This window comes from Rhodococcus sp. IEGM 27 (assembly GCF_033142305.1).
Lineage (GTDB): Bacteria > Actinomycetota > Actinomycetes > Mycobacteriales > Mycobacteriaceae > Rhodococcus_F > Rhodococcus_F oxybenzonivorans.
On the sequence record NZ_JAWLSG010000001.1, the window covers coordinates 173,015 to 230,685 of the forward strand.

Genomic DNA, 57,671 nt, shown 5'->3' on the forward strand with positions numbered 1-57,671 from the left:
TGAGCGCGGAAACACTTTGGCCCGCGAGACACCTGCCATGTCGACGATCGACCCGACGACGCGGTCCGAGAGTGCGGTATTCCCGCCTCCGGTGCCCATCAGGCACTCATCGTGGCGGCCGTGCGGGACAGGAAACCGAGGACGCACTGTATCGCTTCGCGTTGGGCCCGCGCCTGCCCGATGCCGCCCCCTCCGAGGGCGATACCACCGGTCCACTGCGCACCCGACGGAAACATCCCCCACCGCACCAGATGGCCGGCGCCGGGAAAGCACCGGTGCTCGTCGTGTCGTTCCGCGCGCCGCGCCAGAAGGGCAGTGGCCATGTCGGCCGACGGCCAGAGCTCGTCGTCCTCACCGGTCAGGCACAGGAGCGGCGCTGCGACACGCTCGGAGTGCAGTGTCGAATTCGCCGGTGCGGCGGCGAGACCGGCACGGTAGGCCGTCCCGAGCCGAAGCAGGCTGGGCCGCCGCGCGGCGATGTCGCGGTGGGCGTGCCACGCGTTCCGGATGAGCTGCGGCATCAGGGTCCCGCCCGGGAGCGGCGCCCACGGGACTGCCCGTCCGCGACGCGTCCACGACGGCGTTTCGGGAATTTCTCCTTCGGGTCCGATGGCTTGCCACGACACCGAACTCGGGCTCGTCAGTACGAGACCATTCACGTCGATCAATCCGTCGCAGGCGGCGGCGAGCAGTCCTTCCGCACCGCGGGACGTACCGACGGCGGTTACGCGATCGCCGTCCACCTGTGCGAGTGTCCGCAGGAACGTGACCGCAGTCGCGAACCGTTCGAGCGGGATGTCGACCAGGGTCGGCTCCGTGCCCGACTCGTCGACCCACGAATACGCCAGCGCGGCCCAGCCGTGTGAAGCGAGCATATTCAAGTTGGAGCGCTGCGAGTCGACGCCACCCTCGGAGCCGCCGAAACACACGACGCCCGGCCACCCCGCGGCGGGCGCGTCGCCGGCGGGTAAGGCGAGGAGCGCGGGGCGGCCGTCGACCTCCCGTTCGGTGACCGTGACGCCCGGGGCGGCAGCGCGGCGAATCACGGTCCGCCGCACCCTTCCCTGCGCAGACGTGACGTCGACCGTGACGTTCCATGGACCGGCCGGGGGCACGAACAGGTCGGGTACGCGATCGTCCGACACGAACCGCATCGCCCACAGCGGGGCGTCGCTGTCTGCCACATCCCAGTCGCCGCGCACCGGTGCCCGCGAGGCGACGTCGACGGTTCCGTCGGCAGGGACAACGAACATTGCCTCCGAACGCCACTGCGAGCCGAAGAGATCCGTTCCTGTGGTCCGGACAGTGAGCGCGGCACCCGGCTCCGCTCCGTGCACGACGACCGCGAAGGGTTGATCGTGACGGGAATCCTCGACGACATCGAGGACCAGGCTCCCCTCCGCCAGGTCCTCGGGCGGCGACGGTTGCGCTACCACCGTCGGCTCCATCGAGGACTGCTCCGCGAGAAACTGCGACGTCTTGTCGAACCACCCGGGAAATATCGCTGACAGCAACCCGGCCACACCCATCAGCGTGTAGGGCAGAACCCAGTAGCAGACGATTGACAGGGTGTCCCCGTCATCGCGCATGGTTGCGTCACCATCGACGATCGGCGGTATCAGCGACACCAGCGTCATTGCACCGAATGCGGCCACCCACACCCAGGTCATCGCCGTGGTGACGTACCGGAAGCCGCCGCCGGCAGCTGTCGCTGCGTCGACGCTTCCTACCGCATATTCGCGGACGAACGGCCGGCCCACCAGTACGCCGACCGCGGCGATCGCGAAGAGTCCGCAGTTGCTCAGCGGCTGCAACCATCGCGCCAGAACGGCGTCGTCGACTAGGAGGGCGGCAATCAGCAGCAGCGCGAAAACGGCAACGGTGCCCACTTCGAGAGTGCGCCACAGTTGACGGCGCGCCCGTTGCATCACCTGCCCGGCCAGTGCGATACCGAACGCGACGGCGACTGCAGTAACGAACCCCGTGTTGCCCACGAGAATCCAGTAGACGATCCACGGCGCAAATCCGATGACGAATCCCAATGCACTGCCCCACTGCCCGGCATTCCCGGAGCTACGACGGCCGACTGGCACTTATTGTCGGGCCTGCGACGTGTTCGGGGACTCGATTTCAGGAAGCGAGCAGTTGATGCGCCCGCAGGCCGACATAAAGTTCGGCGGCGTCGATGGGATCCGAGAAGTTCCGCCCAGTGAGGCTGTGGATCCTGCGCAACCGGTACAGGACGGTGTTGCGGTGGTAGTGCAGCTGCGCGGCGGCCGCAGTGGTGGAGCCGTGGCAGGAAAACCACACGTCGAGTGTGGAGAGCAGACTGTCCTGCTCCTCCGGCGGCAGTGCCAGCACCGGTCCGAGAATCTGGCCCGCCGCGAGCTTGCTCGCTTCCGGCGCACTGACCAGCAGCAGCGAGACGGGCACGGACTCGTATCGCGTGACCGTGCAACCACCAAGTCCTGCGCACCGGCGGGCGACACGTGCCTGCTCGACGGCGGCGCTCGTCCCGGCCGGCCGGGTGAATGTGGAGCTGACCCCGACCCGGGCGTCGGCGCGGCCGAGAAATGCCAGCGCTGCCTCGACGAAGTCGGCGGTGGACGCCCACAGCAACCCGATTCGGCCGTCGACCTCCGTGTCCCACACGGACTCGACTCCCACGCCGCGCAGTTCGGCCTCCAGCAGATCCGCCGAAGACGGTGACGCCGCCGATTCGACCGACACGACCACGAAGGTGCTGTGCTCGGGAATGCGAAACGTGCGCAGCGCATCGGCAGCTCCCGCCGGGTTCACCGAGTGCTCCCCGAAGAGTGTTCTCACGAGTCGGCCGCGCGACTCGGCGTCCTCCCGGGCACGGAGATCAGCGGTCTCGCGGTAGGACTCCGCGGCACTGTCGGAGTACACATCCACCAGCGCCCACACCTGCGCCGCCATCTCGAGCAGCGCGTTGGTGGCCCGGCCCTCCGAGCGGTCCATCAGCTCATCCCAGATCAGTCGCCCACCGAGGCGGAATGCGTGGAGCAGGGCGGCGAGCGGCACACCCTGTTCGGCCTTCAGCTGGCCGGCTGCCCGCGCCGCCTCCAGACGGATCGGCGCGATGCCGGCGAGATTGCCGAGCATCGCCGTCAGGTTGTCGAGGCAGGCCCCGTACAACTGCTCGGGGGTGAGCAGAGTCGCCTCGATGTAGCCGTGCTCGGCAGACAGGATTCTCTCGGTGAGGGTCTGGGACAGCTCGTTCACCGATTCGAGCATGTCACCTAGTAGATCGGTGGGCGACGGCGCGATGTCCGGACTGGCAACCATTCGGCAAGACTATCGACCGGCCGTCCGTACCGCCACACCCTTGTTGTGCGACGGCATAGGGACAAAGTGGACATTTGACAGCCGCCGCCTATGGCGCTGCAGCCGGGGATGCGACGAGAATCACAAATCTACGCCCACAGCCGTTCAGCGTCTGTGGCGATGTTCTCCATGTAGTCGACCCGAGCGGAGATGTCCACAGTGAGCACTTCAAACCCCGAGGCCACTCCCCCACCCTCCGGCGCGGCCGAGCACGCGGCCGTCGACGCAGCCCTCGCCGACCTCGCCGAAGGCGAGAAGAACTGGGCTGACCTGTCCCTGTCCGAACGCCGGAAGCTTCTCGACAAAGTCCACGACCTCACCGTGCAGCACGCCGCGGACTGGGTGGACGCTGCTGTCGGGATCAAGGGCCTCGACCCGAAGTCGCCGCTGGTCGGTGAGGAATGGATGTCCGGCCCGTATTCCGTTGCGACCGCCACGGCCGCACTCTCCGCAAGCCTCGCAAAACTCGAGGCGGGCGGCAGCCCCCTCGACGGCGCCACCTTCGGCACGGCGCCCGGCAACCGCACCACCGTCAAGGTTCTTCCTCTCAACATTTTCGACAAGCTGCTCCTCAGCGGATTCAGCGCCGAGGTGTGGCTGCAGCCGGGGATCGATCGTGCAACGGCACAGCGGGACGCCGGGTTGGCTCAGCGAGACCCCTCCCACACCCGGGGCATCGGTGTGGTGCTCGGCGCCGGCAACATCACCTCGATCGCCCCGCTGGACACGCTCTACGAATTGATCGCCCACAACCGCGTCGTCGCGCTCAAGCTCAACCCAATCACCGACCCGTTGCTGCCGGTCCTCACACGGGTGCTCGAGCCACTCATCTCCGTGGGCGCCGTCCGTCTCCTCACCGGTGGCGCCGACGTCGGGACCTATCTGGTGCACCATCAGCAGGTCGATCACGTCCACATGACGGGTAGCGCGCTCACCCACGATGCGATCGTCTTCGGCGCAGGCGAAGAAGGCGCGAGGCGTAAGGCCGCGAACGAGCCGATCCTCGGAAAAGAGATCTCGAGCGAACTCGGTGGCGTGTCCCCCACCATCGTGCTGCCCGGTGAATGGAGCCACGCGGACATCAAGTTCCAGGCCGAGCACATCGCCACCCAGCGGCTACACAACGGTGGCTACAACTGTGTCGCGGCACAAGCGGTCGTGGTGTCCTCGGAGTGGAAGCAGCGTAACGAGTTCCTCGCCGCTCTGCGCGACGCCCTCGATCGAGCACCGGACCGCTCCGCCTACTACCCGGGCAGCGACAACCGTGTGGCCGGAGCGGTTGCGTCGTTCCCCAAGGCCGAGCGTCTGGGCAAGAACGGTAGGCGCGTGCTGGTGACGAACCTCGATCCCGGCGAATACGAGCCACTGCTGCAGACGGAGTACTTCGCTCCGGTCCTCGGCGTGATCGACCTTCCGTACCAGGGAAACGAGTTCGCGAGGCGGGCGGCACAATTCGTGAACGACGACTTCGTCGGCACGCTCGGGGTGAACATCGTCGCGACACCGCAGACCATTCGCTCGATGGGTTCGGCGTTCGACTCCTTCGTGGAAAGCCTGCGGTACGGGACCATCGCCATCAACGCCTGGACCGGGGTGGGATACCTCACCGCTACCGCAACCTGGGGCGCCTTCCCCGGCACACGGTGAACGACGTCCAGAGCGGAATCGGTGTGGTCCACAACGCGCTGTTGATCGACCGCCCCGAACGCACCGTGGTGCGAGGACCGTTCCGCCCGTCACCGCGATCGGTGATGAAGCGGGAGCTGTCCATTTCACCCAAACCGCCGTGGTTCGTGAACAATCGCACCGCCGCCACCACGGGGCGCCTGCTGACCGCCTTCGCCGGAGCACCGTCATGGAAGCGGCTCCCGGCCATCTTCGCGTCCGCACTGCGTGGCTGACGCACCGCTGTCTCGACTGGAGAGGAACGAATGAAACAGACACCGTCGGTGGCGGACTACGTCGTGGTGGGGTCGGGTTCGGCGGGTGCCGCACTGGCCGAACGCCTCAGCGCCGACTCCCGGAACGCAGTGGTGGTTCTCGAGGCCGGCCCCGAGGACAAGAACAAATTCGCGCACATCCCCGCCGCCTTCTCGAAATTGTTCCGCAGCGAGGTGGACTGGGATTACCTCACCGAGCCGCAAGACACTCTCGGTGGCCGCGAAATTTATTGGCCGCGAGGAAAGATGCTCGGCGGATCCTCGTCGATGAACGCGATGATGTGGGTGCGTGGGTTCGCCGCCGACTACGACGAATGGGCGGAACTCGCCGACGAGTCATGGTCGTTCCGGGAGGTGCTCAAATATTTTCGGCGCATCGAGAAAGTGGAAGGCGCCACCGAGGCCGACTGCGGCATCGAAGGTCCGATCAACGTGTGCCATCAGCGGAGCCCACGCGCACTGACAGGAGCGTTCCTCGACGCGGTTCGGGAAACCGGATATCCCGTGGAGCGTGCGAATACCGCACAGCCCGAGGGTTTCTCCCAGACGATGGTCACCCAGAAGCGTGGTGCGCGGTGGAGCACCGCCGACGCCTACCTCCGGCCCGCGATGAAACGCAAGAATCTCACCGTGGTGACCGAGGCACTGGCCACCCGCGTGATGTTCGACGGAACCGCCGCGGTCGGGGTCGAATACGAGAAGGGCGGTGCACGCCACACCGTCCGGGCGGCGAAAGAGGTAATACTCGCCGGTGGGGCGATCAACACGCCGCAGCTGCTGATGCTGTCCGGTGTCGGTGACGAGCAGCAGCTGCGCGAGCACGGCATCCCCGTGCAGCACCACCTTCCCGAGGTCGGGAAGAACCTGGCGGATCACCTCGTCTCGTTCCTCGGTTACAGCGTGGACTCCGACTCGTTGTACGCGGCGGAGAAGATCCCCGAGCTGATCAACTACCTCACGCGCCGACGCGGCATGCTCACCTCCAATGTCGCGGAGGCATACGGGTTCGTGCGGAGCCGGGACGACTTGCCACTACCCGACCTCGAGATGATCTACGGCCCCGCACCGTTCTTCGACGAGGGGCTGATCCCCGCCACCGGCCACGCCGCCGTCATCGGCACCATTCTGGTGAAACCGGAGAGTCGCGGCACCATCACCCTGCGGTCTGCGGATCCTGCGGCAAAACCGATCATCGATCCCCGCTACCTCAGCGACCCCGAGGGCGCGGACCGGCGAGCCATGCTCGAAGGACTTCGCCTGTGCGATGCCCTCGCCTCGGCCCCGACGCTGAAGTCGAAGCTCGGCACACTGATTCGGCCCTCGGTCGAGCCGGATACTCCGCTCGAGGAAATACTGGAACGCGCCCTCGCCGAGAATGCGCACACGCTGTACCACCCGGTGGGTACCTGCCGGATGGGCAAGGACCCCGCCAGCGTCGTCACCCCGGACCTACGTGCGGGGAGTCGAACGCCTGCGCATCGCCGATGCGTCGATCATGCCCACGATCATCCGGGGCCACACACACGCACCCGCCGTGCTCATCGGGGAACGTGCCGCCGACCTCATAGGGCGCTAGCGCCCTGTGAGTGGTTAGCGAGTGCAGAGACTCGCTAACCACTCACGGGCGGCGGAGCCGCCTAGTACCGGCGGGCCGAGTGGAACGGCATCGAATCGAGCGGTGCCTGCTTCACCGGCTGGCCGGCGCTGGGGGCGTGGACCACCATGCCGTTTCCGGCGAACATCCCGACATGCGACGCCCCGTAGAACAGGACCAGATCGCCGGGCTGAAGATTTCCCTTGGCGACAGGTGCCCCGCCGTTCACCTGGTCGTAGGTGGTACGCGGGATCGAGACACCCGCCTGCTTGTATGCCCACTGCATCAATCCGGAGCAATCGAAAGCATTCGGTCCGGTGGCGCCCCACACATACGGTGAGCCGATCTTCGACTGGGCGGCTGCCAGCGCCTGCGCACCGCGGGTGGAGGGCAGGGCCGGAGCCGGCGGCAAGGCTGGTAGCAGGTTCGATGGTGGAGCGGGGTTCGGTGCCGGCGCCTGCGGCGCGGGCGGCAGCGGCGGTACACCTGGTATGTCGAACGTCCCAATACCTGGGATGGTGATCGGCTCCGCTGCAGCTGGGGCAGCAGGGAGCACGAATGCTCCCAGCCCCACCGCGGTGGCTACCAGAACGCCACCGGTCGAAATCTGCAGACGATTGCCCCGACGCAATCTATGCTTGGCCATTGAGCTGAATCCTTCATTTTTTCGATGTCCGGCGACTTTCGTGCCGATCGGACGAGACGTTTTATAACATCGCGGTCACGGACTCAGCGGACAACGGCCGAATGGCCCATACACATACCTGTTTTCGGAAAACCGCGTAGATCACAGGGCTATAACGAACAGACCGGTCGTGACGAAAGCGCAAAACAGGTATGTCCGCGGGTAATTCGGCCGTTACTGCCGGAACACCTGTCGGACACGCTGTGGAGCGTGTTACTGACCCAGAATTCAGAACCCGAGATCCTCGAGCCGCTCGCAGGTCCGAAGGCCCCGACCCTCACCGTGGTGGCGCAGGGTCCGCCCATCGTCTTCCTCCACGGCTGGGGCCTGACCCCGCGGGTGTATGGCCGCAGCCTCTCGACTCTCGTCCGACAGGGACATCGCGTCGTTACACCGACACTTCCCGGTTTCGGAGGGACTCCTGACCATCCGCCGCACGCGCGTAGCTTCGCGGGCTACGCCGCCTGGCTCGGACGGTTTCTCGACTCGGCGGGAATCGACGAGCCGGTGACCTTGGTCGGCCACTCCTTCGGCGGTGGCGTCGCGATTCAGACCGCCCACGACCTTCCCGAGCGGGTAGCACGAGTCGTTCTCGTCAACTCCGTCGGCGGCGGGGCATGGTCTGCCGGCGGTCAGGCAATTCGGCACATCGGTGAAAGACCATTGTGGGATTGGGGTGCATCGGCGCTGGGCGAGGCCCTGTCGATCCGGTCGATCGCCCACACGGCAGCATCGCTCGTCAACGGTTTCATCCCCAACACCGTGCGCGATCCAGGTGCGGTGTGGCGGACGGCACATCTGGCCCGGCGTGCGGACTTGCGGACCGAACTCAGAACCCTTGCGAACCGAGGACTGCCGGTGACGCTGTTGTGGGGCCTCGGTGACCGTACGATCCCGGTGGCCAGCTTGGAGTCGTTGAGGACCGCGCTCCGCAATCCACCGGTTCTCACGGTGGCGGGCGGTCACGGTTGGCTGATCCACGATCCCACCGCGTTCGCCGACGCGATAGGCCGGGCGCTCGACGCCATGTGAGTGGTCATCGCGCCCGCAACCGCGGTTGTCACACCCCAGTGCGGCCCCCACCGGTCATCGATGGGGGCCGCACTCGGCAGTGAATACTCAGGTCACCGTCACGACGGCGACGGCGCGGGAGTCGGGGGCTTAGGCGTCGGGAAATTCCCAGGGCCGGGACTGGGAGGTGGGCACAACTGGCAACCTCCGTCGAGATCCTTGGGAGGCGGCGTGGGATTGGTGCCGTGACAGCTGACTCCCTTGCACGGGACAGCGGACGCCACGGCCACAGGGGCGACGGCCGAGATACCCTCACGGTTCGGGTTTGAGGGAGCAGTTCGAGGTCGCCCGACGTCGGCCCATGATGGCTCCGCGCATGCAGGCGGCACGCTGGTCAGAGCCCGCATGATTGTTGCGTGGGACCATGGATTGGGTAGCGTTCGGTATCGACCCGCGACCGCGTGTCATTCGATCGGCTCTGCACATTTTGAACTGTGGGAGGTTCCCGTGGCTGGTGGTCTCGTCGCCCTGTTGGACGACGTCGCGGCACTCGCGAAAGTGGCTGCGGCATCCGTCGACGACATCGGAGCCGCGGCAGGCAAGGCCAGCATCAAGGCAGCGGGTGTGGTCGTCGACGACACTGCTGTCACCCCCCGCTACGTCCATGGGTTCTCCCCTAATCGCGAATTGCCGATAATCCGCAAGATCGCGATCGGGTCGATCCGCAACAAACTTCTGATCATCCTGCCGGTGGCGATGATCTTGAGTCAGTTCCTGCCGCAGGCACTGCCCTATCTGCTGATCGCCGGTGGTCTGTTCCTGTGCTTCGAGGGAGCTGAGAAGGTCTACGAAGCAGTCACCGGCGGGCACCACGGCGACGACGATGCGCCGGTTGTGCTGCAGGGTCCCGAACTCGAAAAGAGCATGGTCAGCGGCGCGATCCGCACCGACCTGATCCTGTCCGCCGAGATCATGGTGATCTCCCTGTCCTCCGTCGAGAGCGAACCGTTCGTCACTCGGCTGCTGGTGCTCATCGTCGTGGCGTTCCTCATCACCATCCTGGTCTATGGTGTGGTCGCCCTGATCGTGAAGATGGACGACGTGGGCTTGGCGCTCGCCCGACGCGAGTCGACGTTCAGTCAGCGGATCGGCCGAGGCCTCGTCGCCGCGATGCCGAAGGTGATGGCGGTGCTCACCGTGGTCGGGATCGCCGCGATGCTGTGGGTCGGCGGCCACATCCTGCTCGTCAACGTCGGCGAGGCAGGATTCCACTGGCCGGCCGATCGCCTCCACGATCTCGAACACTGGTTCAGCGACCTCGCGCACGGCGGTTTCGGTGGGGTTCTGTCCTGGACTTCCGGGACCGTGGTGTCTGCCCTCGTCGGGCTCGTTGTCGGCGCGATCGTCGTCCTGATCGTGCACCTGATTCCGAAGCGGAAGAAGAGCGTCTCGGCGCACTGACGCGTCCGGGCGATGGGATCAGGACTGTATGCCGCGTCCGATCCCCATCTTCTGATCCGGCCCGGGAGCGGAATGACCGCCTGTTGAGCGGCACGCGATAGAGACCGCGATTCTTGCCGATGCGGCAAGAACCTTCGCCAGAATGGTCGCAGCTATTGCACTGTGTCGGTATGGAAGATTCCGGCGAGGTCATCGAGGTCGAGGCAGTATCGAGCGAGGCAGCCGAATGGGATGCGCGCTACAACGAGCGAGCTCAAGTGTGGAGCGGCGAACCCAACGGCGCACTTGTCGACGAGATGACCGGCGCACCGCCCGGGCGCGCCCTCGACGTCGGCTGCGGTGAAGGCGCTGATGCCCTCTGGCTCGCCCGCCAAGGATGGGCAGTGACCGCGCTGGACGTTTCGCGAGTTGCGCTCGATCGGGCGGCGGCACATGCCGCCGACCAGAACACGGACATCACCTGGGTGTGCAGCGGCCTACTGGATGCCGATCTGCCCGCAGATGGTTTCGACCTGGTCTCAGCTCAGTACCCCGCCTTACGCAGCACAGCCGACCATTCCGCTGAACGAGCGTTGGTCTCCGCCGTCGCACCCGGCGGCATCTTGCTGGTTGTTCATCACGACATGCGCGACGGGGATGCGGCGCGCGAGCACGGCTTCGATCCCGACGATTGGGTCGCACCCGGTGATGTGGCGGCGCTGCTGGATACCAGCTGGCACATCGATGTGAACGAGGTGCGGGAGCGTTCGATCAGCGGCGGCGCGGGAGCGCACCACCCTCACGACGTGGTCCTGCGCGCGCACAGACTGCCCCAACGCGGACCTTCCGTCGGACGCGGGCAAGCCAGCGGTTCGCTCGGCGCTTACCCGGAACCACAGATGGGGACCGCGACGGCCACAGCTGCGCCCGCTTCACCGCTCGCTATGCGCGCACAACTCCACAATGGGAGCTGCTACTGGGATCATCGAGAGGCGCGGTGGGTCAACTCTCGCGGCGGCATGGGCACGAGCCCTACTTCGGGCCCTGCCGGATAGCTATCGTTCAAACGCGAACCGTGCCTGCTGCGTCAGCTCGCGTGCGCGTGCGGATGTGAGGGGAGTTGGGCGAGCAGCTGCTCCCACTCGTCGAACCGGACGGCGTCAGCTGTGCGGCGATGAGGCGCGGATCCGGCGGCGAGGTCGACCAAGCTTCGGGCGGCACCGAGAACGGTCAGGTGATGGCGGCGGGAAACGTCGAGGAGTTCATCGAATGCCTGGGCATCGCTGCAGCGGCGCGCTGCGATCAGGATGCCCTTCGCGGTGGCGAGAAGCTCGCGACCGTCGGGACGCCGTCGGGGAATCAGGCGAGTGGGGCCGGCAACAGGAGTGAGGGAGAAGTCCGCGGTGTCCTCGATCATGTGACGTTGTCCTTTGCTCTCGTGCACCGGCCGGGATGCGCCGGTGTGCCGGCAACCAATCCCAAGCGGTCATAAAATGTGAGTCATGTCACTACCGATGCCCGAATAGTTCTAGCACACGTCACGGCGGCTGCCACCTAGACAATTGTCCAATACCCTGCTCTGCGTCGGGCCGGGCACCCTCGACGTCGAGTCGGTCGGCCCTCTTCCACCGCCCTCCCGGTTCGACCAACATGCAAAAATAGATGTGGCGTGGATCACATTGCTGCAGGACGACCAGCTGCTGGATCTACCATTTACTCGCACGAAACGCACTGGATGCGCGGTCCCGACGCAGGCGGTACCGAAATTTTCTGATGCGATTGCGCACTTGCCATGCCGTCAACGCCCGAGGAGACATCGGCGAGGCCGACCGCCACGCGAGTTCGCGCGGCGGTATCCCACGGCACGTTCCGGCGAGGCCCGGCCGGAGCGGAATACACTCCGACCGGGCCGACCCGGCTCAGGCACCGTCCTCAACCTCCCGAATTCGCATCGGACGCTCACAATTCCCCGAGGCGGCGGCCCTTCGCATCCGCCCCGGACACCACACGGAACGAGACAGGGATCCATGGCTGCAACGTCTGCGACGGTGCGGGTTGCCCGGCCGGCCCTGCCCTCAGATCCGCGGTCGCCGATCGCACTCTTCGTTCTCGTGGCCGCACGGTGGAGAAAATCTCAGGCCTGCAGCCATCGGAAGGTACTGCGGTGGAACACGATCGGCTCCACGTCCGATTGCACCCGCACCTCGTTAATTTTCAACAGCACGACCGCATGATCGCCGGCGGGCACCTGCTCCGACACTGTCGTGTCGAGCCACACGGAGGCACCACCGACGAATACCGCCCCGCCGTCGCTGGTTTCCGTGGTGAGTCCTTCGAACCGGTCGCCGGTCTTCGCGGCCAGTACGCGCGCCGCGGTGTCGTGCACCTCCCCCAGCACGCTGATTCCAATGCGCGCCAATCCCGCCAGCTTGGGCCACGTCGAAGAGGTGTTCTGCACGCAGAACGCAACGAGAGGTGGATCCAACGACACCGGCACGAAGGTGCTGGCCGCCATCCCGACCCGCTCACCGTCGACCTCTGCGCACACCGCCACCACACCACTGGGCACGTGCGAGAACGCCTCCCGCAACGAACCTGGGTCCAGCGTTACCGTCCCGCTCATCACAACTCCGTCCGTGCCGTTGCCGCCGCGGTGAGCACCGGACCCCAGCGCTCGGCGTACTCGGCGATTCGCGAATCGGTGGTGTAGGTGGTGTCGGCGAGGTACAGCCCCGGCGCCGGCGTTGTTGCGCCGAGCTCCACCAATACCGGCTTCAACAGCAGCTCGGGTGCGAGCGAGTGCGCCGGGCCCGCGCCGAGCATCACCGGGACCGCGACCACGCCCCGCAGTCCTTCGGCTGTCGCGAACTGGTCGAGGAAGAGCTTGAGCACTCCCGTATAGGTGGCCTTGAAGGTCGGACTTGCGACCACCACCAGGTCCGACTCTGCCACCGTCTCGACCGCTTGCGCGACCTTGTCGTCACCCCAGCCGAGCAGCCCGGGACCCAACTCGATGACGTCGACGACCGAGTCCACGGGGGAACCCGTCACCGCCGTCGCCACCAACGTCGCCGCGTCCAGTGTGCGCGAACCCGCCTTCGGATTGCCCGCGACTACCGTTACCTTCATCGTTCCCTCGCCTCTCATGTGCTGTCGGTGCCACGATAGAACAGCCAAGTGTTCATAGTCGAATATGATTGACTGCCAGCCTTTTTCGATCGCAGTTAATTCGGATCACGTCGAATCGAACGCTTCCGTTCACTGATGGTCGGGCTTACACTGCCGACCCGTGAGTACTTATCAACAACGGGTAGTTAAGAAGTACTCACAGGAGGCGGAGCCTCAGTTCGCGGCGCCGTACCCGGGTCACCGCGCCGCCGCTCAACGTGGGAGCCGATCCGACGAGAAGCGCCGTGTACGGGTGCTGGGGGTCGGAGATCACCTGATGGGTGGGACCGTCCTCGACGATGTTGCCGCGGTATAGCACGACGATCCGGTCGACCAGCGCCGCGACCGCCCCCAGATCGTGCGAGATGAACAGCTGAGCGAGCTGCCGCGAGTGCCCGAGTTCGGTGAGCAGTTTCAGGATCTGAATACGGTTGACCGAGTCGAGGGCGCTGACCGGTTCGTCGAGCAGCAGCAGCGCCGGATCGAGGACGAGGGCCCTCGCGATCGCGATCCGCTGGCGCTGCCCACCCGACAGGTCTGCGGGAATACGCGCCGCGATGTCGGCGTCGAGTCCGACACTGCCCAGTACCGCTGCCACTCGCGACCGCACCACGCTGCGGTCGAGTCCGCCGCGCACGAGCAGTCCCTCGGCGATCGACTCGCCCACCGGAATGTCCGGATCGAGGCTCAGCAGCGGATCCTGGAACACGTACTGCACGGTCCCCGTGCGGCGGTGCGCCCTGCGGTGCGCGGCGGACAGGTCGTCGACGCGCTGCCCGCGAATCTCGACCGATCCGGACTTCGGGGTGATCAGACCGAGAATCGTGCGTGCCAGTGTCGTGTTCCCAGAACCGCTTTCACCGATGAGTCCCACCTTCTCGCCGGCATCGATGGTCAGGTCGACGCCGTGCAGGATCTGCTTGCGGGCCGCGCGGGGTCCGAGCTCCACCCGGACGCCGGTCATGCGCAGCAACGACTCAGACACGAGCCGCCTCCTTTCCGATGACCGACTCGAGTCCGTACTCCTTATGGTTCTCGACGAGTTGCCGGGTGTACTGGTGACACTCCTGCTCATCCAGTGCTCCCCCGCGCACGAGGAGCTAGAGCGCATCGCCGAGCAGGTGTTTCCGCTGGTCCCCACCCGTGAGTACTTGTTAACAACGGGCGGTTAATAAGTACTCACGGGGGGACGCCCTTGACCGCACTACTCGCCGCGAGTAAGGATGAAAATGTTCTGTGCGCGGCGATTTCATTCCCGGAGAGAGGAATTCACACCCCCAGGACCAATGGCGGCGCACCCGTTACATACGGCCGCACGAGGGCCGCGCGCGCAGCGCGAGGGGATGTGTCATGGCAGACATCGAGGTCGACTATTGCGTCGTAGGCGCCGGATTCGCCGGACTGACGGCGGCACTGCGTTTGAAACAGGCCGGACAATCGGTCGCGCTCGTGGAGGCGCGTGACCGGATCGGCGGCCGGACGTTCACCGAGGTCCGCGAGGACGGTTCGTGGATCGATCGGGGCGGTGCGTGGATCGGGCCGGGACAGGACCGGATCTACGCCCTGATGGACGAATTCGGCGTCAAGAGTTACAAGCAGTACACCGACGGCGAGGCGATGATGGTCGTCGACGGCAAGCAGTACCGGTACAAGGGCACGATTCCCCTGACGATGAGTCCCTGGGCGGCCGCGAATCTCGGGGCCGTGTTCGTCGAACTCGGCGAGATGTGCAAGACGATCCCGCTCGACGCGCCGTGGGAGGCGAAGAAGGCAGCGAAGTGGGACTCGATCAGCCTCGCCAAATGGCTCGGCGACAACACGCTGTCCACACCCGCCCACGACCTTCTCGAGACCGCCATCGCCGGCTGCTACACGTCCGCGGCGTCCGAGGTGTCGATGCTGTTCGTCCTGTACCAGATGGCATCCGGCGGCGGTCCGAGTTTCGTCCTCGGTGTGAAGGACGCCGCCGAGGACGCGCGGCCGGTCGGCGGAATGGGTGCCGTCTATCGTCCGATGGCAACCGAGATCGGCAACGCGCTCCACCTGTCACAACCCGTCCGGGACATCGCGCAGGACCGCGACGGCGTGACCGTCCGCTCCGCGGATCTGGCTGTGCGGGCCCGGAGGGCGATCGTCGCGGTACCCCTGGCGATCGCGAGCCAGATCGTCTACGAACCGCTGCTGCCGATGGATCGGTCCTTCCTGCACCAGCGAATGCCGAGCGGTGCGGTCATGAAGATCGCCGTCCTCTACGACGAACCCTTCTGGCGCGCCGCCGGACTGTCGGGGCAGTCGGCGGCACCCGACTCCCCCGCGACGATCACCATCGACGCCAGTACCGACACGGGACGTCCCGGTGTTCTGTGCGTCATCGTCGAGGGACCGATCGCCCGCAAGTTGGGGACGCTGCCGGAAGCCGAACGGAGGAAGGCGGTGCTCGCGGAGTTGACCGCAAGGTTCGGAAATAAGGCAGCCTCCCCCGTCGACTACATCGAGCAGAACTGGAGCGTCGAGCGCTACTCCGGCGGCGGCATGCTCAGTCATGCGCCGACGGGAGTGCTCACCCAGTTCGGCCGCGCCCTCCGCAAGCCCTGCGGTCGCATTCACTGGGCAGGCACGGAGAGTTCGTCCGTGATGTGCGGCTGGGTCGACGGGGCCATCCGGTCCGGGGAGCGCGCCGCCCGCGAAGTCACCGAACACGACGGCGTGCTGTCACCCGCCCGCGCTCAGTAGTAGACGGCGCCCGGAGCACCCCGCCGACGGCCACCGCGTCGCCGGTGATCCCGACACTGCGCGGTGACGCCAGGAACGTGACGACGTCCGCGACCTCGCTCGCGTCGATCAGCCGGTGGATCGAGTTGGTGGCCAGCCGCGACTCCAACTCGGCGACCGGAACACCTTCGTCCTCGGACTGCTTGGCCAACCGGTCGACGAGTCGCTCCGTCCGCGTCAGTCCCGGATGCACCACCGTCACGTTGATTCCGTGCGGCCCGAGTTCGTCGGCGAGGTTCTTCGTCAGCGCCGACACACCGACGTTCCGCACGGTCTGCGCGATGGAATTGGCCTGGCGTGCACCGAGCCCGCTGATATTGATGATCCGTCCCCACCCCTGCTCCACGAGGTGCGGTGCCACCGCGCGGGCGGTCCGCAGATAGCCGAGCACCTTGATCTCGAGTTCAGCGCGCACCACGTCGTCGGTGGTGGACGCGAAGTCGCTCGGCTTGCCCGCGCTCCACGGTGTGGCCGCGGCGTTCACGAGAATGTCGACGCCGCCGAGTTCGTCCACCGTCCGCTGCACGAGGGCGCGCACCGAACCGTCGTCGCCGGTGTCGGTGGGGACGCCGATCACCCGGCGCCCGGTCTCCTGCGACAGCGTCTTCGCCGCCAGTTCCAGCGCCTCGACACTCCTGGCCGCGAGCACCACGTCGACCCCCTCCGACGCAAAGCTGCGCGCGATCGCGAGACCGATTCCGCGGCTGCCGCCAATTGCGCTTCGCCGCCCGTGAGTGGTTGACGAGTCCAGAGACTCGTTAACCACTCACGGGCGGCGAAGCCGCCTACCGCTGGATCGACTTGACCTCGAGGAACTCTTCGAAGCCGAGTACACCGGCTTCACGCCCGATACCCGACTGCTTGTACCCACCGAACGGGGCGTTGGTGTTGAAGGTGCCGCCGTTCACCTCGACCTGGCCGGCCCGTAGCCGCCGGGCGACGCGATCGGCACGGTCCTTGTCGCCGGACCAGACGCCAGCGGCGAGCCCGTACTCGGTGGCGTTGGCGATCCGGACCGCGTCCTCCTCGTCCTGGTACCCGATGATGGAGAGCACAGGTCCGAAGATCTCTTCGCGGGCGATCGTCATGTCTTCGGTGACCCCGGAGAAGATGGTGGGGCCGACGAAATAGCCCTTCTCCTGACCGGTTTCGCGTCCGTCGAGGACAGGCTCGGCACCCTCGGCGATTCCCTGCTCGATGTAGCTTCGGACGCGTTTGAGCTGATTCGAATTGACCAGCGGCCCGAGGACCGACGTGGCCGCGGTCGGGTCGCCGACGGCATAGTTCTGGGCGACCTGCGCAGCGATCGCGGCCGCCTCGTCCACCTTGTCGGCCGGGACGAGCATGCGGGTGAGGGCCGAACACGTCTGACCCGAGTTCAAATAGCACTTGCCCACCCCGTCGGTGACGGCCTTGGTGAGGTCCGCGTCGTCGAGGATGACGTTGGCCGACTTGCCGCCCAGCTCGAGCGCCACCTTCTTCACCGTCTCGGCTGCGACGACGGCGACGCGCTTACCGGCGCGGGTGGAGCCGGTGAAGGAGACCATGTCTACCTCGGGGTGTCCGGCGATTGCCTCCCCGACCACGGGACCGTACCCGCTGACGAGGTTGAACACGCCAGCCGGCAGACCGACCTCGTGGAAGATGTCAGTGAGGGCGTAGGTGATGAGGGGCGCCACCTCGGTCGGCTTGAGCACCACGGTGCAACCCGCGGCGAGGGCGCCACCGACCTTCAGGACCACCTGATGGAGGGGGAAGTTCCACGGGGTGATGGCACCGACCACGCCGATCGGCTCCCGCACGATCAGCGAATTCCCGACCTCCTGGGCGTCGAAGTTGTAGTTGGCGGCCAGTTCGGCGAAGGCCGAGAGGTTCGCCAATGGCATCCCGATCTGCACGGGCTTCGCTAACCGCACAGGCATCCCCATGTCGCTCGACACCAGGGCGGCGAGTTCATCGACTCGCTCCTTCACGAGACCGGCCGCTTTGCGCAGGTACTGGCCGCGCTCTTCGCCGCTGAGCGCCGACCACGCGGGAAACGCGGCGCGGGCGGCCTCGGCGGCGCGGTCGACGTCCTCTGCGGTGCCGTCCGCGACCACAGCGATGACCTCTTCGGTGGCGGGGTTGACGACGTCGATACGCCCCGTCCCCTGCGAATCGACCCACGCTCCGTCGATGTAAATCTTGCTGCGGTCCAGAACTTCGGTCATCGGTCAGCCTCCATCGATATCGGGTTGTGCCACTGCCTCGACCCTACGGCGGCCCCGCCGAACGACGCCGGAAAAGGTATGCCCGAAACCCGTCTGAAAGCCCACCGATGGGGTAAAACGGAATCAGACGCCCCGGTGCGTCCTGCTCCGGGGCAGGATGCAGAGAATGGAGGGCGGAGGGATGTTCGAAATCATTCGCGAAGTCCATTCCGAGGTGCAGCACCAGCGGGGACCGCGCCATCACCATCACCACCTGAGTCGGGCCGAGCTCACGGCAAAGGTCCTTCGGCATTGGTGCCGCTGACACCCGCGACCCGGATGAGCACGCCCCCGGCGTGGAGGTTCCGCTGCGCCGGGTGACGCCAACTTCTCGTGTCAGCCACTGTTCGATCATGGGATCGACGTCGCAGTCGGTGGCGCGCCACCTCTTAGGGGCGCGCCACCTCTTAGGGGCGCGCCACCGTTTACGTCACAGTTCGAATTCCGCCGCAGCAATCCCGACGGCGAAACAGGCGTCGCGCACCACATTTCGCTCGTGCTGGTCGAAGTTGCCGTCCGCGCCGCCGATGACGATGCCGATCTGAATCACGGCCCGCGCCTGATCCTGCTTGGACTTCAACTTCGCGATGGTGGCGGTGGCTTCGATTTTGCCGAACTCGAAGTCCGACTGCAGCTTGCCGCAGTACCACTCGAACTTCTGACGCAGCTCATCCGAGGGAAAGACACTGAGCGCTTCGTTGCTGGTGATCAGCGTCGCAGTCTTCTGTCGTTCCGACGGGTCAATCGTGCCGTCAGCCGCGGCGATGAGCGCGCACATAGCCATGCTGGCGTTGGCGAACTCCTTGTTCTGGAACTGTGCCGTTTTCGTCTTGAGCTGGCCGTTCATTTCGAACGCCTTTGCCTTCAGCTGATCCCAGAAAGCCATGGGTCTCCTTTGTCCTCGCCACGCACTGTGCGTGTGCTGTCCACTTTGCCTGGTTTCGGTTCACAGCGTCGGCCGCAGCGACTGCAGGCTGCCCACGGGCACGTGGATCCAGCCCTCGCGGCGGGCGATCCTGCGGTCCGCGTCGTCAGGCATCTCCGTGCGTCCCACGGCCGCCGCGCGCGCGATCACAGCGGACAGGACGGCGTCGAGGGCGTCGTCCGAGGTGCGGCAGAGTGGTTCGTGCGCCCCGAGGTCCATCCACGGCGCCGAGGTGAGAAGCGTGTCGACCAACTCTCCCAGGGTCACCCGATTCGCAGACCGCTTGTAGCCGCGCGAGAGCAGTCCCCACCGCCGCAGGGCAGCGGCGGGATACACCTCCACTGCCCGGCCTTCGACGCGGTCGACGTCGGCGCCGAGGTCGCCGAGTTCGGCGAGAATTCCGGCGCAGCGCAGTGCCACGTGCGCGATGAGGTCAGCGGAGACACTGAGCGGTGCGATGCCGGTGGCAGCCTGGACGACGAGGTCGGTCCGACGTTTCGTCAGGGGTCGCCGGCCGGCGCGGTGTGACAGTTCTTCGGTGGCCGCCATCCTGCCGGCATGATGTGCGGACACCATCTGCACGAAGGCGTCGGGCCAGCCGAAAGGTGCATCGATTCCCGCCCGGTCGCTGTCGAGGATTGCGGCGGTGATGGCGTCGTTGCGTACGCCCAGGATCACCGATTCGACGCGGGCCCCGCATTCCGACCACTCGACGGCGGCCATGGCCGTCCTGTTCGGTTCGGCGGCGAGATCGACGCCCACGGTGCGCATCGCCCCAGGCTAGCCGTCCCAGCCGAGTGGGCTCGAGTGGTTTCTGGGTGTGCCGGGTGCCGGAAGTCGATACTGTCGTATGGATCCGCGCACGAACTTCGCCGGAGAAGGGATGCCACACATGTCCAGTTTCCCGGGCTTGGCCCACATCGCGATCACGGTCTCCGACCTGCCGACCAGCACCGCTTGGTACAGCGCGTTGTTCGATTCGGCACCCGTCCTCGACGAGGACGAGGAGTCGGGCACCTTCCATCACACCGTGTTCGCTCTGGACGGTGGGATGCTGTTCGGCTTACACGCGCACACCGGCGGCAGTTCCGGAAGCACATTCGACGAACGGCAGGTGGGGCTCGACCACGTGGCGTTCCAGTGTTCCGATCTGGTGGTGTGGCGGGATCGCCTGGACGCCCTCGGCATCGAGCACGGAGGCATCAAGACCGCCCACTACGGATCCGGTATCTCGTTCCGCGATCCCGACAACATCGCGCTGGAGTTCTTCGCACCGGCGTAGGTCTGGTCGCGTCGCTGACGCGCGATAGTGCTCTGCAACGGCCGTTCGGACGGGGACGATCATGACGCCACTGCAACGCTATATTGCCGAGGAGATCGCGGTCGACCATGCCGACGGCCTCCTCACCCGACGGGAAGCCCTGCGAAGACTGGGCCTGATAGGCCTCGGTGTCGCTGCCGCCACCTCACTCCTCGCCGCCTGCACCAACGACCCAGGCACGACCGCGGCGAGCACCGCGTCCAGTGAGGCATCCCCACCACCCGGTGCGGCAGGCGCCGTCGCCACAGAATCGGTGACGCTACCCGGACCCGACGGACGAACCCTCCAAGGAGCCTGGGCGCCGGCGGACTCGCCCCGCGGAGCAGTGCTCGTCATCCATGAGAACAAGGGGCTCACCGACCATATTCGTTCGGTCGCAGGTCGATTCGCAGGAGCAGGGTACTCCGCTCTCGCCGTCGACTTGTTGTCGGAAGAGGGCGGCACCGCGTCCTTCACGGATCCCGCTCAGGCCACGGCGACACTGGCGAAGGTGCCGCCCGAACGCTTCGTGGCCGACATGAAGGCCGGCGTCGACGAACTCGAACGACGGGTGCCGAACAAAAAAACGGCCACGGTCGGGTTCTGCTTCGGCGGTGGCATGGTGTGGCTACTTCTGGCCTCCGGTGAACCTCGACTGGCCGCCTCCGTCCCGTTCTACGGACCCCTGCCGGAGAACGCGAATTTTTCTGGTTCCCGTGCCGCGGTGCTGGCCATCTATGCGGAGCACGATGCCCGGGTGAACGCGAGCCGGGACGCCGCAGCCGCCGCATTGGCTCGTGCCGCACTGCCACACGAGATCGTCACGATTCCGGGTGCCGACCACGCCTTCTTCAACGACACCGGGCAGCGCTACAACCCCGCGGCAGCGAGCGATGCCTACGACCGGGTACTCGACTGGTTCGACGAATACGTGCGGTGAGGTGGGCGCATCAACAGCGCGGCCACCAAGAAGCAGAGCGCGCCCACGAACGTTCCGAGATCTGCAGCCACCGGATCGGCCGGCATGTCCGTTCCCGGCAGTATGAAGGAGGCGACGGCCGACACGCCGAACGCCACCGACCCGATCATGTTCAGCCAGGTGCTCCGCCAGTTGCGAGCATGGGGATCCCACAATTTGTCGGTTTCGGTCGTGGCCACTACCGCCAGGCCACTGGCAACGAGGAAGGCGGTAGACCCGAACAGGTCCGGCCGCCACTGCCACGCTTCGTCCTGTTCGACCGTCAGGCCGTGGACGAGTGCCACCCCCGTGCTGAGGTTGAACAGAAGAGTGCCGGCGAACTGAATCAGCGCCGCCCACCAGTCGTAGCGCTCGGCGCGTAAGGATTCGGCACCGGGCACCGGTCGTCCACTGAGTCGGAGCTGGATGTACGCGGCGGCCGTGAAGAACAGCGATCCCACGAAATACGTCGCATTGTCGATCTCCCGGCCGACAGCGTCCCCGTACACCTGCAGTGCTCCGAGCGCGAACAACACCGACCCGATCGCGAAACCCCACGATTCGCGGCGCATGACCGGTTCCCGACGTCGGAAGGTTCCGGCCTCACCCTGCGGCACGGTTGCCACACTTGCTCCGCATGCACCGGACCTTAGTCGAACGCCGAGCGCCTGGGATAAGGTCACCATCGTGACGACCGACCGAGCGCGGGTCGACCTGCGAACGAGGGTCGAGGCGGACGACGTCGCTGCGCGCGGCAACGCGCTGCGGGCATCCGTGCCGTCCAGCGCGCACGACCACCTCGCCGCCGGGGCAGAGCGGCCCGGAGTGCTCGAGTTCGTCGAGGCCACCAACGAGGGCAGGCTGACGTCTCTGCTGCCGCTGCGAATCGGACGAATGATCGCCTCCCCTTTCTCGTTCTTCCGAGGCGCTGCCGGCCTCATGGCAGCCGACCTCGCCGGTTCACCGGTCACCGGGTTGACGGCGCAACTGTGCGGCGACGCCCACGCCGCCAATTTCGGCCTGTACGGGACACCGGACGGACAGATCGTCATGGACATCAACGACTTCGACGAGACGCTCCCGGGTCCGTGGGAGTGGGACCTCAAACGTCTCGCCGCGAGCCTGGTCCTCGCCGGACGCGAGGGCAGTGTCTCCGAGCGCGGCTGCATCGAGGCCGCCGAGGATGCCGTCACCTCGTATCGGCGCACCATCCGCGAACTCGCCGAACAGCCATTCCTGCAGTCGTGGAACGCTCTCCCCGACAAGTCGGCGCTCGAACGGGCGAAAGCAGACGATCTTCTCGACGACTTCGACAAGGCCGCGCAGAAGGCCCGCCGCAACACCAGCGAAAAGGTGGCGGCCAAATGGACCGAGCACCTCGAAGACCACGAATCCGGGACACGGCGACGGCGATTCGTGGAGAACCCGCCGGTTCTCACACGTGTCGAACAGGCCACCGCCGATGCGGTGATCGATGGACTCGAACTTTATGTCGAGTCACTGCGCGAGTCGCGCCGCAACCTGATCACCCGGTTCGCCGTATCCGATGTCGCGTTCCGGATCGTCGGAACCGGGAGTGTGGGACTGCGCAGCTACATCGCCCTGCTGCAGGGCAACCGGGACGAGGCACTCGTCCTGCAGCTCAAGCAGGCGCGGCCGTCGGCACTGTCGCCGTACCTGCCTGTCAGCACGCCGAAACACGAAGGCAAGCGGATCGTGCACGGTGCCCGGCTGGTGCAGGCGGAGTCGGATATTCTCCTGGGCTGGACCACAATCGACGGCCTTCCCTACATCGTGCGACAGTTCCGGAACCTCAAAGGCGACATCGATCCCACCGGTCTCGCGCAGGACCATCTCGACGACTACGGCCGCCTGGCCGGTGCCCTCCTCGCACGTGCACACACCCGTTCGCTCGATCCGCGGCTACTCGCCGGCTACTTCGCCGGCGACGAAGAACTGGACGAAGCGATCGGGCGGTACGCCGTCCGCTACGCCGATCGAACCGAAGCCGACCACGCGGTCCTGGTCGACGCGGTGCACTCGGGACGGATCGCCGCCGACCCGGCCTGAGCTGGTGCGCCGTCGTCCCTCACGGTCGGCTGAAATTCGCGTGCAGGGCAGAGTGTGGTGTGCCAGTGTCGGGGTATGACGACCACCACCGGCGGCATCACGATCAGGACGGCGACGGAGCAGGATTGGCCGAAGATCGTGCTGCTCAACGAAATCTGTTTTGCGACGCCGCAGACGCCGGAGCTCACAGCCTTCTGGAAAGGACTGGTGGGCGCCGACCGTCCTGTCATCGCACTGGACGGTGCTGACGTGGTGGGCGCCACCATGGACATTCCGATGACGGTCACCGTGCCCGGTGGTGTCGGCGTCGCGGCGGCCGGGATCACCGCGGTGACCGTTGCCCCCACACATCGCAGGCGGGGCATCCTTCGCGCGCTCTACACAGAACAACACGCGCGTATCCGGCGGTCGGGTGTGCCGTTGTCGATTCTGACCGCCAGCGAGGGCGGGATCTACGGCCGGTTCGGGTACGGTCCGACCACTGTCGAATCCACGGTCGGAATCGATCGCCGGTTCGCAGCACTACACCCGGATGTACCCGATCCCGGTGGTGTGCGCATGGTCCGCCCCGTCGAGGCGCGTCCGTCGATCACCAAAATTTACGACCGGTGGCAGCGACGTACACCCGGCGCCCAGGTACGCCCGGACAACGTGTGGGACCGAATTTTCGCCGACCCGGAGAACGAGCGCGGCGGCGGTACGAGCCTGTTCGGACTGCTCCACGACGACGGGTACGTGCTCTACCGCTGCGTCTCCGGAGAGCACGGGACGACCGCGCGCGTCCAGGAGTTCCGCTCGGTCACCGACGACAGCCATATCGCCCTGTGGCGGGCCCTGCTCGGACTGGACCTCATGCGGCGGATCGAGGCCTCCGTTGTTCCCGACGATCCGCTGCCGTACCTGTTGACTGACAGCAGGCTGGTCCGTACGACCTCCCGTCACGACGAATTGTGGGTACGGATCATGGACGTTCCCGCCGCGCTGGAGGCTCGGGTATACCGGTGCGATCTCGACGTCGTGATGCAGGTCGACGATGACTTCCTCGATGCCGGCGGCCGATTCGCGTTGCGCGTGCGGGACGGCCGCGCGGTGTGCACCCGCACCGAAGCGGACCCACAGGTGGTGCTCGCCCTGGACGTGCTGGGCAGCCTGTACCTCGGTGCGCACCGCGCACGCGCGTTCGCCGCAGCGACCAGGTTGTGGGCCGTCGACTCGTCAACCCTCGATGCCCTGGACCTCGCCTTCGGTTCGGAATACTCCGCGCAGATGGGCTGGGGGTTCTAGACCCGTTCGCCTGCGCACTGTTCCGGTGAGCGGACGCAACGCGGTCAGTTCTTCCGCTGAGCGGTCACACCCATGGTGGGTGCGTCCGTGGCGAAGTGTGATGTCGAACACGCACTTCTCACCCAATGGAGGGCGGGTGCGGTCACCGACACACTGCACGGCGCAATCCCGAACAGGGACCGTGTGGGTACCCGAGAGGACCCCGATGATAGATCCTGCTACCACGTCCATCGACTTGCCCGGAGAGACACCGAACTGGTCGCCGCGGCTACTTTTCTCCCTGGCCTCGATCATGCTGCTCCTGGAGATTCTCGCGGTCAGCTACATCATGATTTCGATGGCGGTTCCGGCGATTTCCCAGCACTACCACACTACGCAGGGCGCGTGGTTGCTCACCTCGTTCCTGCTGGTCGGAGCCGTCACCGGGCCCCTCCTCGGCAAATCGGCCGACGTGTACGGAAAGCGCAAGATTTTGCTGGCGTGCACGTTCATTGCCGCACTCGGATCCTTCGTCTCCGCGGTCGCGCCCAGCTACGCGGTCTTGATCGTGGGCCGGTCGCTGTCCGGCGTGCTGATTCCCTGCATCTTCCTGAGCTACTCCTTGATCAGGGACATCTTCCCGTCGAAAACCGTCGCCCTCTCGGTCAGTGTCGCCACCAGCGGCATGGGCCTCATCGCCATCCCCGCGCCGTTTCTCACCGGCTGGTTCCTCGACAATCACGGCTTCCGCAGCATCTTCTGGTTCTTCGTCGTCGGACTCGGCGTCGTCGGTGTGCTCATCATGCTCAGCACGGACGAATCACCGGTACGTCTGCAGTCGAGAATGGACGTCCTCGGTGCGGTCCTCCTCGGCGGCGGCATCGCGGGCATTCTGATCGCGGTCAGCTTCGGACCGATCTGGGGTTGGTCGAACGCGTCGACGCTCGCCTTCCTTGCCGGCGGCGTCGCGTTGGTGGCGGCCTGGCTCGTCTCCGCCCGGATCGTGCGGGAACCCCTCGTCGACCTCGACGTCCTCCGCAGGCGGCCGATCCTGCTGACGTCGATGGGCTCCGGGCTCGCGTACGGCTGCAGTGCGCTGTTCACCATCCTGCTCCCGATGATGGCCATGACTCCCGCGATTTTGGGGTTAGGTTACGGGTTCGGGGTCAGCGCCGAAGGATTCGCGATCTTTCAGGTTCCGTTGGGGGGCATGGTGGTGGTCGGCGGCATCGTCGTCGGCATCCTGGTCGGCAAGAACGTCCGACCTCGCCTGTTGATGATCGTGGGCCTGTTGTTCATGTCGGCCGGATTCCTGCTCACCGCCCAGCTGCACGACTCCAAAGCGCTGCTTCTGATCTTCGCCGGCCTGACCGGCACAGGCATGGGGCTGGCCTACGCAGCGGTGCCGAACCTGCTGATCGAGGCCGTTCCGCCGCAACTGCAGGCCACCACGGCGAGCATCGTGAGCGTGACACAGAGCATCGTCGCCGCAGTCCTGCCGGTGGTCGCGTTCACGGTGATGAACAACTCGTACATCGCCCCGATCCCGCCGGAGGTGACGCAGGGCGCAATCCTGTACACCGACAGAGGATTCCAGGTCGCATTCCTGATCGGCGCCGCAGCGGCGGCCGTGGGAGCGATCCTCGCCGCGCTGATTCCCCGCAGAATCGATCAGGTCGACGCTCCCCCGGCAGTGCTCGTCCACGAGGGCGAGCCAGTGCTGAATCGCTGATCACGGCCCTTCCTTCGCCGGGCGAATGTACCTTCGGACGCACTGGTCGCGTCGAACGGTACATTCGCCCGGAGTTCGCCACGGGGATACCGTGGAGACGTGCTTCCCGTCATCGACCTCGCCGACCTGGACACCCCCGCCGGGCGTGAGCGGCTGCGGGAGGTCACCCATCACGTCGGGTTCTTCTACCTCGACGGTCACGGCGTCGATCGCCGCCTCCTCGACGGGGTGTTCTCGGTTGCCCGGGAGTTCTTCGCGCTGCCCGAAGAGTCGAAGATGTCGATCGCCATGATCGACAGTCCCCATTTCCGGGGCTACAACCGGCTGGGCGGGGAACTGACCAACGGCGAGATCGACTGGCGTGAACAGATCGACATCGGACCGGAACGGGACCCGGTTCCGGATGCGACCGACTACCTGCGGTTGCAGGGCCCGAACCAGTGGCCCGCAGCACTACCCGCGCTGAAGTCCACAATCGAGCAGTTCGACGCGGCACTGGCCGAGGTCGGGATGCGTCTGCTCCGACACTGGGCAGCCTCCCTCGACGCCGATCCGGGCATCTTCGACGACGCCTTCGCCCACGCCCCGGCCACGCTCATCAAAGTGGTGCGGTACCCGGCACGGCCGAGCGACGATCACACCGGTGAGCAGGGTGTGGGCGCCCACAAGGACTCAGGCGTCCTCACCCTCCTACTCCTCGAGCCCGGCTCGAGGGGACTGCAGGTGGAGAGTGAGGACGGCGGCTGGATCGACGCTCCGGCGCGCGCGGGCTCGTTTCTGGTCAACATCGGCGAACTACTCGAGGTGGCGACGGGTGGATATCTGCGGGCAACCCGACACCGGGTGCTCACACCGGCGGGGGCACCGGAGCGGCTGTCGGTGCCGTACTTCCTCAATCCCGCACTCGACGCGGCCGTTCCGACGATTCCGCTGCCCCCGCACCTGGCGTCGCGAGCCCGGGGAGTCGAACGGGACCCTGCCAACCCGTTGTACCGCACATACGGCGAGAACGCGTGGAAGAGCCGGACCCGCGCGCACCCCGACGTTTTCCGCCGCTGGTATCCGAAAGAGGCGGGGTGCAAACTGGACTGATGGCGGCGGAGCAGACGGAACGCGAAGACAAATACGACGTGAGCCTCGACTTCGTCGTACCGGCTCTCGGAGACCTGGTTCCCGACCAGGGCCGGGAAGACATCGATACCATCCGGCTCGACAGTGTCTACTTCGACACCGCCGACCGTGACCTTCTCCGTCACCATCTGACGCTTCGCCGCCGCTCGGGGGACGACGACCTCGGATGGCAACTCAAGGTGCCCGCAGGCGACGCCCGCACCGAGGTCCGGCTTCCGCCGACCGGCGACGAGTCCGTCCCGGACGAGCTGGCGAACGCGGTGTCGGGTGTGGCGCTCGGCAAACCTCTTCTGCGAGTGGCTTCGCTCTCGACCGTCCGGCGGCGCCACCGTGTGGTCGACTCCGATGGCAACTCGCTGGCCGAACTGGCAGACGATTCGGTGCGCGCCACCGCAACCGCCCACAACGGTGGAGCCATTGCCAGTCAGTGGCGCGAAGTCGAGGTCGAACTCGGCGATCACGGGCAAGAACGACTGCTGCGCGACATCGGTGGCCGCCTCGTTCGGAGCGGGGCGCACACGTCGTCGTACGCGTCGAAACTGGCTCGCGCTCTGGCACTCGAGCCGCACCGCGCGGACGACGATTCCGAGAACCCGGCACGGCGAGCGCTCACCGACTATCTCGGCACCCAGATCGACGAAATCGTTGCGGGTGATGTGTGGCTGCGCCGCGGACTCGACCCGATACACGCCACCCGCGTGGCCATTCGCCGGTTCCGCAGCACTCTTCGCGTGTTCAAGGATCTGGTCGACCCGGACGCTCGGTCGAGGCTCGAGGACGAACTCGTCTGGTACGCGGGGCTACTCGGCGAGGTGCGCGATCGTCAGGTGCAACGGCACCGGCTCGGGGAATTGGTCGCCGGCATGCCCGCCGAGCTGGTCATGGGTCCCGTCGCCGCACGAATCGAACAGGACCTGCTGGGGGAACAGCTGCATTGCCTGACCGTCGTCATGTCCGCTCTCGACGACGCACGCTACCGCGACCTTCTCGTGACGCTCGCGCAATGGCGTACGGCCCCACCCTTGACCATCGAACCCGGCGCCGGTCCGAAAGTGATCGCGAAGGCTGTCAAGCGCGCCGGGCGCAAGGCACGGAAACGACTCACTGCCGCTGTAGCCGATTCCGACGCGACGGAGTTGCACCGCGCCCGGAAAGCGGCCAAACGCGCCAGGTACGCGGCCGAGCTGGCCACACCACTGCTCGGCGGGAAAGCAGAGAAAAAGGTGTCCGAGTACAAGCACGTCCAGAAGGTGCTCGGTGAGCACCAGGACAGCGTGCTCGCCGCCGACAACCTTCGCGCTCTCGGAGCGCGCGCCGGAGTTACGGAGGGCGAGAACGGGTTTACCTTCGGCCTGCTGTACGCACTCGAACTCGAGAATGCCCGGCAAGCCCGCGCGGACGCCGCCCATCTCGTGAAGTGATCGAGTCGGCGAGTACAGTCGCTTCGGTGTTGTTCCTGACTTCTCGACGCTACGTCGACCTCCGGCTGCAGGCGAGCGCCATCTGTCCGCGCCCGCTCTGACGGACCCTTCTCACAACTCTCAGGAACCTTCCCCGCCGCATCCTGCCTTACCAGGCATCGGCTGACGGCTTCATGCGAAAGGCACACCCATGCCCAGTTCCGCGCTGTCCACGCGCGCCGAGAACACCTCTCGGCGCCTACCGAAATGGGCCGGCTCGTTCGGCCCGCAGATCGTCGCCGGCCTCGTCGTCGGCGTCATCCTCGGGCTTGTCGCCCGAAGCCTCCCCGCGGCCGCCGACGGCAACGAGAACTGGCTCGTCGGCACCGTCCACACCATCGGCACGAGCTACGTCAAACTCCTCACCGTTGCGGTGATCCCGCTGGTGTTCACCGCCATCGTCAGTTCGATCGCCAACTTGCGGGAAGTGGCCAACGCCGCCCGGCTGGCGGTGCAGACCCTTCTGTGGTTCGCGATCACCGCATTCATCGCGGTGGTCATCGGAATCGTCGTCGGGCTCCTCACGCAGCCCGGTGCCCATACGACGGTGTCCGGCGAAGGCAAGGAGCCGGCGACCACCGGATCGTGGTGGGCGTTCGTCACCGGTTTGGTGCCCAGCAACTTCCTGGGCCTGGGCGCGAAAACGACTGTCACCGAGGGCGTCGCGAGCACGTCACTGAGCTTCAACGTCCTGCAACTGCTGGTCGTGGCCGCCGCCATCGGTATCGCCGCGCTGAAGGTCGGGGCCAAGGCGGAGCCGTTCCTGCAGTTCAATGCCTCGCTGCTGGCGATCGTGCAGAAGGTGCTGTGGTGGATCATCCGCCTTGCTCCGATCGGCACCGCCGCACTGATTGCCAATGCGGTGGCCACCTACGGCTGGGATGCCATCGGCTCGCTCGGCTGGTTCACCGCAGCCGTCTACATCGGGCTGGCGCTGGTGTTCTTCGTCGTCTACCCGGTGCTGATACGTGCGCACGGGCTGTCGGTGCGCGCCTTCTACTCCGGTGTGTGGCCCGCCACCCAGCTCGGGTTCGTCTCCCGGTCGTCGATCGGCACACTCCCCCTCACCGAGCGCGTCACCGAACGCAATCTCGGCGTTCCCCGCGAGTATGCGTCGTTCGCGGTCCCTCTGGGAGCGACCACCAAGATGGACGGCTGCGCCGCCGTGTACCCCGCCATCGCCGCGATCTTCGTTGCCGAGTTCTATGGGGTGCCGCTGTCCGTCACCGACTATCTGCTGATCGTGGTGGTGTCGGTAATCGGGTCGGCAGCCACCGCAGGCACCACCGGTGCCACGGTCATGCTGACGCTGACCCTGTCGACGCTGGGACTGCCCCTCGCCGGAGTGGGCCTCCTGCTCGCCGTCGAACCGATCGTCGACATGGGCCGCACCGCGGTGAACGTCACCGGTCAAGCACTCGTCCCGACGATCGTCGCCAAGCGTGAAGGCATCCTCGACGAGGCCCGGTACAACGCCGAACGTCACGGTGATCCCTTCGCCGAGGACGAAGACACGGTCGAGGCCGCCGCGTAGTGAAAGGTCGACGAGGGCCTTCTCCGCGTGGAAGGCTCTCGTCCATGGCCGACGTCAACGCGTGGAAGCGGCGAATCATCACCCAGTTCCAGAAGCGGGTCCTCAACCCGCTCACCACCCGGTTGCCGAGCCAGACTCTTCTGGAGACCGTCGGACGGTCGAGCGGTCAACCACGGGTCACCCCGATCGGCGGGCGGCGAACCGGCAACCAGTTCTGGCTCGTCGCCGAGCACGGCGGCCAGTCGAATTACATCCGCAACATCCGCGCGAACAACGCCGTGCGGCTGCGACTGCACGGCACCTGGCACACCGGCACCGCAACTGTGCTGCCCGACGACGACGCCGTCGCCCGGCTGGCGCAGCTCCCGCGGCTCAACAGCGCGGCGGTCCGGGCGGTCGGCACCGACCTCCTGACCGTGCGGATCGATCTCACCGACTGAGATGCCCTCACATCCCCCACGGAATAGTCATCCGCACCCGCAGAAGCGTCGGCACCCGACCAAAGTCCGTGCATCTACGAGTCGGCCCAGCGTCCTGGCCAGGTGTGACATTCGCAACTAGGTGTTCTGCCCGCACGCCGGGAGCGGATTTGCCGGCGCTCCACTGCTGGGAAACGAGCCGCTTGCAGTGGGGACTTAGCCTCCGCTAATCTGCGGTTTCGCGTGGACTCGTCAGGGTCCGCACCACAGACAACGACGTCTGCCTCACCGGCGTATCGGTTCGGGGCCGGTTCTCCGCCGTGATCCTCTCGCCGACGCCACCCGTGTGCTGCACGGACCCCATTTCGGCGAGTATCGCGAGGAGACAGTCGGTTGAAGACGAGTGCCAGTGAGTTCGGCCTGTACGACAAGACGCTCGACAAGAGCAGCTGCGGCGTGGGCTTCATCACCCGCAAGGATGGCGTGCAGACCCCGGAGATTCTCACCCTGGGCAACGAGGCCCTGTGTGCTGTTCCTCACCGTGGTGGCATGTCGGCCGAGGGCGTCGGCGACGGGGCCGGAATCTGTGTCGACCTCTCGGTGCCCTTCTTCCGCGCCCTCACCGGGCGGGGTGAGCTGGAAGCCGGCCGCTTCGGTGTCGGCAACTTCTTCCTCCCCACCGACGTCGCGTTCCACGCCGACGCCGAGGCCGTCATCGAGCAGGCACTCGCCGCGCAGGGCTTCGAGGTGCTGCTCGAACGTGACGTCCCCGTCGACGCCACCGTCCTGCGTCCGGCCGCGATCAAGTACCAGCTGCCCATTCGGCAGTGGGTGTTCACCGCTCCCGAGGCGTGTACGGACGGGGTCGAGTTCGACCGCCGCATCCACGACGCCCTGCTCGCCATCGAGGCCGTCGCCTACACCCAGCCCGACCTCGCCGGGATGTACCCGCTCTCGCTCAGCGCCCGCACCCAAGTGCTCAAGGGTCGCCTCAATTCGCACGAGGTGATCCCGTACTTCTGCGACCTGGTCGATCCGGCGCACGCCGTTCACACCCTCTTCTTCCACACCCGGTTCTCCACAAACACCGACCCGCACCCGACGATGGCGCAGCCGTTCCGGCTCATGGCGCACAACGGCGAACTCAACACCGACAAGAAGAACCGGCTCTCCGAGACGGCCGTGGCCCGTGCCCGGAACCGGGAGATCGTGCGTCCGCACGGCCAGTCGGATAGCTGCCGTCTCGATCAGACGCTGCAGAGCCGGGTCGTCGAGGACGGCCTCGACCTCGTCACCGCCGTGGTGTCGATGATGCCCCCGGCGTGGGAAAACGACACGAACCTCTCCCCCGAGGTGCGGGCAATGCTCGAGTACTTCTCGCTCTACGAGGAGAAAAACGACGGCCCGGCCGCGGTCATCTTCGGGAACGGCACCGTCGTCGGAGCGCGCCTCGACCGCCTGGGGCTGCGTCCGCTGCGCAGCGTGGAAACCGACGACTTCCTGTGCGTCACCTCGGAGGCCGGGCAGATCGACTTCGACCCCGAGACGGTGCGTCACCGCGGCCGCATCGAGGCGGGCGGCATGCTGTACTTCGACCACCGCGAGGGCCGCGCGTACTCCTCCGACGAGGCGCTCGAGTTGCTGGCCGCACGGCACGATTACCGCGCCCTCGTCGCCGAGGCGCGCCGCACGATCGACGCCCTGCCCGAGGTGGAGGCCGAGCCCGGCCCACTGCGTTACAACGGCGACCTGGAACGCCATCAGCGGTACGTCGCGTACTCGCACAACCAGGAAAGCTTCAAGTTCATGATGGACCCGATGCTGGCTTCGGGTCAGGAGAAGATCTCCGCGATGGGCTACGGCAACGCCATCAACGCACTGTCCGATCAGGAAGGCGGTGTGGCGAAGTACTTTTCGCAGCGCTTCGCACAGGTCACCAACCCGTCACTGGACAGCATCCGGGAGTCGGACGGCATGACTCTGCGAGTCGCGCTGGGCGCCAAGCTGCACAGTGGTGCGGAGTCTGCCCCGCAGATCGTGGTGCCGTCGCCGATCCTCACTCATCTGGACATGCTGCGGATCCGCAAGCAGACCGACACACCGGTGCAGCGTTTTCCGATGCTGTACAGCCCTGTTCCCGGCGACGCCGCTGCCAACGCGGCCGCGCTCGAGGCGGCGGTGGACGGGTTGTGCGACGAGGTGGAGGCATTCGCCCGGGAGCGCGGCGGCATCGCGATCCTCACGGACCGGCACGTCGCCACGGACCGCGCGGCCCTGCCGATGATCATCGCGATCTCGGCCGTCAATCAGCGGCTGATCGAGGCGGGTCTGCGCCTGCGGGTGTCGGTGGTGGCCGAGAGCGGGCAGATTTCGTCCTCGCACCACGTCGCCGCTGCCCTGGGGTTCGGCGCCGCCGCGATCTACCCCCTCGCCGTCCGGTTGCGGGCCGAGGAGAAGTTCGCGGACAACGCGGACGAGGCGTTCACCCGCTTCGCCAAGGCGGCCGAGAAGTCGTTGATGAAGACGATGGGCCGGGTGGGTCTGTGCACCGCCGAAAGCTACATCGGCGGTGAGTTCTTCGAACCCAACTACCTCGACACCGACGACCCGGTCCTGCGCCGCTTCTTCGCGAACGTCAAGACGCCCGTGGGCGGCGTGGGATTCGCCGTGATCGCCCAGGCCGTCGCCGACTGGCACGCAAAGGCTGCGACCGTCACCGGGGAAAAGGACGTCCCCCTGCTCGGCCTCTTCAAGGAACGCGCAGAAGGTGCCGGGCACTCGTACGGCACGGCTGCCGTGCGCGGTTTCGTCGACCTCACCGAGGAACCGATCGCCTTCGACACCGCCGGCACCCAGGACCACACCGAGTCCCTCCGCCTGCTTCCCTTGAACCGGCTCGAGGACGCGTTCGGTCTCGACGACGACGCCTACCGCAACGCCGGCTTCCAAAAGCTCACCCCCGAGGCGATCGACGGGTTCGAAATCACACCCGGCTACCGGGCATTCATCCGGACCATGGCCGAGGAGCGCACCCGTCGCCCCGCCGCACTGCGGGACGTTCTCGACCTGCCCGCCGACGTCACATTCCTCACCACCGCGCAGGAGTTCCGCCGGCAAATGGGCCGGTTCTCCCGTAAGGGCAACAACAGCTTCGCGGTCCGTGGGCTCGCCTCCGAGCAGGTCGGGGACGACGAGTTCCGCCTGCGGCTCACCGGCCCGCACGCCGGCGACCCCACCGTGCTTGCCGCACTGGGCGAGTCACTGGTCCTGCGGTTCGGCGACCACCTGTGCGAGCACCGGATCGACGGTGACGCCCTGGTGGTACGGGCGTCCGGAGAGGCACTGCGATGCCTGGCCCTGCTGCGCCCCGCACCGCCCAGCATCCCGCTCGCCACGGTCCAGAAGGCCAGTGAGATCACGCCGTTCCTCACCTCCGGGGCCATGAGCCACGGCGCGCTGAACTCCAATGCGCACGAGGCTGTCGCGCACGGCACCAACATGGTCGGCGGAATGTCGAACAGCGGTGAGGGCGGCGAGCACATCTCCCGCTACGGCACCATCCGCGGTTCGCGGATCAAGCAGTTCGCTTCGGGCCGATTCGGTGTGTGGGCCGGCTACCTGGCCGATCCCATGCTCGAAGAGCTGGAGATCAAGATCGCGCAGGGCGCCAAGCCCGGTGAGGGCGGGCAGCTGCCCGCCCCCAAGGTGACCGTCGAGATCGCGGCCGCGCGCGGCGGCACCCCCGGCGTCGAACTGGTCTCCCCGCCCCCGCACCACGACACCTACTCGATCGAGGATCTGGCTCAGCTGATCCACGACTGCAAGGCCGCACGGGTCCGCGTGATCGTCAAGCTGGTGTCGTCGGAGGGCATCGGGACCATTGCGGTCGGTGTCGCGAAGGCGGGCGCAGATGTCATCAACGTCGCCGGCAACACCGGCGGCACCGGCGCCGCTGCGGTCACCAGCCTCAAGTACGCGGGGCGTTCCGCCGAGATCGGCGTGGCCGAGGTTCACCAGGCGCTGTGCGCCAACGGCTTACGGCAGAAGGTGCTGCTCCGGTGTTCCGGCGCGCACCAGACGGCGAGTGACGTGGTGAAGTCTGCGCTTCTCGGGGCCGACAGCTTCGAGTTCGGGACCACCGCGCTGATGATGCTCAAGTGCGTCATGGCCAAGAACTGCAACGTCAAGTGCCCCGCCGGCCTCACCACCAACCCGGAACTGTTCGACGGTGACCCGCGGGCGATGGCGCAGTACCTGCTCAACATCGCCCACGAGACGCGGGAGGTGCTCGCCGAACTGGGCATGACCTCGCTGCGAGAGGCTCGCGGCCGGTCCGACCTGCTGCACCTGCTCGATCACCCCTCGAGCGTCGGCCAGCTCGACCTGCGGGCGATGCTCGCTGCAGTCGACGAGGTCACGATCGGTGATCCGGTATACCTCGAGAAGGACTACACGCTCGACGACGGCTGGCTCGTCCAGTTGCGGGCGGCGCTGGTCGAGCAGGGCGAGCGCACCGTCGACCTCGGTGACGGTGTACGCCTGAGCAACCGCAACAAGAGCGTCGGCGCACAGTTGGCCGTCGACATCGAGCGCATGCTCAATCACGAACTGACCGAACAGGATCTGCCGGCGGTACTGCGTGACGAGCGCGGTCGCGGCTACCTGCGCGAGGGCAGTGTCCGGATCGCCACCTCCGGGTCCGCCGGCCTGTCGTACGGTGCGTTCTGCAACGACGGAATGTCTCTGGTCCACACCGGCACCGCCAACGACGGTGTCGGCAAGGGGGCGTGTGGCGGCAGCATCGTCGTCCGCTCCCCCGGCGGCGGGTCGACCGCAGCCGGCGGCAACGTGCTGATCGGCAACTTCGCGTTGTTCGGGGCCACCGGCGGACGCCTGTTCGTCGAGGGTCAGGCCGGTGACCGCTTCGCCGTCCGCAACTCGGGCGCCACCGCAGTGGTGGAGGGCGTCGGCGACTTCGCCTGCGAGTACATGACCAACGGCGCGGTGCTCAACCTCGGCGGGTTCGGCAAGGGTGTCGGCAACGGCATGAGCGGTGGGTTCGTCTACCAGTACGACCCCGAGGGCAAGCTCGCCGGCAAGGCCAGTGCCGATTCCATCCTGCTCGGTGCGATCACCGGTGACGACGAGCACGCGGCACTGCACCACCATGCTGTGCACCTGCTGCTCGGCTGGCACCTCGAGGCCACCGGGTCCGCGAAGGCGGCCTGGCTTCTCGAGAACTGGGAGACCGAACAGCACAACTTCGTGTACGGCATGCCGCGTGCACTGCTGCAGTACCAGGACAGCGACGAGATCCTGAAAGCCAAGTCGCGCAAGGACTTGGCCGACGAACTCGCGGCCGCGCTGGTGGCCCACCAGGTGCGCAAGTTCAAGCTGGACTACCGCGACGGACGCGCAGTTCTGGGCGGCGCCGTTCCCGGCTACGGCGAGGCCGACACCGAAGCCATGTTCGCGCTGCTCAACAACTACACGGTGCTCAATGCCGCGCAGGAAATGGCGCTGTCGAAGTTGCCGGGCGCCACCGACCCGTCCGATCCGGCGGTCGACAAGGCCGTGCGCAATCTGCTGCTCACCGAGGACTTCTTCCTGATGCAGCGACTGCAGCGGTACGCCCGCGAAGCCCTGAAGGACTACAGCGACGAGGACCTGGCGGTGATGGTGGCGGCCAAGCGCCTCGCCGACTACAAGGACGCCCTGCGCAAACGCAACGTCCGGTCCATCGACGCGCCCGGCACGTACGGCTGGATCCTGCACCAGGATGCGAAGAACGTCGACAAGATCGGCCGGCTGCCCGGCTTCGAGGAACTGTTCGCTCAGCACGCTCTGCCCGACCTGATCCCCACGAAGGACGCTGTTCCCTCATGAAAATGCCGTACATCCCTCAGGACGCGCCGTTCAGCGACGATCAGCGCGTGTGGCTCACCGGCTTCCTGGCCGGAATGAGTTCGCGTCTCGCGGTCGGCAGCAGCTCCGCCGCACCCGCCGCCTCCGGTGGGCAACTCCCCGCTGTCCACGTGCTGTACGGCAGCCAGACCGGCAATGCCGAGGGCGTCGCGGAAGATGCTGCCGCCGCGGCACGTTCGCACGGCTTCGCCCCGGTGGTCAGTGCGCTCGACGACGTCGAGGTCGACGCCCTGGCGTCGATGCAGCGTGTTCTCGTCGTCACCTCCACCTACGGTGAGGGCGAGATGCCCGACAACGCGGAACTGTTCTGGCAGGCACTGTCTGCCGAGACCGCGCCCCGTCTCGAGGCCACGGACTTCGCGGTGCTCGCACTCGGTGACACCGGTTACGACGGGTACTGCCAGGCCGGCAAGATGATCGACACCCGGCTCGAGCAGCTCGGCGCCCGCCGCGTCACTCCGCGCGTCGACTGCGACGTCGACTACGAGGACGCCGCTGCCGCATGGGTGGCGGAAACGTTGCCGTTGTTGGCGGCAGTCGAGGGCATTCGCGGGGAGTCGCCGGTGGCCGATGTCGCGACACCGGACGCGAAGCCCGCGCGTAAGCGTTCGCAGTGGAATCGCAAGAACCCCTATGTGTCCACGCTGGCCGTCAATCGGAGACTGTCGGGTGACGCCTCCGCGAAGGAGATCCGGCACTACGAGTTCGCGCTCGCCGACAGCGGTCTCGAGTACGAGGCCGGCGACGCCCTGGGTGTGATGCCGGTCAACGATCCGCAGCTCGTGGACGCTTTGGTGTCACGGCTCGGCATTCCTGCCGACGCCGCCGTCACCGGCAAGGAACGCCCGTTCAGCGATCTGCTGATGCATAGCTACGAAATCTCCACGCCGTCGCACGAGTTCCTCGACGAGATCGAGAAGCGGGCCGGAAACGACGAACTGACTCACGTTCTCCGGCACGGCGACAAGGAGGCACTCGACGCGTGGCTGTGGGGTAAGGACGTCCTTGATCTGCTCCTCCTCGCTCCCGCGCTGTCGATGACCGCCGACGAGTTCGTGGGCGTGCTCAAGCCGTTGCAGCACCGCGCGTACTCCATCTCGTCGAGTCCCCTCGCCGACCCGGGCAGCGTGCACCTCACCGTGGCCAGCGTCCGGCACACCTCCGCGGGGCGCGACCGCGGCGGTGTGTGCTCGACCTACCTGGCCGACCGCGTCGCCGAGGGCGGTACCGGTGGAATCTTCGTGTCGAAGAACAAGTCGTTCCGCGTGCCCGCTGACGACCACGCGCCGATGATCATGGTCGGCCCCGGAACCGGGATCGCACCGTTCCGCGCGTTTCTGCAGGAACGCCGGGCGCGGGGCGCGGCGGGACGCAACTGGCTGTTCTTCGGTGACCAGCACCGCGCGTCCGACTACATCTACGAGGACGAGATCGGGGCCATGAGCGACAGCGGTCTCCTCACCCGCCTGGACCTGGCCTTCTCCCGCGACCAGGCCGAGAAGGTGTATGTCCAGAACCGGATGCTCGAAAACGGCAAGGAGCTCTTCGCCTGGCTCGAGGACGGCGGCCACTTCTACGTGTGTGGCGACGCCACCCGCATGGCGAAGGACGTCGACCGCGCGCTGCACCAGGTGATCGCCACCCACGGCGGTCTCTCGGCCGAGGACGCGTCGGAGTACGTCAACAAGCTCAAGAAAGACAAGCGCTACCTACGCGACGTGTACTGAGCACGGCCGCACCGACTTACGAGGAGAAGCAAGAACCATGGCAGTGGTGATTCTGTACGGTAGCGAGGGCGGTACCGCCGAACTGGTTGCCGATCATCTCGCCGACGTGCTCGGCGCCTACGACGACACGTCCCTGTACGACATGATGGAGTACGACGCCGGCGATCTCGACCCGGAGAACTTCCACGTCATCGTGTGCTCCACCTACGGTGAGGGTGAATTGCCCACCGGCGCTGAACCTTTCTTCGAAGGACTCGACGAGGACGAACCGGACCTGAACGGATTGCGCTTCGCGCTCTTCGGCCTCGGTGACAAGGTCTACGAAGACACCTACAACCGGGGCGGCGAAATCCTCGCCGAAAAGCTCGTCTCGCTCGGCGCCGTCCAGGTGGGCGAACACGGCCGGCACGACGGCTCGAGCAGCATCCGCCCCAAGGACCAGGCCGAGGAATGGGCCAAGATCATCGGCGAGGAATTTCTGGGATAGCCGCCTCACGCCGGGAGTCGGGACTGGATGCTGCGCACCCACTCTCGGCTTCCGGTGAGGTAGCGGTCCCGCGCCGACGCGAACAGGCGAACACTGTCGGAGCCGGGCCAGTCGTCGGGCAACATTTCGGCAGGCAGTCCCGGGTCGATGTATGGGATGATCCGCCATTCGTCAAGCAGCGGAACGAACCGAACGAAGGCCTCGCGCGGTGAAACCTGCTCTGTCGTCGACAGAGCGGCGCGGTGATGGGTCAGGAAGTCCCGGTGGCGAGCAGCGATGCCGTCGAGATCCCACCACCTCGCTGCCGCATCCGCTGTCGAGTCGGGCACGAACATCGACGTCGACACAAAGGTGGTCACATACGCGGACAGGCCCAGCGCGTTGACGATGTCCCCCACCTCCTCCGCGAGATATTCGGGGGCAACCCACAGACCCGGTGACACCGTTCCGCACCCGATCCACCCGAGCCGCCTGCGCAACTGGTGTCGCGCGGCCCGTTGCGTTTCGGGAATGGTGAACGAGATCAGACGCCAGGGGTCGCCTTCCGCCATCTGACGGAAGCCGAAGATGCGCGGATCGCCGCGGCTGAACATCGCCTCCGCCTGCTCGGTCACCTCGTACCCGTTCCGCCCGTCGCAGACGCGGGCCCGCAGCACCCCCTTCTTCTTCAAGCGGGTCACCGCGATGCGCGTCGATTCGGACGGGATGCCCACGGCCTGCATCAATCCGACGAAGTCCGCGATCGCCACCCACCCGCCGAGGTCGCGCACGTACGCGCCGAGGACGGTTCGGATCAGCGACGTCGCGCTGCCGGGTCGCGAATCGAAGTCGTCGAGGATCGCGCTTGCCGGTTCAGGCGGTGAGTTCATCACGGATCGCCAGTGTTCCGGCGCACACCTCGGAGAAGCTCGTGCTCAGAGGGCTGAGGCCGAGACGCAACCCGTGGGGGGCACGAAAGTCGGGGATGACGCCCTTGCGCCACAGCTTCTCGATGACGGCCTCGAACTGCGGGTGATCGATGATGACGTGACCACCCCGCTCGGCAGGATCCTCCGGCGATCCGATCTCCACGCCCAGCGGAAACAGCAACGTTCGCACGAGTTCGAGCGCGTACTCCGTCAGTGCCACCGACTTGGCCCGGATGGCCGCCATTCCGACCTCGTCGATCAGCGCGAGAGTGTCCTGCATCGCGAGCATGCCGAGGACCGACGGCGTTCCGCTGATCACCCGACGGATACCGGGAGCCGGTTCGTAGCCCTGGGCCATCGCGAACGGGTTGTCGCGACCCATCCAACCCCAGATCGGCTGCACGAATTTCCCCTGGTGCTCGGCTCGGACATACGCGAACGCGGGTGACCCGGGCCCGCCGTTGAGGTACTTGTAGCTACACCCGACCGCCAGATCCACACCCCAGCTGTCGAGCTCGAGTGGAACCGACCCCACCGAGTGACACAGGTCGAGCAGCAGTAGTGCGCCCGCCTCATGAGTCACGCGCGCGGCCCCGGCGGCGTCCACCAGGTAACCCGAGCGGTATGCGACATGACTGAGAACGACGAGCGCCGTGTGTTCCGACACGACGGATTCCAGGTCGTCGACGCTGACGCCACCGCGCCGATCCGACTCGATCCATCGCAACGTGAGCCCGAGTTCTCCGGCAATGGACTCCAGCACGTACCGGTCCGTCGGGAAGTTGTCGCGGTCCACGACGATCTCGGTGCGCCCCGGCCGCAACGCGAGGGCGCCGCGGGCAAGCTTGTACAGCAGGACCGTCGTCGAATCACCGATGGTCGTCTGCCCCCGGGCCGCTCCGAGCGCAACCCGCGCGAGGGTGTCGCCGATGGTGATCGGGAGTTCGAACCACTCCTCGTCCCAGCCGCGAATCAGCCGGCCACCCCACGCCCCGGTGACGAAGGAGTTGATCCGCTCGGCACTCGCTCGGGTGGGCCGTCCGAGCGAGTTGCCGTCGAGGTACGCCACCACCGCAGGATCATCGGCGCCGATGAACAGGTCACGGTAGGAACGCAGCGGGTCCGCGGCGTCGAGGTGCTCGGCGCGGGCGGTCAGCACTTCGGTGGACGTGGTCATCATCGTCCGATCTCGGTGCGCACGGCCAGCAGTTCCGGGAAGAATGTCAGCTCCAGTGCCTTCTGCAGAAATCCCACTCCGCTCGATCCTCCGGTCCCGGATTTCATACCGATGGTGCGCAGCACCGTGCGCATGTGCCGAAAGCGCCACAGTTGGAAGTTCTCCTCGAGATCGACGAACTCCTCGAACGCCTCATAAACGGCCCAGTGGTCGTCGTGGTTCTCGTAGACGAACTTGATCAGGGGCATCAAGTCCTCGTTGAGCGTGTAGGCGGCCGTCACATCGCGGTTCAGCGCCGATGCCGGCACGTCGTACCCGAGCCGCGACAGGCACTGCCAGAACGCGTCGTAGAGGCTGGGCTCGGCGAGGAGCCGCCCCAGCAGATCGTGGGCGGCAGGATCCGCTTCGAACACCTGCAGCATTCCCGCGTTCTTGTTGCCGAGCACGAACTCGACGGCGCGGTACTGGTACGACTGGAACCCGGACGAATTGCCGAGGAACTGGCGGAACTCGGAGTACTCCGTGGGAGTCAGCGTGGCGAGGACCGACCACTGTTCGGTCAGCGTCTTCTGGATGTGCTTCACGCGCGCCACACACTTGAGCGCCTTACCGATGTCGTCGTCGTCGAAAGAGGCACGCGCCGCGAGGGTTTCGTGGAGGACGAGCTTCAACCAGAGTTCGGTGGTCTGGTGCTGGATGATGAACAGCAGTTCGTCGTGGTGCTCCGGGCGGCTCACCGGCTTCTGGGCGCTCAACAGGGTGTCGAGGTCCAGGTACGAGCCATAGCTCATGCGCTCGCTGAAGTCGGTGACGATGTCTTTCTCGATGGCTCTGGTGTTGGCCTGCACGCCCATGACTGTCCTCACTGCTGGTGTTCGAGTACCGGGCCCTCGCCCTTCATATTACATAATCGTGGCGAACGTTAGGCAGATGTCATTATCGGAAAGTACGGTGGATCCGTGAATGCACCCAGTCGCCGAGTCGATGTCGTCTTCGCCCCCGGGGTCGTGGCACACCGCGGAACCGCGGAAGAGCTCCTGCACCGGGCACTGAGTGCGCGCGGGCTGACCGGCGAATTGACGTTCACCCGAGACGGCACCGCGCTGGACCGGGCCATGCTTTCGGCGGCGAGGCGAGGCGAGTTCATCGTCGTACCCGGAACCGGGAAATCCTTCACACCCCCGAAAGGCGGCGTGACTCGCATCGACTTCGGTGACTGCGACGCCGATCGCTCGGCGGGCGTCCGCACCCACATACGCGGCAGAGGACTCGACGGCCTGCGGTACGCCGTCGACAGCTGGTACCACCACCGCTTCCATCCCGGGACGATGATCCGGTACGGAAGCCACCCGGATCAGCGCGCCGAACTCCGAATCCCGGACGGGAACGGCCCCTTCCCCGCCGTCGCACTCATCCACGGCGGGTTCTGGCGCACACTGTGGGAGTTCGACCTGATGGATGCCCTCGCGGTCGATCTGACCGCCCGCGGGTATGTCACGTGGAACGTCGAGTATCGACGGAACACCGCACATCGCTGGGCGGACATGTCGTCCGATGTCGCCGCCGCCGTTGCGGCCGTAGCGACTCTCCCGGGTGTGGACCCCAGCCGCCTCGTCGCGCTCGGCCACTCGGCGGGCGCTCAGCTCGCGCTTCGGGCCGCCGCCGATGCGCCAGCGGTTCCTCTCGCGCTCGCCGTCAGCCTCGCCGGTGTGCTCAACCTGCGACTTGCCGACGATCGCCACCTCGGCGAAGGTGCCGTCGCGATGGCCGTCGGCAATCACTGGTCCGAGGACCGCGAGATGTACGAGGCGTCGTCGCCGATCGACCGACTCCCCCTCGGCATCCCGCAGTTGGTCGCCTGCGCCCTGCAGGACGAACCGGACATGCTGGAAATGAGCAGGGAGTACTCCGCGGCCGCCGCGGCGACCACCGATGACGTCGCCCTGATCGAGGGTCCGGGCGATCACTTCGCCGTCATCGATCCGACAAGCCGGATCTGGCACACCATCGCCGAGGCAATCGAAGCACGGATGCTCCCCGGCGCGTAGAAGCCCGCGCATACACACGCACCTGTTCTGCGCTCACGCACCCGTTTTCGGGCCCTGGAACGGGTGCGTCTGACGAAAAGAAGTGCGCGAGTCACTCGGCACGAATGTCATTCACTCGACCGACAACGAACCTCCCTGACCTACACCGGTTTTCGCGCTCCGCTATGCCGTGGCTAACATCCGACAGTGCGGTTCGCCTATTCGGCCCCGCGTCCTGTCGCAGCCCACCCCTATGAACGAGGAAACACCATGAATGCACGACGTGCAGCTCTCACCATCTTCGGATCTGCGGCCATTGCCCTGGCAGCTACGCCGACCGCGCAGGCGTCCACGGTTTTCGACTTCCTGCCGCCGGAGATCGCCGCACTGATCCCGAGCGGTTCGGCCGACGCCGTGAACCCGCTTCTGCCGCCCGCACCCGCCGCCCCGGCAGCACCGGCACCCGCACCACCGGTGGCGCCGGCCCCGCAGGCCGCCCCCGCACCCCAGGTGGCTCCTGCACCGCCCGCTCCCGCGCCGAGGGCTGGGTACAAGAACTGCACCGAGGCTCGCAACGCCGGCGTGACGCCGATCTACCGCGGCCAGGACGGCTACGCACCGCACCTCGACCGGGACAACGACGGCATCGCCTGCGAGTAGTCGATCTCCGGCACCGCACCCACACACGCACCCCTTCTGTGCCCACGCACTCGTTTTCGGGCCCCGTAACGGGTGCGTCTACCGAGAAGGGGTGCGTCTGTGTCTCACAACGCCTCGCAGCCTCACAACGCCTCGCAGCCTCACAACGCCTCGCACGACGAACCGGTGTCGCCATTCCTCGTGCGGGGCAGTGCGCTCCGCACTATGTTCGGCGGTGACGGTTGAGGTTCTCGGCGAGGGGGCGGTCCGGCATGAGCAGGACGTATTTCGGAACTGTGGCGGTGGCAGTGGCCGCTGGTGTCGCACTCTCCTGCGGTGTGGGCGCTGCCTCCGCAGACACCCAGATCAACGGCTGCACGATCGTGGCCGACCCGACACCCGAGCATCGCACGACCTGCCCCGGCGCCGATCTGAGCAGGGCGAACCTCGCGGGCATGAATCTGAGTTTCGCCGACCTGTCGGGCGCAAACCTGACGTTCGCCAATCTCGCCGGCACAAACTTCACGGCAGCGAACCTGTCGTTCGCGAATCTGAGCGACGCCAACCTCACGGACACGAATTTCACGGACTCGCAGCGCAACGCCATGGTCTTGTACAGCACCGGCATCGACATATTCGGCCGAATCGTCGGTGACCTCGACATCATGACCGACCCGAATTGGTCCACCGACGCCCACGAGCGCGCGCTCGCCTCCGTCGTTCCGGTCACGCCTCCCGCTCCGTCCCCGTAGTCCCCATCCGCGACCTCACGACCGGGCTGCGCACTGCGTATCCCGGCAACTCGCATGCCCGGACCCCTTGACATTGGATACCTGCACTATCCACTATTGGATAGTATCGCTATCCAATCTCGGGAGGCATCCGATGTCGACGATCGAACCCGGCCGTTCCACCCACCACTACGACGGTGAGCTGGTGATCTTCCTGATCGGGATGACCATCAACCGACCGTGGCGCCCGGATTTGTGGCTGCCCGCCTTCCTCGCCATGCCGAGAATGTTGCGTGAACTGTCGCAGGACCCCGACTCGGGTTTGCTGGGTTACCGCCTGGCGATCGAGGGGCGCGGACCCACGTTGATCCAGTACTGGAGTTCGGCCGACAAGCTGTACGCCTACGCGAGCAACTCCGACGCCCGACACCGGCCTGCCTGGGCTGCCTTCAATCGACGGGCCCGCCGGGCGCCGGGAGCAGTGGGGGTGTGGCACGAAACCTATTCGGTCGATCGCGCGGAGTCGATCTATGTCGGCGCTCCGGCGCTCGGGCTGGCGCGGTTCACCGCACGCGTTCCCGTCACACCGGCAGGCAATCGGGCCCGCAATCGACTGGCCCAGACCACACCGACCGCCAGCACCGACCGTTGAGACACGATCACGATCTCCTCCCGGCGGGGCCGGTCTACCGGAAGGTCCGCCGCAGCCCACTCGCCCGCAGTACCCGGCGTTGCACTCCCGCCCGCATCGCCTCCTCCGTCCCGATGATCCGTACGTGCCGACGGGCCCGCGTGATCGCCGTATACAGCAGTTCGCGGGTCAGCAGCGAGGACTCCGCTCCCGGTAGCACCACGGACACCGTGTCGTACTGACTGCCCTGACTGCGGTGAATCGTCATGGCGTAGACGGTCTGCACCGCCGACAGGTGCGTGGGATGCAGTAGAAACGGTTCGTTGCCGCGCGCGAAGGCGGCAACGAGTTCGTCGTCGGCGCGTCGCACGATCACCCCGGTGTCACCGTTGTAGATGCGCGTCTCGTGATCGTTGGCCGTGACCAGAAGCGGCTGACCGGGATACCAGCGCTCCGGGTCCAGCCGCTGCCCTGAAGCCTCACCGATCCACTCCATGGCCTGGCGCGCCCACCATGCGACACCGTACGGACCCTCCCGGTGCGCACACAGCAGGCGATGCGCCTCCGAAAGCTGCAGTGCCGCCGAGGCATCGCCGCCCGACGCGGCCTCGGTGACACCCGCTGCAGTGTCGACCACGTCCTTCCGCAGCGCCCCGAGATCATCGACGTCGTGGAACGACACCTCGGGGGCTTCGCTGCGCAGCAACTCCATCACGCGGTCCTCGTCCGCGTCTCGCACCGCGACAGCGAGTTGGGCGATGCCACCGCCGAAACGGCGGCCCCGGCTGAGCCGCACGACTCCCCCGCGCAGCCGATCCCGTTCCGCCGCACTCAGCGCGGCCTCGTCCGGGTCGTCCGCCGCATCCAGGTCCTTCCCGACCAGACGTGCGAGTAGCGGATTCTCCTTCCCCGACATGGGTCGAGCCACCAGGTCGGCCAGCACCGCGCCCGCGTCGACGGACGTCAACTGGTCCGGGTCGCCGACGAGCACGAGTTGTGTGTCGGGACGCAGCGCCTCGAGGAGCCGGCACATCATGGTCAACGACACCATCGAGGTCTCGTCCACCACGATCACGTCGTAGGGCACATGATTGTCGGCGTTGTAGCGGAACCGGCTGCCCCGTCCGCGTTGCCAGCCCAGCATGCGGTGCAGCGTCATCGCTGTCAGATCCGGTGGCAAGCCCAGCTCGCCGGCCTGATCACGCACCGATTCCTGCAACCGCGCCGCCGCCTTGCCCGTGGGTGCGGCGAGGGCGATGCGTCGTGGTCGGTCGGTCTGCATCGACAGCAGGGCCAGCACGCGGGCCACGGTGTGCGTTTTTCCGGTACCCGGTCCTCCCACGATCACCGAGGTCCAGTGGGTCGCGGCGACAGCGGCCGCGATCCGTTGCCGATCCGGCGGGGCCGAGGAGCCGGCCGGATCGTTCTGATCGCGGAACAGAGTGGTCAACCCGCGGCGTAGTGACGCCTCGTCGACGACGGGGTGCCCGGAAGCACGCTGGTCGAGGACGCGGCGGATCGTCTCCTCCTGCCGGAAATACCGGTCGAGGTAGAGCAATTCGCCTTCAGCGGTGTCCACCAGCCGCAGCGGTCGCAGCGGTCCGGCCGGTCCACCGACGACGAGCGGACTGCGGCGCAGCGCCTCGATGACCGTGGAGTCGTCCGGCCACGGCAGATAGTCCAGGTCGACCTCGGACTCCTCGTCGACCGTCACCTCCCGGAGCCGAGTCAGATCGAGGCACACCGAGCCGGCCCGCACTGCCCGGACCGCGAGGGCGGTGGCCAGGTAGACGTCCGGCGACGTCTCCCCGGCGAGAGCGGACAACCGCAGCGCCACATGGACATCCGCAGCCGCGAGCACTCCTGCCTCGTTGAAGATTCGCAGCACACCCTTGCCGCGCTGGGCTACCCGGACGTCGGTCATGGCGTCGCCTCGATCCCGGACAACAGGTCGGACAGTTCGGTCACCAGCGCGGCCGGGGGCGTCCAGTCGAAGACCCCACATCCCGGCGGCGTATCGGGCCCGACCATTCCGCGGACGAACAGATACTGCACGCCGGCGAGATGCAGGGCTGGGTCGTAGCCAGGCTGCCGCCACCGCAAATAGCGATGCAGTGCAACAGAATACAATAGCGCCTGAAGCGGATAATGCGACCGGATCATCTCCGTGGCCATCCGCTCCCGCGTGTAATGGGCGGTGGTCAACTCACCCTGCGCCAGTCGATTCGTCTTGTAGTCGACGACGACGTAACGAGGGCCGGGCAGCCGTATCACGGCATCGATACTGCCGGTGAGGTATCCACGCAACGGCGTGGGTTCCAGAGTGGTCACGGCCTCCGCGTACGGCCGCAACGGATCGTCGGCGGCAAGGTGGGTGCGCAACAGTCTGCCGACGCCGTCGAGCATCACCGTGAGCGAGGGTGTGTCTCCGCCGGCGAGGGGAAGCTCGAATTCGAGTTCCGCGAGCAGGTCTGCGGGCGCAACCTCCGCGAGCGTCCGTGTCGCCGCGGACCCAAGGGGTGTGTGCAGTACGGGCAGCAGGGCGGCAGCGAGCCGCGCCGGATCGATCTCCGACATGGTCGAGGCGATCACCTCGGTGCAGCAGCGCACGAGTTCGGCTTCGAGGTCGGCGGCGGTGGTGTCGACGATTTCGAACACGGCGTGGACGAGGGTTCCGAACGTCGCGCCGCCGGGAAGGTCGTTCATCGTCGAGGCGATACCGGTGCCCCCGTCTTCCGGCGCGTGCAGCGGCGGCTCGTCTGGTTCGTCCGCTTTGACATCGACCTCAGCCTCACTGCCCACTGCCGGGCTTTCGTGCGCGGACGCGGTCAACGCCGAGTACGAGGTTCGCCGCCACCGAGTGTCGAGAAGACGCTGGAACCGGGCGGCCTCGAGGTCACCACCCGTCTCTTTGGGCGGTGACCACTGCGCGGGTGGCACCGCTTCGGAGCCGACGGGCTCGACGTGCACGGTGTCGGGGCCGCCGGCACCCCACGCCGACAATCGATCGGCGACGACCGGGTCTTCCGAAACGTTCGCTTTCTGTGGCACGTCGCGCTGTCCCGGCGCGCGGCCGAGGATCATCCGGTGCAGCGGCGCACCCGCCGTCGAGAACGCGGGCGCCCACCACAGCACGAGTCCGCACATCGCCCGGGTGAGCGCAACATACAGCAGGCGAAGCTCCTCGCCCGCTTCTTCCGCGTCGTGCCGGCTCTTACGTTCCGCATAGCCCGGACTGTTCGGGCCTCCGACATCGAGGATGCGCCGCCCGTTCTCGTCGTGCAGCAGCAGCTTGCTCGGTTTCGGATTCTTTGCAGCATCCCACGCGTAGGGCAGGTAGACGAGGGGGAACTCGAGACCCTTGCTGGCGTGGACGGTGGCGATCTGCACTGCCGCGGCGTCGCTGTCGAGACGCCGGCTGCGGTCGACGCCGCCGGTCGACGGATCCTTCATCCGTTCGGTGAGCCACCGGGTGATGGCGGTGAGTCCGAGAGACTGCTCCACGGCGGCGCCGTTGAGTAACTGCGCCACGTGGCGGAGATCGGTGAGGGCGCGCTCACCGGCGGAGACGGCGAGTAGCCGCGCCTCGAGCTGCCCGATCGCCGCCAGACGTTCGAAGAGGGCCGCGAAACCTGACAGCGCGAACACCGAGGCGAGTTCACGCAGCAACCCACCGACTTCGGCAACGATGTCGTCACCGCGGGCATCGAGTTCCTCCGCGGTGTGTCCGAGCAACGGTGTGAGTGCGGCGAGCCGGACGCGATCGGAACGGTGCGGTTGCTCGAGTGCCTGCAGAACCCACAGCCAGTGCTGCGCAGCAGGTGTGGTGAACACACTGGCTCCGCCTGCGAGGACCGACGGGACCCCGGCGCGGTCGAGGGCATCGTGCACCAGCGTGATCTGCGCGTTGGTCCGCACCAGTACGGCGATGTCGCCCGGCTGAACCGCCCGGGACACGCCGCCGATGTCGAGTGTGACACCGCCGTCGAGGGTGCGGACGATGTCTGCTGCGAGGTCGGCGGCCACCCGGTTGCGCAGCGGACCGACGGCGGGGTAGCCCGATTTGTTGATCGCACCCGCGCCGGTGCGAGGCAGGTAACGCAGACGCAGCGGTGCCGCCCCGGTGAGCCGCGACTTCGGCCGAGCGCCGTCCACCCGGTGCACGACGATGTCGGGATGGCCGAGGGCCGCTCCCCCGTGGAGGTACTCCAGTGCGTCGAGCAGTTCCTGATCGCTGCGCCAGTTGGTGACCAGTTCTTCGTGACTGTCGGCCGACTGGACTGCGTCGAGGTAGCTGAGTACCTCGGCCCCCCGGAATGCGTAGATCGCCTGCTTCGGATCACCGACGAGCACCAACGTTCCCGCGCGGCGCCGAGAAGCCTGACCGCCCCGGTGGAAGGTTCTACCCAGGATGTCCCATTGCAGGGGATCGGTGTCCTGAAACTCGTCGACGAGGACGACGTCGTACCGGTCCTGCACTCGCCGGCAGGCGGCCGCACCGTGTTCGGGATGGGTGAGTACGCGATGGAGGAGAGCCGGCAGATCGTCGAAGTCACGCAGTCCCACAGCGCGTTTGCGACATTCCACCTCGGCGCGTACCGCCTCGGCGAACGCAACCCGTTCACCTGCGGGGATGCCGCGCGCGTCTTCCGGTGCGAGCACGGCCTGGGGATCGAAGATGGCGGCCCGTGCGGCGGCGGTGGCTTCCGCCGGGGTGAACGGTGCGGACTCGGCACGGCTGTAGGCGCTGAGGTAGAGGTCGTCGATCACCTCGGTGACGAGGTCGTCGGCGGCCTCGACGAGCACCGCGTCGGGGTCCCGTTCACCGGCGATGCCGAGGCCGTCGAGCATGCGCTGGCAGAAGCTGTGGGTGGTGACGATGGTCGCCGCATCGAAGTCGGACAGAGCCTGGAGAAGTCGTCGACGTCGCAGTGCCACCTCCTCGGGGTCGGCGTCGGCCAGGTGCCGGATGACCTGATCCTCGCCGCGGAGGGCTTGCCTAGGATCGGCCAATTCGGTTGCCGCACTGCGGAAGCGTTCCCGGGTGCGCTCGCGCAGTTCCTGGGTTGCCGCGCGGCTGAAGGTGACCAGCAGGAGTCGCGAGAGGTCGATTCCACCTTCGGCGACGAAGCGGGCGGCGAGTCCGACGATCGCGTAGGTCTTCCCCGTCCCAGCGCTGGCCTCGAGCACGGTGGTGCCCGACGGCAACGGTCCGAGCAGATCGAACCCTCGGGTGTCGGTCATGGCTGCGCCAGCGTCTCGGCCGCCAGCAGCGGCGCCCACAGTCTCCGGGCGTAGTCGTCGAACACCACCGAATCACCGAGAGCGTTGATACTCGGCGAGGGTCCGTGAACATAAATGATGTGACGGTCTTTGGCATCCCCGAAGTCGCTGCTCCATTCCCGCCGCGCCGCCTCGATCGCATCCTCGACGCTGCTTCCGCCGTACCGCCGTTCCGCGTAGGCCGCCGAGGCACCGGTCGCGATCGGCAGCGGCGCATGCAACCCGAGGTCGCGGAGTTCGACGAGGCGATTGAGCTGCTCGAGGGCGTCGGGCGGAGCGGTCAACGTGGAACGCCACGCGGGTCTGCTGTACGCTCCGCGGCCCGTGGTGACGGCGGACCATGCGCCGCCCTTGCCCGACGCCGCGACTGCCAGCAGTTGCGCCCACGCGCCGAGGCGATGTTTCGGACCGAGCCGTGAATAGGTGGTGTTCGCGATCACCGAACCGTGGACCCCGCCGACGGTCCCGGTGAGACGCCGACCGGAGCCGAGGTCGACGTCCACATCCACGGTCTGCGCGCGACCCACATGGACGGGTGCGCTGACGGCGACGAGCGCCTCGACACCGTGTTCGATGGCCCCGAGCACCGACTCCCCCAGCTTGAACGGCGGCAGTGTGCCGCGGCGCCACTCGGCGGCGCGGAAATCGGCCGGCTCGGTTCCGGCGAGCCGCGCGACGAGCATCCGTTGTCCGAGATCCCACCGCGCGAGGGGGTCGGGCGCGATATCGAGTGCGTCGGCGATGTCCTCAGCCACCTCGGGAATGCGCAGACCCAGCCGTTGCCGGAGGAACGCCTGCGTGGGATGTACGAGGAAGGCGATGAGGTCTGCCAGGTCGACGTCTTCGGGCGGCGGCGCGGGCAGCGGGTCCGGAAGGAAAGCCGGATTCGGCACGGAGGGAGACCGAGCCGCCCGAGCCCCGGCAAGGGCCACGCGATCGAAGCTGAACGGATGCTCGGGCTCGAAGTTGCGCGCATCGAACGGCTGCAGGGGGTGACGGGTGATCACCTGGCTCAACGCGTCGCCGCCGAGCGTGACGGCCACCGTGTCGAGTAACTCGGACAACGGGATCGCCGGCGGCCGCACCATACCGGTGACCGGGTCGGCGCCCGTGTAGAAGAGCAGCAGTTTCTCACCGGCGGACATCACCGCGTCGAGGAGGAGTTGCCGATCCTCGCTGCGCGGATCACGTTCGCCGAGTAGAGGATTGCGGGCGAGAGCGTTGTCGCCGTCCACGCCGGCCGAACGGGGAAAGACCTCGTCGTCGAGCCCGAGGAGAACGACGACACGGTGCGGGACGGACCGCATCGGCACCATCGTGCACACCGTCAGATCGCCGGTACGGAAGTTGGCCCGTGTGGGGCGTCCCGCCAGCCTGCCGGCGAGCATGGCGCGCACGTCCGACAGCCGCAGCACCATCTCTCCCCCGTGTTCCATCGCGGCGCCCAATTCGCGTCGCGCCTGCGCGGACTGCCAGGCGTCTGCCGCACCCACCTCCACGAGGAGGTCCAGAGCCCTGGCCAGCGCCCGCGACCACTCCGCCACCGATTGTGGCCCACCGAGTCCTCGCAGGGCGACGTCGAGGCGATCGACGAACTCGGCCAGCCTGCCGGTGAGGTCGATGTCGTTGCTGTCGACGTCATCGAGGGGCAGGGCCAGCGCGAGCCATTCGCTGTCCGACTCGTCGGCAGCGGCGCCCAGCAGAATCCGATCGAGTGCCGTCGTGAAGGTGTTCTGCGGGAAGTCGCCGAGGCCGTAGGCCGCGCGCTGACGTGGCCCGATCCCCCACCGCGCACCGGTGGTGGTAGCCCATTCCCGGATACGTTCGAGATCGTCGTCGTCGAAACGAAACTTCTTGCGCACCGGGACCGCAGCGGCGAGATCGAGTACCTGACTGGCGGTGACGCGGGAATCGGCCAGCCCCAGCAGCGTCGCGACCACCGCGAGCACCGGATTGGTCTGGTGCAGAGCACGATCGGCGAGACGTACCCGCAGCCGGTGTCCGGGATGACCGAGCACGTCCTGGCCGAATGCGGCACGAATCAGCGGTGCGTAGGACTCGACGTCGGGGCACATGACCACGACATCGCGCGGTTCGAGCGTGGGGTCGTCCTGGAACAGATGAAGGAGGCACTCACGCAGGACCTCGACCTGGCGGGCCGGCCCGTGACAGGCGTGCACCTGCACGGAGTCGTCGGGATCCATCCCGGCATGCACCGGTGTCCGATCCTCCCGGATGTCGGTTTGCAGGCGACCCAGTAGCGTCTGCGGACTCGGTGGCGCGTCGTGGTGGACGTCGTCGAGGTCGAGGCGCACAAGGCGCGCTTCGAGTTCGCGGACGTCACGGGCCAGGCTCGAGAGGAGCGGGTGACGGACGGCGAGCGCACTCTGGTCGTCGGCGCGGGCAGTCACCTCCTGCGTTGTCGTCAGGGTTGCCCACATGGCCGGACTCGGGTGCGGCAGCCACAGGTGTACGTCGCGTTGCGCGGCCAGTGCGGAAAGCACTGCAATCTGGTCGGTGGCGAGGCGGGTGGGCCCGAACAGCGAGAGGCGTTGCGGGAGATCTACGAGCCCGGGCTCGTCCCGCAGCCGGGAACAGGCGGAGTCGAGCCGTTCCGCGGGGCTCGGGGCGCCGACGCGTGTCCGTAGTCGACGCCACAGTTCGGCCTGCCACACGAGATCCTCGTCGAGCGGCCCACCGGTTCCATCGATGTCGTGGCCACCCGCCCAGCCGACGAGCATTGCCGGCCGCTGGGCGGCATAACTCCGGAACAGTTCCACCAGGTGCGACGCGGTGGCGTAACGGCGACCCGGCCGGTGATCGTTTCGATCTTGTGCCGACAGGCCGGACCCGAGGTGTTTCGAAAGGACAGCGCACCAGGGTTCGCCGAGGCAACCATCGACGACGTCGAGCAGCACCCACAGCAGTCGGGCGGGATTCCACGGATCATCCTCGGCGGACAGTCCGGTGGCCGCAGCCAGGGCGTCGTCCACCAGCCGTGTCGGGGACGGGAAGTCGATGTTCGCGGCCACACCGTCACCGTTGTCTGCTCGCGCGCCCAGCACCGCCGAGAGCCGTTGCGTCAGCCAGCGCTCCACACCCTTCGCGGGAACCGCGATCACCTCGCGCGCGAACGGGTCGGCAAGTGGAGTCGCAAGGACATCGCCCAGCGCGGCGGCGAGGGTGGTCGAACGCTCGGCACGATGCAGTACGAACACGTCACCACCCTCCTTCGCTCCCCACTCCGGTGTCGGGTCAGACTTACCACAGAGCACCGACTTACGTAGCGAAGCTCAGGCCGATATACGTTCCGGCGCACACAACGCTCGCCTGTGGGAGCCTGGTTCGAGAGGGGCCCGACGGCGCCGCGGCCCCGGAAAGGTTCGCGGATGCAGACGTTCGTGCCCGACTCCGGTTTCGTGCGCAGTGCGAGGCTGCTCGACGACCGGCGCCTCGGAAAGCAGCGCGTCGAGACCTTCCAGATCCTGCGGGCCCTCGTTTGGCCGTCGTACGGCTGGAAGAATCATCCCGCGACGGCGATGTGGCGAGGTTTCACCCCCGCCCTGGTCGCATATGGCGTCGCCATGTGCGGCGAGTGGGCCGCGCGAGGTCACACCGAGGCGCTCGCGCCGCAGCTCCTCGAGTACAGCGGTGGTCGCACCGACACCTTCGCCCACCTACGCGACCACGGATTGCTGCCCCCTTGGCTCGGCAGAGCCGACGTGCACGCCAGCCATCGACGGGTCCTCGCCGAGAAGGCGCCGGACGCGTATCCCCCGCAGTGGCGCGGTGACGGCGGGTACGTGTGGCCGACCCCGGTGTACCCGCGGTGGCCGCTCCGCAGCGCCGACCCGGCCGAGGTGCTGACGCCGGTGCAGGCCGAAACCCTCGTCGAGGGCGCGGACAACTGGGATGTGCTGCGGCTGCTGCACCGCGGGGAATCCGTGGCGACCGAGACCGCCACGCCCTCGACGATCGTGGCGGCCAGTCTGGTACGTCCCGGTCTGACCGCGGTGATTCTGGACGCCGACCCGGTTCCGGACGACGAGGAACCGACTCCGGCCGCAATACGGGAGGTGGCGAAAGCGCCGTCCCCGTCCATCGCCCGTCAGCCGTCCCCCGAAGACCGCGAGGCGATGGAAGCCGAGGCCGCAGACCCGCGCCGACTGCGGTTCTTCCGCCGGGGTCAGCCGATTCCCCAGCCCCACCGGTACGGACTGGTGATCACGGTGTCGGACACAACCCCGGCAGAGCTGCAAGGAGTACCCACTCTGGCGGTCAACGGCCGGGGCGAGCCTGGGTGAGGTGCGGCACCCATCCGTGTGTCGGCCACTTCTTCAGATTGACCTGTGCGGGCACGATCCGCTTGTTCACGAACTGCACCTCGAGGTCGGGGTCGACGTCACCGGTGAACTTCCACAACTGCGCGTCACCCGGCCGAGCGACTCCGGACCACGATTTCGCCCGGTAGGCGGCGCGAACAATGTTGTCGGCGAACACGATCACCGGGATGTTCTCGGTGTTGCGGACGGCGGCACCGGCCGCCCACGGTCCCCGGGCGCGCTCGTAGATCTCGTCCGGGGTCACTCCGCGCTCGGCGGCGCGCGGCACCTCGAGAAGCACGCAGGGTGTCGGCAGGTTGGGCACGGGCTCAGCCGCGTACTGCAACACCAGGTCGTCGACGGGTACGGCGCGGTGCTCGCCGGCACCAGCGGCGAGGTTGGTGAGTACGGACCCCTCCAGCAGACCCAGAGCCCCGATCAGCCCATCACTGATGGCTTCGGCGACGTCACCGGTTGCGTTCAGTCGGTGCGCCACGATGTAGTGCTCCACCTCGTGGCCGGAGTCGTAGATTTCCCGGATGCGGGCGATCGTGGCCGCTGTCACCTCGGGGGCGTCCTTCTCGGAGTCTTCGAGCGTCTTCCTGTGCTCGTCCACGGCCAACGCCTCCCACACGTAGCCGTAGACCCGGGTACCCCGACCCTTCCCGACGTAGAAGACCGACCGGTTCCGGGGGTCGAGGAGTGCGTAGACGTAGGACCCGAGCTCGTCGCCCACCCTTTTCGGGAACGGTTCCGGGGCGCGGCGGGTCTGATAGACCTCATGAAGGATCAGACGCAGCGCCGCCAGCTTCAGGGCAACCGGCACCCCACCGTCGATTCCGTCGAAGAGCGCGGTGGCCGCACCCTGCACCGAAGAATAGGTGTGCCCGATGTTCCGTTGCAGCGACTTCGTGACGTCGGAGAACTGAGCGAACCGTACGAGGGGGTCGGGGGATGCGTTGTCCAGGTCGTTGGACGCGAGAAAGGCCTGGACCTCGGCGGAGTCGAGCCAGCGAGAAGTGATGTCGATCGGGATCGTCCAGACGGTAGCCATGTTCCCACCGTAAGGGAAAAGCGCGGTGAACAATGCCGTCGGCGCTCTGCTGCCCGCGCGTCTCCGAAGCCCTGCGGCGACGACGAGATGCTCGGTGCGCGGAAATAGTGGCAAAACTCTGAGAAAACAGTTGCTTCGACGGCGAAGGGGCCGCCGAACCCCCACACTCGATAGTGAGACCGTCCCGCATCGAGAGCCCACAGCGAAGGGGTAAGCGAGTGTCGCTTCGAAGAATGACGGTGGCCGCAATGGCGATCGCCGCAGCGCTGACCATGTCCGCGTGCGGATCGGACGATCCCGCCCCGCCGAACAGAACCACCACGGCATCGGCAACGTCGACCGCCGAAACGTCGCCCCCACTCGAACTGCCCACAGCGGCGGAGCTCAACGAGTTGATGGAGCGGGGACTCGATCCTGCAACTCCCGTCGAGGAGAAGGTCGCGATGGTGGAAGGGTCCGAGCAGGATCCGAATCTGTTTGCTCAGGTAGCCGCGGCCGCGCAGCAGGCCGGAGCGCAGGTACAGGTTCTGGACCCCGTGATCGATAACGGTGACGGGAGCGCGAGCGCTCAGCTGCAGCTCACCATCAACGGACAGGTTCAGCAGAACAACCTTCCGGCAATTTTCGTACCGGGACCGAACGGGACGTGGCGCCTGTCGAAGGCGACGGCGTGCTCGATCGTGGCCATCGCACAGCTCACCTCACCGGCATGCCCTGCCTGATCGTGTGCGCTCACACCGCTTCCAGGACCTCCCCGATCTCCTGAACAGCTCTGTTGTGCTGATCGGCGATCAGGATGTGCCCGGCCGCGATGGTCAGCGCAACCGGCCATTCGATGATTTCGACGGCCGCGAGGAGCCCGATCGCGGCGAAGAACGCCAACTGTTCGGGACGTGGGACGGGTACACGTCCGAGTATCGGCAACTGGACAGTGAAGCCGGACGCCTCCCGCACCCGTGCGACGGCGTCCCGGTGTGCGTCGCGGCTCGGTGCTTCTTCGGCCCTCGGTGTGTTGTCGGCCATAGTTCGCCTCCCTAGTCCGTGCTGTTCACCTGCCGGTCACGTTGATCGAGGACTGTGACCGATGTGTTGATTTCTGCAGCCCGGACCGCTGTCGGTGCCGTCTCCGCCCCCGGCGACTTCTGGACCGGCGCGGTGACACGCGCGCTCACTCCCCCGTTGCACGAGGTGTACGCCGTATTGGTGAGGGCTGGCGTACTCGACATCGTCGACTGATCTCCCGCCAGCTTCGCCAGGACTCCCGGTGCGAATGCGGCGGCTGCGGTGGCTGCAGCCGCCGACCCCAGCGCCTGCGTCCACCCCACCGGACCGAGGGGTGTGCACCCGAGTAGCTGGCTGACGCCGGGTGTGCTCACCAGAACCGTCAGGGCGGCGAGCGAACCACCCGCTGTGAGCACCACCAACGGGCTGCGTGAATCGATGAGCGTCTGACCGAGTTGCGTTCCGACCAATGCCACCAGTCCCACGGTGGAGGCGCGGCGCTGCCTGCCCGTCAGACTCGCCATCGTCCACGCGGTCGTCGCACCCATCGCAGTCGCGGCACCGCGGATCGCGACTGTGCGCCACAAGGCTGCGCTGTCGGGTCCGCGGCCTTCTCCTCGCACGTCCTCGTTCGGCGGACTCACCGCGAGCGCCGCCGCAGGCAAAGCATCCGTGAGGACATTCACCAGGAGGAGCTGACGCGCGGTCAGCGGCGACTTACCCGCAGTCGCGCTCCCGATCAGCGCAAACGCCACCTCA

General features: G+C 66.9%; 43 protein-coding genes and 4 pseudogenes (2 of these 47 running past the window's edge). 25 read left to right on the forward strand and 22 right to left on the reverse strand.

The window, feature by feature from the left end:
- From R4P95_RS00800 to R4P95_RS00810, 3 genes are all read right to left on the reverse strand, one after another.
- On the reverse strand, nt 1-99 hold the start of the coding sequence (locus R4P95_RS00800) for a glutamine synthetase family protein (protein ID WP_317746741.1). Its footprint begins 1,203 nt before the window's first position; 99 of the gene's 1,302 nt are visible here — the first part of the coding sequence; its start codon is at nt 97-99; its stop codon lies off the left edge, out of view.
- Nucleotides 99-2,042 carry an acyl-CoA thioesterase/BAAT N-terminal domain-containing protein gene (locus R4P95_RS00805; protein WP_397517751.1) on the reverse strand — a complete coding sequence of 648 codons (1,944 nt, stop codon included), beginning with the start codon at nt 2,040-2,042 and terminating at the stop codon, nt 99-101. Before R4P95_RS00805 ends, R4P95_RS00800 begins: the two co-directional genes overlap by 1 nt.
- 88 nt (nt 2,043-2,130) lie before the next feature.
- Complete coding sequence (locus R4P95_RS00810) at nt 2,131-3,309, reverse strand: helix-turn-helix domain-containing protein (protein ID WP_317746739.1); 1,179 nt, start codon at nt 3,307-3,309, stop codon at nt 2,131-2,133.
- A gap of 198 nt (nt 3,310-3,507) precedes the next feature.
- Here R4P95_RS00810 and R4P95_RS00815 point away from each other — a divergent pair.
- A pseudogene (locus tag R4P95_RS00815) lies at nt 3,508-5,249 on the forward strand (aldehyde dehydrogenase family protein).
- Between the two features lie 30 nt (nt 5,250-5,279).
- Nucleotides 5,280-6,864: pseudogene (locus R4P95_RS00820) on the forward strand (GMC family oxidoreductase).
- 61 nt (nt 6,865-6,925) lie between these two features.
- On the opposite strand, the gene R4P95_RS00825 reads toward R4P95_RS00820, so the two are convergent.
- Entirely contained in the window at nt 6,926-7,528 is a 603-nt protein-coding gene (locus tag R4P95_RS00825) for a C40 family peptidase (RefSeq protein WP_213572934.1), read from the reverse strand.
- 249 nt (nt 7,529-7,777) lie between these two features.
- Between R4P95_RS00825 and R4P95_RS00830 the strand changes: the two genes are divergently transcribed.
- From R4P95_RS00830 to R4P95_RS00840, 3 genes are all read left to right on the forward strand, one after another.
- Complete coding sequence (locus R4P95_RS00830) at nt 7,778-8,599, forward strand: alpha/beta hydrolase (protein WP_317746737.1); 822 nt, start codon at nt 7,778-7,780, stop codon at nt 8,597-8,599.
- Between the two features lie 486 nt (nt 8,600-9,085).
- Nucleotides 9,086-10,039 (forward strand): DUF808 domain-containing protein, encoded by a 954-nt coding sequence (locus tag R4P95_RS00835; protein WP_317746736.1) that lies wholly within the window; start codon nt 9,086-9,088, stop codon nt 10,037-10,039.
- Nucleotides 10,040-10,209: 170 nt separating this feature from the next.
- Nucleotides 10,210-11,073, forward strand: coding sequence for a class I SAM-dependent methyltransferase (locus R4P95_RS00840; RefSeq protein WP_317746735.1), 864 nt, complete (start codon nt 10,210-10,212; stop codon nt 11,071-11,073).
- A 32-nt stretch (nt 11,074-11,105) separates the two neighbouring features.
- Here the strand turns inward: R4P95_RS00840 and R4P95_RS00845 are convergent, their stop codons facing one another.
- From R4P95_RS00845 to R4P95_RS00860, 4 genes are all read right to left on the reverse strand, one after another.
- Nucleotides 11,106-11,435, reverse strand: coding sequence for an ANTAR domain-containing protein (locus R4P95_RS00845; RefSeq protein ID WP_109328269.1), 330 nt, complete (start codon nt 11,433-11,435; stop codon nt 11,106-11,108).
- A 717-nt stretch (nt 11,436-12,152) separates the two neighbouring features.
- Nucleotides 12,153-12,641, reverse strand: a complete 489-nt coding sequence (locus R4P95_RS00850) for a flavin reductase family protein (protein WP_317746734.1) — start codon at nt 12,639-12,641, stop codon at nt 12,153-12,155.
- Nucleotides 12,641-13,147 carry an NADPH-dependent FMN reductase gene (locus tag R4P95_RS00855; RefSeq protein WP_213572939.1) on the reverse strand — a complete coding sequence of 169 codons (507 nt, stop codon included), beginning with the start codon at nt 13,145-13,147 and terminating at the stop codon, nt 12,641-12,643. Before R4P95_RS00855 ends, R4P95_RS00850 begins: the two co-directional genes overlap by 1 nt.
- Before the next feature lie 196 nt (nt 13,148-13,343).
- Nucleotides 13,344-14,171: an ABC transporter ATP-binding protein gene (locus R4P95_RS00860; RefSeq protein WP_317746733.1), complete on the reverse strand. Its 828-nt coding sequence runs from the start codon at nt 14,169-14,171 to the stop codon at nt 13,344-13,346.
- A 365-nt stretch (nt 14,172-14,536) separates the two neighbouring features.
- Here R4P95_RS00860 and R4P95_RS00865 point away from each other — a divergent pair, with 365 nt between their 5' ends.
- Nucleotides 14,537-15,919: a flavin monoamine oxidase family protein gene (locus tag R4P95_RS00865; RefSeq protein WP_317746732.1), complete on the forward strand. Its 1,383-nt coding sequence runs from the start codon at nt 14,537-14,539 to the stop codon at nt 15,917-15,919.
- Here the strand turns inward: R4P95_RS00865 and R4P95_RS00870 are convergent.
- The 4 genes and pseudogenes from R4P95_RS00870 to R4P95_RS00885 all read right to left on the reverse strand — a co-directional run bounded on the left by R4P95_RS00870 (nt 15,913) and on the right by R4P95_RS00885 (nt 19,903).
- A pseudogene (locus tag R4P95_RS00870) lies at nt 15,913-16,709 on the reverse strand (SDR family NAD(P)-dependent oxidoreductase). The gene R4P95_RS00865 and the pseudogene R4P95_RS00870 overlap by 7 nt on opposite strands.
- 34 nt (nt 16,710-16,743) lie before the next feature.
- The gene (locus R4P95_RS00875; protein WP_317746731.1) at nt 16,744-18,168 is read right to left on the reverse strand and encodes an aldehyde dehydrogenase family protein; all 1,425 of its coding nucleotides are present in this window, start codon (nt 18,166-18,168) and stop codon (nt 16,744-16,746) included.
- Between the two features lie 469 nt (nt 18,169-18,637).
- Nucleotides 18,638-19,093: a tellurite resistance TerB family protein gene (locus tag R4P95_RS00880; RefSeq protein ID WP_317746730.1), complete on the reverse strand. Its 456-nt coding sequence runs from the start codon at nt 19,091-19,093 to the stop codon at nt 18,638-18,640.
- 60 nt (nt 19,094-19,153) lie between these two features.
- The gene (locus R4P95_RS00885; RefSeq protein WP_317746729.1) at nt 19,154-19,903 is read right to left on the reverse strand and encodes a DUF429 domain-containing protein; all 750 of its coding nucleotides are present in this window, start codon (nt 19,901-19,903) and stop codon (nt 19,154-19,156) included.
- A 121-nt stretch (nt 19,904-20,024) separates the two neighbouring features.
- Between R4P95_RS00885 and R4P95_RS00890 the strand changes: the two genes are divergently transcribed.
- Both R4P95_RS00890 and R4P95_RS00895 read left to right on the forward strand, forming a co-directional pair.
- Nucleotides 20,025-20,414, forward strand: a complete 390-nt coding sequence (locus tag R4P95_RS00890; RefSeq protein WP_213572953.1) for a VOC family protein — start codon at nt 20,025-20,027, stop codon at nt 20,412-20,414.
- A 61-nt stretch (nt 20,415-20,475) separates the two neighbouring features.
- On the forward strand, nt 20,476-21,372 hold the full coding sequence (locus R4P95_RS00895; RefSeq protein WP_317746728.1) for a dienelactone hydrolase family protein: 897 nt from the start codon (nt 20,476-20,478) through the stop codon (nt 21,370-21,372).
- On the opposite strand, the gene R4P95_RS00900 is transcribed toward R4P95_RS00895, so the two are convergent.
- Nucleotides 21,330-21,962, reverse strand: coding sequence for a hypothetical protein (locus R4P95_RS00900; protein WP_317746860.1), 633 nt, complete (start codon nt 21,960-21,962; stop codon nt 21,330-21,332). The two genes, R4P95_RS00895 and R4P95_RS00900, sit on opposite strands and share 43 nt — an antisense overlap.
- A 115-nt stretch (nt 21,963-22,077) precedes the next feature.
- Between R4P95_RS00900 and R4P95_RS00905 the strand changes: the two genes are divergently transcribed.
- From R4P95_RS00905 to R4P95_RS00950, 10 genes are all read left to right on the forward strand, one after another.
- Entirely contained in the window at nt 22,078-23,460 is a 1,383-nt protein-coding gene (locus R4P95_RS00905) for a DUF2252 domain-containing protein (RefSeq protein WP_317746727.1), read from the forward strand.
- A 75-nt stretch (nt 23,461-23,535) separates the two neighbouring features.
- Entirely contained in the window at nt 23,536-24,744 is a 1,209-nt protein-coding gene (locus R4P95_RS00910) for an enhanced intracellular survival protein Eis (RefSeq protein WP_317746726.1), read from the forward strand.
- A gap of 205 nt (nt 24,745-24,949) precedes the next feature.
- Nucleotides 24,950-26,455, forward strand: a complete 1,506-nt coding sequence (locus tag R4P95_RS00915) for an MFS transporter (RefSeq protein WP_317746725.1) — start codon at nt 24,950-24,952, stop codon at nt 26,453-26,455.
- A gap of 99 nt (nt 26,456-26,554) precedes the next feature.
- On the forward strand, nt 26,555-27,547 hold the full coding sequence (locus R4P95_RS00920; RefSeq protein WP_317746724.1) for an isopenicillin N synthase family dioxygenase: 993 nt from the start codon (nt 26,555-26,557) through the stop codon (nt 27,545-27,547).
- Nucleotides 27,547-29,007 (forward strand): CYTH and CHAD domain-containing protein, encoded by a 1,461-nt coding sequence (locus tag R4P95_RS00925; protein ID WP_213572959.1) that lies wholly within the window; start codon nt 27,547-27,549, stop codon nt 29,005-29,007. Before R4P95_RS00920 ends, R4P95_RS00925 begins: the two co-directional genes overlap by 1 nt.
- 190 nt (nt 29,008-29,197) lie before the next feature.
- Nucleotides 29,198-30,580 carry a dicarboxylate/amino acid:cation symporter gene (locus R4P95_RS00930; protein WP_213572960.1) on the forward strand — a complete coding sequence of 461 codons (1,383 nt, stop codon included), beginning with the start codon at nt 29,198-29,200 and terminating at the stop codon, nt 30,578-30,580.
- Nucleotides 30,581-30,624: 44 nt separating this feature from the next.
- Nucleotides 30,625-31,020 (forward strand): nitroreductase/quinone reductase family protein, encoded by a 396-nt coding sequence (locus R4P95_RS00935; protein WP_213572961.1) that lies wholly within the window; start codon nt 30,625-30,627, stop codon nt 31,018-31,020.
- 372 nt (nt 31,021-31,392) lie between these two features.
- Nucleotides 31,393-36,885 carry a glutamate synthase-related protein gene (locus R4P95_RS00940; RefSeq protein ID WP_317746723.1) on the forward strand — a complete coding sequence of 1,831 codons (5,493 nt, stop codon included), beginning with the start codon at nt 31,393-31,395 and terminating at the stop codon, nt 36,883-36,885.
- Nucleotides 36,882-38,651: a sulfite reductase subunit alpha gene (locus tag R4P95_RS00945; protein ID WP_317746722.1), complete on the forward strand. Its 1,770-nt coding sequence runs from the start codon at nt 36,882-36,884 to the stop codon at nt 38,649-38,651. Before R4P95_RS00940 ends, R4P95_RS00945 begins: the two co-directional genes overlap by 4 nt.
- Nucleotides 38,652-38,688: 37 nt before the next feature.
- On the forward strand, nt 38,689-39,138 hold the full coding sequence (locus tag R4P95_RS00950) for a flavodoxin domain-containing protein (RefSeq protein ID WP_208962239.1): 450 nt from the start codon (nt 38,689-38,691) through the stop codon (nt 39,136-39,138).
- Nucleotides 39,139-39,143: 5 nt separating this feature from the next.
- On the opposite strand, the gene R4P95_RS00955 is transcribed toward R4P95_RS00950, so the two are convergent.
- From R4P95_RS00955 to R4P95_RS00965, 3 genes are read right to left on the reverse strand one after another with little or no spacing between them, the layout of a single operon-like run.
- Nucleotides 39,144-40,007 carry a PaaX family transcriptional regulator C-terminal domain-containing protein gene (locus R4P95_RS00955; RefSeq protein ID WP_317746859.1) on the reverse strand — a complete coding sequence of 288 codons (864 nt, stop codon included), beginning with the start codon at nt 40,005-40,007 and terminating at the stop codon, nt 39,144-39,146.
- Nucleotides 39,991-41,226: a kynureninase gene (gene kynU, locus R4P95_RS00960; protein WP_317746721.1), complete on the reverse strand. Its 1,236-nt coding sequence runs from the start codon at nt 41,224-41,226 to the stop codon at nt 39,991-39,993. Before kynU ends, R4P95_RS00955 begins: the two co-directional genes overlap by 17 nt.
- Complete coding sequence (locus R4P95_RS00965; protein ID WP_317746720.1) at nt 41,223-42,077, reverse strand: tryptophan 2,3-dioxygenase; 855 nt, start codon at nt 42,075-42,077, stop codon at nt 41,223-41,225. The genes kynU and R4P95_RS00965 overlap by 4 nt, the downstream gene beginning before the upstream one ends.
- Before the next feature lie 105 nt (nt 42,078-42,182).
- Between R4P95_RS00965 and R4P95_RS00970 the strand changes: the two genes are divergently transcribed.
- From R4P95_RS00970 to R4P95_RS00985, 4 genes are all read left to right on the forward strand, one after another.
- Nucleotides 42,183-43,271, forward strand: a complete 1,089-nt coding sequence (locus tag R4P95_RS00970) for an alpha/beta hydrolase family protein (protein WP_317746719.1) — start codon at nt 42,183-42,185, stop codon at nt 43,269-43,271.
- Nucleotides 43,272-43,520: 249 nt separating this feature from the next.
- A complete protein-coding gene (locus tag R4P95_RS00975; protein ID WP_317746718.1) occupies nt 43,521-43,910 on the forward strand; it encodes an excalibur calcium-binding domain-containing protein in 390 nt (129 codons plus the stop codon).
- Nucleotides 43,911-44,161: 251 nt separating this feature from the next.
- Nucleotides 44,162-44,641 (forward strand): pentapeptide repeat-containing protein, encoded by a 480-nt coding sequence (locus R4P95_RS00980; protein WP_317746717.1) that lies wholly within the window; start codon nt 44,162-44,164, stop codon nt 44,639-44,641.
- 133 nt (nt 44,642-44,774) lie between these two features.
- Complete coding sequence (locus tag R4P95_RS00985; protein WP_317746716.1) at nt 44,775-45,272, forward strand: DUF4188 domain-containing protein; 498 nt, start codon at nt 44,775-44,777, stop codon at nt 45,270-45,272.
- Nucleotides 45,273-45,306: 34 nt separating this feature from the next.
- Here R4P95_RS00985 and recD read toward each other — a convergent pair whose 3' ends face one another.
- Genes recD through recC form a run of 3 tightly spaced genes read right to left on the reverse strand, consistent with a single transcriptional unit; the run spans nt 45,307 to nt 53,752 of the window.
- A complete protein-coding gene (recD, locus tag R4P95_RS00990) occupies nt 45,307-47,175 on the reverse strand; it encodes an exodeoxyribonuclease V subunit alpha (RefSeq protein ID WP_317746715.1) in 1,869 nt (622 codons plus the stop codon).
- The gene (locus R4P95_RS00995; protein ID WP_317746714.1) at nt 47,172-50,495 is read right to left on the reverse strand and encodes a UvrD-helicase domain-containing protein; all 3,324 of its coding nucleotides are present in this window, start codon (nt 50,493-50,495) and stop codon (nt 47,172-47,174) included. Before R4P95_RS00995 ends, recD begins: the two co-directional genes overlap by 4 nt.
- Nucleotides 50,492-53,752, reverse strand: coding sequence for an exodeoxyribonuclease V subunit gamma (gene recC, locus R4P95_RS01000; RefSeq protein ID WP_317746713.1), 3,261 nt, complete (start codon nt 53,750-53,752; stop codon nt 50,492-50,494). Before recC ends, R4P95_RS00995 begins: the two co-directional genes overlap by 4 nt.
- A gap of 171 nt (nt 53,753-53,923) precedes the next feature.
- Here recC and R4P95_RS01005 point away from each other — a divergent pair, with 171 nt between their 5' ends.
- The gene (locus tag R4P95_RS01005) at nt 53,924-54,838 is read left to right on the forward strand and encodes an MSMEG_6728 family protein (RefSeq protein WP_317746712.1); all 915 of its coding nucleotides are present in this window, start codon (nt 53,924-53,926) and stop codon (nt 54,836-54,838) included.
- Here R4P95_RS01005 and R4P95_RS01010 read toward each other — a convergent pair.
- Nucleotides 54,813-55,910, reverse strand: a complete 1,098-nt coding sequence (locus R4P95_RS01010) for a GIY-YIG nuclease family protein (RefSeq protein ID WP_317746711.1) — start codon at nt 55,908-55,910, stop codon at nt 54,813-54,815. The two genes, R4P95_RS01005 and R4P95_RS01010, sit on opposite strands and share 26 nt — an antisense overlap.
- A gap of 218 nt (nt 55,911-56,128) precedes the next feature.
- Here R4P95_RS01010 and R4P95_RS01015 point away from each other — a divergent pair, with 218 nt between their 5' ends.
- Complete coding sequence (locus R4P95_RS01015) at nt 56,129-56,632, forward strand: hypothetical protein (RefSeq protein ID WP_213572976.1); 504 nt, start codon at nt 56,129-56,131, stop codon at nt 56,630-56,632.
- Nucleotides 56,633-56,642: 10 nt separating this feature from the next.
- Here the strand turns inward: R4P95_RS01015 and R4P95_RS01020 are convergent, their stop codons facing one another.
- A complete protein-coding gene (locus tag R4P95_RS01020) occupies nt 56,643-56,933 on the reverse strand; it encodes a hypothetical protein (protein WP_213572977.1) in 291 nt (96 codons plus the stop codon).
- A 165-nt stretch (nt 56,934-57,098) separates the two neighbouring features.
- Between R4P95_RS01020 and R4P95_RS33480 the strand changes: the two genes are divergently transcribed.
- A complete protein-coding gene (locus tag R4P95_RS33480; protein ID WP_374433650.1) occupies nt 57,099-57,146 on the forward strand; it encodes a hypothetical protein in 48 nt (15 codons plus the stop codon).
- A gap of 34 nt (nt 57,147-57,180) precedes the next feature.
- Here the strand turns inward: R4P95_RS33480 and R4P95_RS01025 are convergent.
- Nucleotides 57,181-57,671, reverse strand: a pseudogene (locus tag R4P95_RS01025) (HAD-IC family P-type ATPase); its annotated part runs 3,818 nt beyond the window's last position; the annotation flags it as partial.

Bases quoted from the DNA above. Each gene is read 5' to 3' on its own strand.
- R4P95_RS00810 (WP_317746739.1), bottom strand. From the start codon at position 3,309: ATGGTTGCCAGTCCGGACATCGCGCCGTCGCCCACCGATCTACTAGGT.
- R4P95_RS00825 (WP_213572934.1), bottom strand. From the start codon at position 7,528: ATGGCCAAGCATAGATTGCGTCGGGGCAATCGTCTGCAGATTTCGACC.
- R4P95_RS00840 (WP_317746735.1), top strand. From the start codon at position 10,210: ATGGAAGATTCCGGCGAGGTCATCGAGGTCGAGGCAGTATCGAGCGAG.
- R4P95_RS00845 (WP_109328269.1), bottom strand. From the start codon at position 11,435: ATGATCGAGGACACCGCGGACTTCTCCCTCACTCCTGTTGCCGGCCCC.
- R4P95_RS00850 (WP_317746734.1), bottom strand. From the start codon at position 12,641: ATGAGCGGGACGGTAACGCTGGACCCAGGTTCGTTGCGGGAGGCGTTC.
- R4P95_RS00855 (WP_213572939.1), bottom strand. From the start codon at position 13,147: ATGAAGGTAACGGTAGTCGCGGGCAATCCGAAGGCGGGTTCGCGCACA.
- R4P95_RS00865 (WP_317746732.1), top strand. From the start codon at position 14,537: ATGGCAGACATCGAGGTCGACTATTGCGTCGTAGGCGCCGGATTCGCC.
- R4P95_RS00875 (WP_317746731.1), bottom strand. From the start codon at position 18,168: ATGACCGAAGTTCTGGACCGCAGCAAGATTTACATCGACGGAGCGTGG.
- R4P95_RS00880 (WP_317746730.1), bottom strand. From the start codon at position 19,093: ATGGCTTTCTGGGATCAGCTGAAGGCAAAGGCGTTCGAAATGAACGGC.
- R4P95_RS00885 (WP_317746729.1), bottom strand. From the start codon at position 19,903: ATGCGCACCGTGGGCGTCGATCTCGCCGCCGAACCGAACAGGACGGCC.
- R4P95_RS00890 (WP_213572953.1), top strand. From the start codon at position 20,025: ATGTCCAGTTTCCCGGGCTTGGCCCACATCGCGATCACGGTCTCCGAC.
- R4P95_RS00895 (WP_317746728.1), top strand. From the start codon at position 20,476: ATGACGCCACTGCAACGCTATATTGCCGAGGAGATCGCGGTCGACCAT.
- R4P95_RS00900 (WP_317746860.1), bottom strand. From the start codon at position 21,962: ATGCGCCGCGAATCGTGGGGTTTCGCGATCGGGTCGGTGTTGTTCGCG.
- R4P95_RS00910 (WP_317746726.1), top strand. From the start codon at position 23,536: ATGACGACCACCACCGGCGGCATCACGATCAGGACGGCGACGGAGCAG.
- R4P95_RS00915 (WP_317746725.1), top strand. From the start codon at position 24,950: ATGATAGATCCTGCTACCACGTCCATCGACTTGCCCGGAGAGACACCG.
- R4P95_RS00925 (WP_213572959.1), top strand. From the start codon at position 27,547: ATGGCGGCGGAGCAGACGGAACGCGAAGACAAATACGACGTGAGCCTC.
- R4P95_RS00930 (WP_213572960.1), top strand. From the start codon at position 29,198: ATGCCCAGTTCCGCGCTGTCCACGCGCGCCGAGAACACCTCTCGGCGC.
- R4P95_RS00935 (WP_213572961.1), top strand. From the start codon at position 30,625: ATGGCCGACGTCAACGCGTGGAAGCGGCGAATCATCACCCAGTTCCAG.
- R4P95_RS00945 (WP_317746722.1), top strand. From the start codon at position 36,882: ATGAAAATGCCGTACATCCCTCAGGACGCGCCGTTCAGCGACGATCAG.
- R4P95_RS00950 (WP_208962239.1), top strand. From the start codon at position 38,689: ATGGCAGTGGTGATTCTGTACGGTAGCGAGGGCGGTACCGCCGAACTG.
- R4P95_RS00955 (WP_317746859.1), bottom strand. From the start codon at position 40,007: ATGAACTCACCGCCTGAACCGGCAAGCGCGATCCTCGACGACTTCGAT.
- kynU (WP_317746721.1), bottom strand. From the start codon at position 41,226: ATGATGACCACGTCCACCGAAGTGCTGACCGCCCGCGCCGAGCACCTC.
- R4P95_RS00965 (WP_317746720.1), bottom strand. From the start codon at position 42,077: ATGGGCGTGCAGGCCAACACCAGAGCCATCGAGAAAGACATCGTCACC.
- R4P95_RS00975 (WP_317746718.1), top strand. From the start codon at position 43,521: ATGAATGCACGACGTGCAGCTCTCACCATCTTCGGATCTGCGGCCATT.
- R4P95_RS00980 (WP_317746717.1), top strand. From the start codon at position 44,162: ATGAGCAGGACGTATTTCGGAACTGTGGCGGTGGCAGTGGCCGCTGGT.
- R4P95_RS00985 (WP_317746716.1), top strand. From the start codon at position 44,775: ATGTCGACGATCGAACCCGGCCGTTCCACCCACCACTACGACGGTGAG.
- recD (WP_317746715.1), bottom strand. From the start codon at position 47,175: ATGACCGACGTCCGGGTAGCCCAGCGCGGCAAGGGTGTGCTGCGAATC.
- R4P95_RS00995 (WP_317746714.1), bottom strand. From the start codon at position 50,495: ATGACCGACACCCGAGGGTTCGATCTGCTCGGACCGTTGCCGTCGGGC.
- R4P95_RS01005 (WP_317746712.1), top strand. From the start codon at position 53,924: ATGCAGACGTTCGTGCCCGACTCCGGTTTCGTGCGCAGTGCGAGGCTG.
- R4P95_RS01010 (WP_317746711.1), bottom strand. From the start codon at position 55,910: ATGGCTACCGTCTGGACGATCCCGATCGACATCACTTCTCGCTGGCTC.
- R4P95_RS01020 (WP_213572977.1), bottom strand. From the start codon at position 56,933: ATGGCCGACAACACACCGAGGGCCGAAGAAGCACCGAGCCGCGACGCA.